Origin of the sequence: Xanthomonas hortorum (assembly GCF_011305375.1) — a bacterium.
GTDB classification, from domain to species: Bacteria; Pseudomonadota; Gammaproteobacteria; order Xanthomonadales; family Xanthomonadaceae; genus Xanthomonas; species Xanthomonas hortorum_E.
Genome location: NZ_VCME01000021.1, coordinates 141,018 through 188,777 on the forward strand (window position 1 = coordinate 141,018; position 47,760 = coordinate 188,777).

At 63.8% G+C, this 47,760-nt stretch carries 35 protein-coding genes and 1 pseudogene; 16 read left to right on the plus strand and 20 right to left on the minus strand.

What is annotated here, in order from left to right; genetic code table 11:
• Positions 1-415 precede the first annotated feature (415 nt).
• On the plus strand, positions 416-3,886 hold the full coding sequence (gene mfd / locus FFY45_RS17910) for a transcription-repair coupling factor (protein ID WP_176341453.1): 3,471 nt from the start codon (positions 416-418) through the stop codon (positions 3,884-3,886).
• A gap of 172 nt (positions 3,887-4,058) precedes the next feature.
• Here mfd and FFY45_RS17915 read toward each other — a convergent pair whose 3' ends face one another.
• Positions 4,059-4,355 (minus strand): hypothetical protein, encoded by a 297-nt coding sequence (locus FFY45_RS17915; RefSeq protein ID WP_176341454.1) that lies wholly within the window; start codon positions 4,353-4,355, stop codon positions 4,059-4,061.
• 39 nt (positions 4,356-4,394) lie between these two features.
• Here FFY45_RS17915 and FFY45_RS17920 point away from each other — a divergent pair, with 39 nt between their 5' ends.
• The 7 genes from FFY45_RS17920 (at position 4,395) to FFY45_RS17950 (ending at position 12,774) form a co-directional block, all read left to right on the plus strand.
• Positions 4,395-4,724 carry an STAS domain-containing protein gene (locus FFY45_RS17920; RefSeq protein ID WP_006451387.1) on the plus strand — a complete coding sequence of 110 codons (330 nt, stop codon included), beginning with the start codon at positions 4,395-4,397 and terminating at the stop codon, positions 4,722-4,724.
• 18 nt (positions 4,725-4,742) lie between these two features.
• Positions 4,743-6,758, plus strand: coding sequence for a chemotaxis protein CheA (locus tag FFY45_RS17925; RefSeq protein ID WP_176341455.1), 2,016 nt, complete (start codon positions 4,743-4,745; stop codon positions 6,756-6,758).
• Positions 6,759-6,826: 68 nt separating this feature from the next.
• Positions 6,827-8,983 (plus strand): methyl-accepting chemotaxis protein, encoded by a 2,157-nt coding sequence (locus FFY45_RS17930; protein WP_176341456.1) that lies wholly within the window; start codon positions 6,827-6,829, stop codon positions 8,981-8,983.
• A gap of 10 nt (positions 8,984-8,993) precedes the next feature.
• Entirely contained in the window at positions 8,994-9,515 is a 522-nt protein-coding gene (locus FFY45_RS17935) for a chemotaxis protein CheW (protein ID WP_176341457.1), read from the plus strand.
• Between the two features lie 28 nt (positions 9,516-9,543).
• Positions 9,544-10,827 carry an EAL domain-containing response regulator gene (locus FFY45_RS17940; RefSeq protein ID WP_176341458.1) on the plus strand — a complete coding sequence of 428 codons (1,284 nt, stop codon included), beginning with the start codon at positions 9,544-9,546 and terminating at the stop codon, positions 10,825-10,827.
• A gap of 4 nt (positions 10,828-10,831) precedes the next feature.
• On the plus strand, positions 10,832-11,638 hold the full coding sequence (locus FFY45_RS17945) for a CheR family methyltransferase (protein ID WP_176341459.1): 807 nt from the start codon (positions 10,832-10,834) through the stop codon (positions 11,636-11,638).
• A complete protein-coding gene (locus tag FFY45_RS17950; protein ID WP_176341485.1) occupies positions 11,635-12,774 on the plus strand; it encodes a protein-glutamate methylesterase/protein-glutamine glutaminase in 1,140 nt (379 codons plus the stop codon). The genes FFY45_RS17945 and FFY45_RS17950 overlap by 4 nt, the downstream gene beginning before the upstream one ends.
• A 23-nt stretch (positions 12,775-12,797) precedes the next feature.
• Here the strand turns inward: FFY45_RS17950 and FFY45_RS17955 are convergent, their stop codons facing one another.
• The 4 genes from FFY45_RS17955 to gpmA all read right to left on the minus strand — a co-directional run bounded on the left by FFY45_RS17955 (position 12,798) and on the right by gpmA (position 18,066).
• Positions 12,798-14,360 (minus strand): phospholipase D-like domain-containing protein, encoded by a 1,563-nt coding sequence (locus FFY45_RS17955; RefSeq protein WP_176341460.1) that lies wholly within the window; start codon positions 14,358-14,360, stop codon positions 12,798-12,800.
• 154 nt (positions 14,361-14,514) lie between these two features.
• Positions 14,515-16,617, minus strand: coding sequence for a M13 family metallopeptidase (locus FFY45_RS17960; protein WP_176341461.1), 2,103 nt, complete (start codon positions 16,615-16,617; stop codon positions 14,515-14,517).
• Between the two features lie 224 nt (positions 16,618-16,841).
• Positions 16,842-17,159 carry a hypothetical protein gene (locus FFY45_RS17965; protein WP_115040706.1) on the minus strand — a complete coding sequence of 106 codons (318 nt, stop codon included), beginning with the start codon at positions 17,157-17,159 and terminating at the stop codon, positions 16,842-16,844.
• 157 nt (positions 17,160-17,316) lie between these two features.
• Positions 17,317-18,066: a 2,3-diphosphoglycerate-dependent phosphoglycerate mutase gene (gene gpmA / locus FFY45_RS17970; RefSeq protein WP_176341462.1), complete on the minus strand. Its 750-nt coding sequence runs from the start codon at positions 18,064-18,066 to the stop codon at positions 17,317-17,319.
• On the opposite strand from gpmA, the gene nfi reads away from it, so the two are divergent.
• From nfi to FFY45_RS17985, 3 genes are all read left to right on the plus strand, one after another.
• Positions 18,037-18,882: a deoxyribonuclease V gene (gene nfi / locus FFY45_RS17975; protein WP_176341463.1), complete on the plus strand. Its 846-nt coding sequence runs from the start codon at positions 18,037-18,039 to the stop codon at positions 18,880-18,882. The two genes, gpmA and nfi, sit on opposite strands and share 30 nt — an antisense overlap.
• Positions 18,883-18,992: 110 nt before the next feature.
• A complete protein-coding gene (locus tag FFY45_RS17980; RefSeq protein WP_176341464.1) occupies positions 18,993-19,883 on the plus strand; it encodes a pirin family protein in 891 nt (296 codons plus the stop codon).
• A gap of 256 nt (positions 19,884-20,139) precedes the next feature.
• Positions 20,140-20,601: a hypothetical protein gene (locus FFY45_RS17985; protein ID WP_006453352.1), complete on the plus strand. Its 462-nt coding sequence runs from the start codon at positions 20,140-20,142 to the stop codon at positions 20,599-20,601.
• Positions 20,602-20,709: 108 nt separating this feature from the next.
• Here FFY45_RS17985 and FFY45_RS17990 read toward each other — a convergent pair whose 3' ends face one another.
• Positions 20,710-21,141: an OsmC family protein gene (locus FFY45_RS17990; RefSeq protein ID WP_176341465.1), complete on the minus strand. Its 432-nt coding sequence runs from the start codon at positions 21,139-21,141 to the stop codon at positions 20,710-20,712.
• A gap of 33 nt (positions 21,142-21,174) precedes the next feature.
• Positions 21,175-22,035, minus strand: a complete 861-nt coding sequence (locus FFY45_RS17995; protein WP_176341466.1) for a pirin family protein — start codon at positions 22,033-22,035, stop codon at positions 21,175-21,177.
• Positions 22,036-22,289: 254 nt separating this feature from the next.
• Here FFY45_RS17995 and FFY45_RS18000 point away from each other — a divergent pair, with 254 nt between their 5' ends.
• Both FFY45_RS18000 and FFY45_RS18005 read left to right on the plus strand, forming a co-directional pair.
• Positions 22,290-24,362, plus strand: a complete 2,073-nt coding sequence (locus FFY45_RS18000; RefSeq protein ID WP_168958884.1) for a carbon starvation CstA family protein — start codon at positions 22,290-22,292, stop codon at positions 24,360-24,362.
• On the plus strand, positions 24,362-24,586 hold the full coding sequence (locus tag FFY45_RS18005) for a YbdD/YjiX family protein (RefSeq protein WP_005926176.1): 225 nt from the start codon (positions 24,362-24,364) through the stop codon (positions 24,584-24,586). Before FFY45_RS18000 ends, FFY45_RS18005 begins: the two co-directional genes overlap by 1 nt.
• Positions 24,587-25,115: 529 nt before the next feature.
• Here the strand turns inward: FFY45_RS18005 and FFY45_RS18010 are convergent.
• Entirely contained in the window at positions 25,116-25,820 is a 705-nt protein-coding gene (locus FFY45_RS18010; RefSeq protein ID WP_176341486.1) for an HAD family hydrolase, read from the minus strand.
• Positions 25,821-26,054: 234 nt separating this feature from the next.
• On the opposite strand from FFY45_RS18010, the gene FFY45_RS18015 reads away from it, so the two are divergent.
• Complete coding sequence (locus tag FFY45_RS18015) at positions 26,055-26,819, plus strand: ankyrin repeat domain-containing protein (RefSeq protein WP_176341467.1); 765 nt, start codon at positions 26,055-26,057, stop codon at positions 26,817-26,819.
• Between the two features lie 36 nt (positions 26,820-26,855).
• Positions 26,856-28,052 (plus strand): Tle-like phospholipase domain-containing protein, encoded by a 1,197-nt coding sequence (locus FFY45_RS18020; RefSeq protein ID WP_176341468.1) that lies wholly within the window; start codon positions 26,856-26,858, stop codon positions 28,050-28,052.
• A gap of 45 nt (positions 28,053-28,097) precedes the next feature.
• Here the strand turns inward: FFY45_RS18020 and FFY45_RS18025 are convergent, their stop codons facing one another.
• The 7 genes from FFY45_RS18025 to paoA all read right to left on the minus strand — a co-directional run bounded on the left by FFY45_RS18025 (position 28,098) and on the right by paoA (position 36,215).
• A complete protein-coding gene (locus FFY45_RS18025) occupies positions 28,098-29,348 on the minus strand; it encodes a DUF819 family protein (RefSeq protein ID WP_176341469.1) in 1,251 nt (416 codons plus the stop codon).
• Between the two features lie 232 nt (positions 29,349-29,580).
• Complete coding sequence (locus FFY45_RS18030; RefSeq protein ID WP_104551679.1) at positions 29,581-29,796, minus strand: hypothetical protein; 216 nt, start codon at positions 29,794-29,796, stop codon at positions 29,581-29,583.
• A gap of 523 nt (positions 29,797-30,319) precedes the next feature.
• Entirely contained in the window at positions 30,320-30,928 is a 609-nt protein-coding gene (locus FFY45_RS18035) for a nucleotidyltransferase family protein (RefSeq protein ID WP_176341470.1), read from the minus strand.
• Between the two features lie 434 nt (positions 30,929-31,362).
• The gene (locus FFY45_RS18040; RefSeq protein ID WP_176341471.1) at positions 31,363-32,412 is read right to left on the minus strand and encodes an XdhC family protein; all 1,050 of its coding nucleotides are present in this window, start codon (positions 32,410-32,412) and stop codon (positions 31,363-31,365) included.
• Entirely contained in the window at positions 32,409-34,616 is a 2,208-nt protein-coding gene (gene paoC, locus FFY45_RS18045; protein WP_176341472.1) for an aldehyde oxidoreductase molybdenum-binding subunit PaoC, read from the minus strand. Before paoC ends, FFY45_RS18040 begins: the two co-directional genes overlap by 4 nt.
• 1 nt (position 34,617) lies before the next feature.
• On the minus strand, positions 34,618-35,568 hold the full coding sequence (locus FFY45_RS18050) for an FAD binding domain-containing protein (protein WP_176341473.1): 951 nt from the start codon (positions 35,566-35,568) through the stop codon (positions 34,618-34,620).
• Positions 35,565-36,215 carry an aldehyde dehydrogenase iron-sulfur subunit PaoA gene (gene paoA, locus FFY45_RS18055; RefSeq protein WP_176341474.1) on the minus strand — a complete coding sequence of 217 codons (651 nt, stop codon included), beginning with the start codon at positions 36,213-36,215 and terminating at the stop codon, positions 35,565-35,567. Before paoA ends, FFY45_RS18050 begins: the two co-directional genes overlap by 4 nt.
• 367 nt (positions 36,216-36,582) lie before the next feature.
• Here paoA and FFY45_RS18060 point away from each other — a divergent pair, with 367 nt between their 5' ends.
• Positions 36,583-38,148, plus strand: a complete 1,566-nt coding sequence (locus FFY45_RS18060; protein WP_255172055.1) for a sensor domain-containing diguanylate cyclase — start codon at positions 36,583-36,585, stop codon at positions 38,146-38,148.
• Between the two features lie 204 nt (positions 38,149-38,352).
• Here FFY45_RS18060 and FFY45_RS22335 read toward each other — a convergent pair whose 3' ends face one another.
• The 5 genes and pseudogenes from FFY45_RS22335 to FFY45_RS18085 form a co-directional block, all read right to left on the minus strand.
• Entirely contained in the window at positions 38,353-41,673 is a 3,321-nt protein-coding gene (locus FFY45_RS22335) for an amidohydrolase family protein (protein WP_176341476.1), read from the minus strand.
• A 98-nt stretch (positions 41,674-41,771) separates the two neighbouring features.
• Positions 41,772-43,970 carry a TonB-dependent receptor gene (locus FFY45_RS18070; protein ID WP_176341477.1) on the minus strand — a complete coding sequence of 733 codons (2,199 nt, stop codon included), beginning with the start codon at positions 43,968-43,970 and terminating at the stop codon, positions 41,772-41,774.
• Between the two features lie 615 nt (positions 43,971-44,585).
• The gene (locus tag FFY45_RS18075; protein WP_176341478.1) at positions 44,586-46,019 is read right to left on the minus strand and encodes a response regulator; all 1,434 of its coding nucleotides are present in this window, start codon (positions 46,017-46,019) and stop codon (positions 44,586-44,588) included.
• Positions 46,019-46,897 carry a sensor histidine kinase gene (locus FFY45_RS18080; protein WP_176341479.1) on the minus strand — a complete coding sequence of 293 codons (879 nt, stop codon included), beginning with the start codon at positions 46,895-46,897 and terminating at the stop codon, positions 46,019-46,021. Before FFY45_RS18080 ends, FFY45_RS18075 begins: the two co-directional genes overlap by 1 nt.
• Positions 46,887-47,760: pseudogene (locus FFY45_RS18085) on the minus strand (hypothetical protein); the annotation flags it as partial. The pseudogene FFY45_RS18085 and the gene FFY45_RS18080, both read right to left, overlap by 11 nt.

The window sequence follows — 47,760 nt, forward strand, 5'->3', positions numbered from 1 at the left end:
AAGCGCTGACGCGGCATCCATGCCGCGTAAGGTCCCGCGACGGTGAGCGGGCAAGGACCAGTCGAGATGCTCGGTACGCATGGTTTTTAACAAAGCAGCCAGCAAACTTTCTGGTGCGGTGCCCTCACCGATTGCGGGACCGTGTGGCGGCATGGATGCCGCCACCGAGCCTACATGGACGTACTTGCGGCGTGTCCCGCGAGCGGTGAGGGCACCGCGCGCTCGACCAACCGGGCTTTGACCTACGCCGCCGACTGCATCTTGGACCACGGGGTGTTTGCAAAGGTTTGCCTGGTGTCAGAAAGGCTGTACGTAACGCTAGACCCTGCAGCGCCCTTCTGCGCAGGTGGCCAGACGCCGGGTTTCACACCGGATGGACCGGTCGCAGCGGGCGCTCTGGTAAAATTGCGGGCTGATGCCGTCGCCAACCACCTTCCCCTCTCCGCCGCTGCCCAAGTCCGGCCAGCTTCGTGCCTATTGGCGCGCCCCGTCTTCGCCGACTGCGCTGGCCTGGTCGATCGCTCGAGCTGCCGAGGCGCATGCCGGCCCGCTGCTGGTGATCGCTCGCGATAACCAGAGTGCGCACCAGATCGAATCGGATCTGCATGCCCTGCTCGGCGAACACGCCACGCTACCGGTGGTGCCGTTTCCCGATTGGGAAACCCTGCCCTACGACCAGTTCAGCCCGCACCCGGAAATCATTAGCCAGCGTTTGGCTGCGCTGCACCGTTTGCCCACACTGACCCGTGGCGTGGTGATCGTGCCGGTGCAGACACTGATGCAGCAGTTGGCGCCGCTGAGCTACATCGTCGGCGGCAGTTTCGATCTCAAGGTCGGCCAGCGGCTGGATCTGGATGCGGAAAAACGCCGCCTGGAAAGCGCCGGCTACCGCAACGTGCCGCAGGTGATGGACCCGGGCGATTTTGCGGTGCGCGGCGGCCTGCTCGACGTGTTCCCGATGGGCGAAGCCACGCCGTTGCGGATCGAGTTGCTGGACGAAGATATCGACTCGATCCGCGCCTTCGACCCGGAATCGCAGCGCTCGCTGGACAAGGTCGAGGCCGTCAAGCTACTGCCCGGCCGTGAAGTGCCGATGGACGATGTCAGCGTCGAACGTGTGCTGGCCTGCCTGCGCGAGCGTTTCGACGTGGATACCCGGCGCAGCGCGTTGTATCAGGATCTGAAGTCGGGGCTGGCGCCGTCGGGGGTGGAGTATTACCTGCCGATGTTCTTCAGCAAGACCGCCACCTTGTTCGATTATTTGGACAAGCGCGTGCTGCCGCTGGTCGCCACCGGCGTTTCCAATGCGGCGGACACGTTCTGGGCGCAGGCGCAGGACCGCTACGAGCAACGCCGCCACGATGTGGAGCGCCCGCTGCTGACGCCGGACGAGTTGTATCAGTCGCCGGACGCACTGCGCGAGCGGCTCAACAAGCTGGCGCGCATCGAAGTCTGGGCCAGCGACCATCCGCGCATCGACGAGGCCGCCGCCCTGGGCGACCAGCCGTTGCCGCCGCTGCCGGTGGCGGCAAAAGACGCACCGGCCGGCCAGGCGCTGGCCTCGTTCCTGGGCCATTACCCCGGCCGCGTGCTGGTGGCCGCCGATACCGCCGGCCGGCGCGAAGCCTTGATGGAAGTGCTGGCCGCCGCGCAATTGAAGCCGGAGGTCGTCGCCGACCTGCCCGCCTTCCTGGCGGCGCCCAAGCTGCGCTTCGGCATCACCGTGGCGCCGCTGGAAGACGGCTTTGCGCTGGACGCCCCGCAGATTGCGGTGCTGACCGAGCGCCAGCTGTTTCCCGAGCGCGCCAACCAGCCGCGCCGCAGCCGCCGGGTCGGACGCGAGCCGGAAGCGATCATCCGCGACCTGGGCGAGCTGTCCGAAGGCGCGCCGATCGTGCACGAAGACCACGGTGTGGGCCGCTACCGCGGCCTGATCGTGCTCGACGCCGGCGGCATGCCCGGCGAGTTCCTGGAAATCGAGTACGCCAAGGGCGACCGGCTGTATGTGCCGGTGGCGCAGCTGCATCTGATCAGCCGCTATTCCGGCGCCTCGGCCGAGACCGCGCCACTGCATTCGCTGGGCGGCGAGCAATGGACCAAGGCAAAGCGCAAGGCGGCCGAAAAGGTCCGCGACGTGGCGGCCGAATTGCTGGAAATCCAGGCCCGCCGACGTGCGCGTGCCGGTCTGGCGCTGCAGGTGGACCGGGCGATGTACGAACCGTTCGCGGCCGGCTTTCCGTTCGAGGAAACCGCCGACCAGCTGGCGGCCATCGATGCGACGCTGCGCGATCTGGGCAGCAGCCAGCCGATGGACCGCGTGGTCTGCGGCGATGTCGGCTTCGGCAAGACCGAGGTGGCCGTGCGCGCCGCATTTGCCGCCGCCAGCGCCGGCAAGCAGGTCGCGGTGCTGGTGCCGACCACACTGCTGGCCGAGCAGCATTACCGCAACTTCCGCGACCGCTTCGCCGATTACCCGATGAAGGTGGAAGTGCTGTCGCGCTTCAAGAGCACCAAGGAGATCAAGGCCGAGCTGGAGAAGGTCGCCAGCGGCGAGATCGACGTCATCATCGGCACGCACCGGCTGCTGCAGCCGGACGTCAAGTTCAAGGACCTGGGCCTGGTCGTGGTCGACGAAGAGCAGCGCTTCGGCGTGCGGCAGAAGGAAGCGCTCAAGGCAATGCGCGCCAACGTGCATCTGCTCACGCTCACCGCGACCCCCATCCCGCGCACGCTCAACATGGCCATGGCCGGGTTGCGCGACCTGTCGATCATCGCCACCCCGCCGCCGAACCGGCTGGCGGTGCAGACCTTCATCACCGCCTGGGACAACGCGCTGCTGCGCGAGGCCTTCCAGCGCGAGCTCAGTCGCGGCGGGCAGCTGTACTTCCTGCACAACGACGTGGAAAGCATCGTGCGCATGCAGCGCGAGCTGTCCGAACTGGTGCCGGAGGCGCGCATCGGCATCGCGCATGGGCAGATGCCCGAGCGCGAACTGGAGCGGGTGATGCTGGATTTCCAGAAGCAGCGCTTCAACGTGTTGCTGTCGACCACGATCATCGAGTCGGGTATCGACATCCCCAATGCCAACACCATCATCATCAACCGCGCCGACCGCTTCGGCCTGGCCCAGTTGCATCAGTTGCGCGGCCGCGTCGGTCGTTCGCATCACCGCGCTTACGCGTATCTGGTGGTGCCGGACCGTCGCTCGATCACCGCCGATGCCGAGAAGCGTCTGGAAGCGATCGCCTCGATGGACGAGCTCGGCGCCGGCTTCACGTTGGCCACGCACGATCTGGAAATCCGCGGTGCCGGCGAGCTGCTGGGCGAGGACCAGAGCGGGCAGATGGCCGAGGTCGGCTTCAGCCTCTACACCGAGTTGCTGGAACGCGCGGTGCGCAGCATTCGCCAGGGCAACCTGCCCGATCTGGATGCCGGCGACGAAGTGCGCGGTGCCGAGGTCGAGCTGCATGTGGCTTCGTTGATCCCCGCGGATTATCTGCCCGATGTGCACACCCGGCTGACGCTGTACAAGCGCATCTCCAGTGCGCGCAACAGCGATGCCCTGCGCGAGTTGCAAGTGGAGATGATCGACCGCTTCGGCTTGCTACCGGATCCGGTCAAGCATCTGTTCGCCATTGCCGAGCTCAAACTGCAGGCCAACGCGCTGGGTGTGCGCAAGCTGGATCTGGGCGAAAACGGCGGCCGTCTGGTATTCGAGGCCAAGCCGTCGATCGACCCGGTCGCGGTGATCCAGATGATCCAGAAGCAGCCCAAGATCTACACCATGGACGGCCCGGACAAGCTGCGCATCAAGCTGCCGCTACCGGAAGGCGCGGATCGTTTCAACGCGGCGCGTGGCTTGTTGACGATGCTGGCGCCGAGATAAAAAGCCTGCTTCATCGGTTGCGTTTGCTTGGCGCACCGATCTCGACAATAGACGACGCAAGGACGCGTCGATCGCGCTGTAATCACTGCGCAAGGATATGCGAACTCAATGCGGCATTTTCACTAAAACCCATCGCACTCTGCGATACCGACGCACGACACGTGTTGGCTTTCTAATGCGCATTTTCTGCAATGGCACTGCAGAAAATCCATCCCGCATGCATTAAAGAATTCGACCGAAATGCGGCTATCTGTCCTGCAGGACTGTCCGGGACATTCGACTCCCGAGCCTGCTTGCGACAAACCTGAGCAATTAATACCCAGGCAGTGATGGATTTCTCAAATCCGTCACCGCGCTGAATTTTGCCTAAATATTCCTGCCGCGCGCCGATACCTGCATAGACCGGCATGTCCCCGTGTGCAGAGCTGCCCACGCAAGCCCACGCCGGAGCGACCTTCTTCCGCGTCATGGCGCGCATCCGTGCGCCATCGCATCGCTTGAGGCACCAATGAACACGCCACTGTCCGCTCTACCCGCGCCGCTGACACTCGCCCTGGAAGGCGAGATGACGATCCGTCGCGCTGCAGAACTCAAGCCGCTATTGCAGCCGGCATTGCTGCACCCGGGTGGATTGCATCTGGACCTCGCTGCGGTCAGCGAGATCGACACCACCGGCCTGCAGTTGCTGCTGGCCACCAAGCAGGCGATCCAGGCCGATGGGCGGCCGTTTTCGCTCACCGATTCCAGCCGTGCAGTGGTCGATGTGATCGAACTGCTCGGCCTGCTCGAAGCGCTGTACCCGCATGCGGTCGCGTGCCTCGGCGAACGCATTCACTAACGGACAGGTAACACGCGCATGGACATGAACCAGCTGATGCAGACCTTTCTGGCCGAGAGCCGGGATCTGCTTGAAGACATGGAACGCCATCTGCTCGAAGCCGAGCGTGGCGAGTCATCGCCCGATGCGGTCAACGCGATCTTTCGCGCAGCGCATACCATCAAGGGCTCGGGCGGGTTGTTCGATCTGCCGCAGCTGGTCGGCTTTACCCATGTGCTGGAAAGCGTGCTGGATCTGGTGCGCGAGGAAGCACTGACGCTGAGTTCGGAACTGATCGCGCTGCTGCTGGTGTGCTGCGATCACATCCACGCCTTGGTGGAAACCGCGGCCGATCCAAGCCACGCGGATGCGGCCGCACTGGCGACCGAGGCCGAGCCGTTGCTCGCGCAGTTGCAGACCTATCTGCAAGGCAGCGTGTGCGGCGTCACTGAGGCCGCCATCCAGCTCGGCACACCTGAAAAACAAAGTGGTTACTGGCGTATTTCGTTGACGCTGTTTGCCGATGCGCTGCGCTTCGGCAACTCGCCGCTCAAGCTGATTCGCAATCTGCGCGGCCTGGGTTCGGTCGAATCGATCAGCACCGATTACAGCCAATTGCCGACGTTCGAAGAGCTCGATCCGGAAGCCAACTATCTCGGTTTCCAGATCCTGTTGCGCAGCGATGCCGACCGCGCCGCAATCGAAGAAGTGTTCGAGTTCGTGAGCGAGGATTGCGATCTGGAGATCACCTCGGTGCCAGCACCGACCGAGGCGGCCGCCCTTCTCGTCATCGAGCCTGCGGCCAGTGCACCAGTCGCCAGCGTGCTCGCGGCAGTGCCGAATTCAACCTCGGCTGCAACGCCGCCACGTGCCCCCCAGGAAGGTGCCTCACGCAACGCCGAGGCGCGCTCGATCCGTGTGGACGCCGACAAACTCGATCGGATGATCGATCTGGTCGGCGAACTCATCATCGCGGTGGCCGGCACCAACGCCAACGCGCAGCGCACCGGCGACGCACAGTTGCTGGAATCGGCCTCGATCCTGGCCGGCCTGGTGGAAGAGGTGCGCGAAAGCGCCCTGCAACTGCGCATGGTCAAGATCGGCGGCACCTTCAGCCGCTTCCAGCGCGTGGTGCACGATGTGGCACGCGAACTCGGCAAGGACATCGCGCTGGTCGTGGCCGGCGAAGACACCGAACTGGACAAGTCGGTGGTGGAAAAGATCGGCGACCCGCTCACCCATCTGGTGCGCAATGCCATGGATCACGGCATCGAACCGGCCGACGTGCGCGTGGCACACGGCAAGCCCGCACGCGGCACCGTTGGCCTTAACGCCTATCACGACTCCGGCAGCATCGTCATCCAGATCACCGACGACGGCGGCGGCTTGAACCGCGACCGCATCCTGGCCAAGGCGCTGGAACGCGGCCTGATCGAACCCGGCCGCCAGCTCAGCGACCGCGAAGTGTTCGCGATGATCTTCGAGCCGGGGTTTTCCACTGCCGAAAAGGTCACCAACCTGTCCGGACGCGGCGTGGGCATGGACGTGGTCAAGCGCAACATCACCGCGCTGCGCGGCACTGTGGAGATCGACAGCACCGCCGGCGTGGGCACCACCATTTCGGTGCGGCTGCCGCTGACGCTGGCCATCATCAACGGCTTCCAGGTCGGTGTCGGCAAATCGGTGTTCGTGGTGCCGCTGGATGTGGTGGAAGAGTGCGTGGAGTTCACGCCCGACTACGCCAGCGACTACATCGATCTGCGCGGCAGCGTGCTGCCGTATGTGCGCCTGCGCGAATTGTTCGCGCTCGGCGGCAAGACGCCTGCACGCGAAAGCATCGTGGTGATCCGCCAGGGCGCGCAGCGCTTCGGCCTGGTCGTGGACACGCTGCTGGGCGAATGGCAGACCGTGATCAAGCCGTTGTCCAAGGTCTTCGCACAGGTCAAAGGCATCAGTGGCTCCAGCATCCTGGGCAGCGGCGATGTCGCGCTGATTCTGGATGTGCCCAGCCTGCTCCAGCAATTGCATCCCAACCAGGACGCCCTGGCGGCCTGAGCGTTTACACCATCACTCCCCACATCACCGCGTTATTCGTTGTTCCCTGACCCCAGGAAGCTGCCGCCATGTCACACCGTCTCCCGATCGCCACCCAGTTGTGGTTTACCGCCGCCCTCGCTCTTGTTCTGCCCGTCGTCGTGGTCGTGGCCGGCTTTGCGCTGACGCTGTCGCACGGCGCCCTGCTCGCCGCCAGCGTGGTGGCCGCCCTCGTCAGCGGCGCGTTGCTGGCCTGGTCAATCCGCATTGCCAACGACTCGCTGAGTATCGCCACCACCACGCTGGACGCATTCGCGCGCGGCAACTTCGATGTGGCCATGCCACAGGTGCGCGATGAGCAGGCTTGTGAGGTCTTGCGCGCACTGCGCAAGGTGCAAAGCAGCATTCGCCATGTCAACGACGAGATCAACCGCGTCTCGCAGGAACACGACGCCGGCGAGATCGATGTCCGTATCGACGTGGCACGCTTCGACGGCGACTTCCGCACGATGGGCGAAGGCATCAACCGCATGGTCGCCAACCACATCGCGGTGAAGAAACAGGCCATGGCCTGCGTGGCCGAGTTCGGGCGCGGCAACTTCTCCGCCGAGCTGGAGCGCCTGCCGGGCAAGAAGGCCTTCATCAACGAGATCGTCGACCAGATCCGCGGCAACCTCACCGGCATGGTCGCCGAGGTCAACCGCATGGCGAGCGAGCACGATGCCGGCGACATCGACGTGGTCATCGACACGCAACGCTTCACCGGCGATTTCCGCCGCATGGCCGAAGGCATCAATGCGATGGTGGCCAGCCACATCGCGGTCAAGAAGCAGGCCATCGCCTGCGTGGCCGAGTTCGGCCGCGGCAACTTCACTGCGCAGCTGCCGCTGCTGCCGGGCAAGAAGCGCTTCATCAACGACACCCTGGAACAGGTGCGTGGCAGCCTCACCGGCTTGATCCGCGAGATCAACCACATGTCGGCCGAACACGAAGCCGGTGATATCGATGTGGTCATCGACAGCAGCGGCTTCGATGGCGATTTCCGCAGCATGGCCACCGGCATCAATCAGATGGTGGGTGCGCATATCGCGGTGAAGAAACTGGCGATGGGCGTGGTGGCCGAATTCGGTCGCGGCAACTTCGACGCACCGCTGGCGCAGCTGCCGGGCAAGAAGGCCTTCATCAACGACACCGTGGAGCGGGCACGCGGCAACCTGCGCAGCATTTCCGAAGTCATCCAGGTGATGGGCGCGATGGCCGAGGGCGATCTCACCCACACCGTGGAAGGCCGCTACGAAGGCGCATTCGCCGACATGCAGCGCTACGTCAACACCACCATGAGCCGGCTGACCGAGATCGTCGATGAGGTCAACCGCAACGCCGAGAATCTGGCCAGCGCTTCCGAACAGGTCAGCGCCACTGCGCAGGCGCTTGCACAGGCCGCCAGCGAGCAAGCGGCCGGGGTGGAAGAAACCAGCGCCTCGCTGGAACAGATGACCGCCTCCATCGCACAGAACACCGAGAACGCGCGCGTCACCGACAGCATGGCCGCCAAGGCCGCCAGCGAAGCCGCAGATGGCGGCGACACCGTGCGCGCCACGGTGGTGGCAATGAAGGACATTGCCAAGAAGATCGGCATCATCGACGACATCGCCTACCAGACCAACCTGCTCGCGCTCAACGCCGCCATCGAGGCCGCGCGTGCCGGCGAACACGGCAAGGGCTTTGCGGTGGTCGCGGCAGAAGTGCGCAAGCTGGCCGAGCGCAGCCAGATCGCCGCGCAGGAAATCGGCGAGGTGGCCGGTTCCAGCGTGGAGCTGGCCGAAAGCGCCGGCCGCGTGCTCGGCGAGATGGTGCCCTCGATCCGCCGCACCTCCGATCTGGTGCAGGAAATCGCCGCTGCCTCCGAAGAACAGACCGCCGGCGTCAGCCAGATCAACACCGCCGTCGGCCAGTTGAACCAGACCACGCAATCGGCGGCGGCCAATGCCGAAGAACTGGCGGCAACCTCCGAGGAAATGAGCGCGCAGGCCGAGCAGCTGCAGCAACTGATGGGCTTCTTCCGGCTCGGCAATGGCGGCCGTGCCGTGGCTTCAGGCAGCAGCAAGCCGGGCCCGCGCCGGATCGCGCCGCACAGCAACAGCACCGCGCTCAGCACGCCACCGCGGCGCACCAACGTGCGCCAGATCAGCGCAGTGGCTGCCACCGCCGATGCGATCGACGAATCGCAGTTCGCCAGCTTCTGAGGAACCGACGATGCAATCGCACAGCAGCGCAGCCAACACCACCAATGCGCCGTCATCGACGGCACCACAGCAATACCTGACCTTTCTGCTGGGCACGGAGATGTTCGGCCTGGGCATTCTCGGCATCAAGGAAATCATCGAGTACCGCGCGCCCACCGACGTGCCGATGATGCCGCCGGCCCTGCGCGGGGTGATCAACCTGCGTGGCGCGGTGGTGCCGGTGGTGGATCTGCAGCAACGCTTCGGCCGCAGCGCCAGTGCAATCACCAAGCGCAGCTGCATCGTGATTGTGGAGATCGCCCATGGCGGTACGCACCAAGTGCTCGGCCTGCTGGTGGATGCGGTCAGCGAAGTGCTGGACATCGCGCCCGATGATATCGCCGGCGCGCCCAGCTTCGGCGCCGGCATCGCCCGCGATTTCATCCAGGCCATGGCCAAGATCGGCGAGCGCTTCGTGATCCTGCTCGATGCCGATGCCGTGCTGAGCAACGACACCCTCGCCCAGCTTCCTGTCGCCGAGCTGGCGGCCTGACATGCTCCGCATGCACGCAAGGACTCCCATGCGCCCCACCCTTCTCTCCTGCAGCTGCGCGCTGGACGGCCCGGTGTTGGTCGTCGACGACAGCGTGGTCCAGCGCGAGCATGCGATGGCGCTGTGCCGCCAACTCGGCGCCGTTGCGGTCGACGGCGCGGTGGATGGCCACGCTGCGCTGGCCTGGTTGAGCAGCGCCATCGCGCCATCTCTGCTGCTGATCGATCTGGAAATGCCCGGCATGGATGGCGTGCAGTTGCTCGACGCACTGGCGCGCGGCAAGTACAGCGTGCCGGTGATCGTGGTGTCGCAACGCGGTGGCGCCTTGATCGATGCGGTGATGCAGCTCAGCCGCAGCGCCGGCGTACGCGTGCTCGGCGGCATCGAAAAGCCGATGCATCTGCAGGATCTGGCCACTGTGCTGGAGTGCGAACCCGAGCCCGCGGCTGGCGCAGCGGCGTTTGCACCGGCGGCGATGTCGCCGCTGATGTCCAGCGGTGGCGCGGCCGCGTCGCGCCTGGACCGTGCGATGCGCCGCGGCGAAATCCGTGTGGCTTACCAACCCAAACTCGATCTCAAGGATGGCCGGCTGCGCGGTGTGGAAGCGCTCGCGCGCTGGCGCCGCCCGCAAGGCGACATGATCGGGCCGGACCGCTTCATTCCATTGGCCGAACGCGAAGGCCTGATCCACGCGTTGACCCAGCAGGTGATCGACAAGGCGATTGCGCAATTGGTGGACTGGCGTGCGGAAGGATTCCAGCTGACGCTGGCATTGAACCTGTCGCCCAACCTGCTCAGCGAGCAGGATTTTCTCGAACAGCTGTGCGCCAAGCTGAGCGACAACGGCCTGAGCCCTGCGGATCTGGTGCTGGAACTCACCGAAAGCGCCATCGTGGAGCCGGCCAATGCGTTGAGCATGCTGGCACGACTGCGTCTGCATGGCTTTGGTCTGTCGATCGACGATTACGGCACCGGTTTCTCCTCGCTGCAGCGCCTGGCCAGCATTCCGTTCACCGAACTCAAACTGGATCGCAGCTTCGTGCATGCCGCGCATCGCAGCCGCAGCCAGCGCACCGTGCTCGAATCCACATTGGAACTGGCGCACCGGCTTGAACTGACTGCCGTGGCCGAAGGCGTGGAAACACCCGAGGACTGGCGCCTGCTGCGCGAGCTCGGCTGCGATCTGGCGCAGGGCTATCTGATGGGCTCGCCGATGCCCGGGCCGATGCTGTCGGAATGGTGGCGCGAACACGCCGTGCGCATCGCACGCCTGAGCGACAGCGCACTGGCCAGCGATGCGGATGTCGCCTGAGACCATGAGCACCGCCACCGCCATCACCGAACAGGAATTCGGCCGCTTCCAGCGCTTCATCTTCGAAGCGGCCGGCATCAGCATTTCCTCCGGCAAAAAAGCCATGTTGTGCGGCCGCCTGGGCAAGCGCCTGCGCGAACATCAGTTCAACAACTACACGCAGTATCTGCAGTTGCTGGAGAGCCGCCAGGACCGCGCCGAGATCCAGACCGCGATCGACCTGCTGACCACCAACGAAACCTATTTTTTCCGCGAGCCCAAGCACTTCGAGCTGCTGCGCAAGCTGGCCGGCGACCATCGCGGCGGCCTGCCGTTCCGGTGCTGGAGCGCAGCCAGCTCCAGCGGCGAAGAGGCCTACAGTATGGCGATGGTGCTGGACGATACCTTGCAAGGCCGCCCGTTCGAGGTGGTCGGCAGCGACATCAGCACCCGCGTGCTGGCCAAGGCACGCACCGGGCATTACGCCTTGCAACGCATCGACGGCATTCCGCAGCCCTATCTCAAACGCTATTGCCTGCGTGGTCAGGGCGAGTACGACGGCACCTTGCTGGTGGAACGCCGGCTGCGCGATCGGGTGAAGTTCGTGCACGCCAACCTCAATACCGCGTTGCCGGCGCTGGGCAGCTTCGATGCGATCTTCCTGCGCAATGTCATGATCTATTTCAATGGCCAGACCAAGCGCGAGGTGATCCTGCGCGTGCTGTCCAATCTCAAATCGGGCGGGCATTTCTGCATCGGCCATTCGGAAAGCCTGAGCGAACTCGACATCGATCTGGTCCAGGTGGCACCCTCGATTTTCCGCAAGGCCTGAGCCAAGGATCGCCCGTGTCGACAGCCTTCAACCGCCCCGCCGCCAGCCCGGCTGCCAACACCAAGACCATCAAGGCCATGGTCGTCGACGACTCGGCGGTGGTGCGCCAGGTGCTGGTGAGCGTGCTCAACGACGCGGCCGACATCGAGGTCATCTCCACTGCGGCCGACCCGCTGCTGGCGATCGAGAAGATGCGCAAGCAATGGCCGGACGTGATCGTGCTGGATGTGGAAATGCCGCGCATGGACGGCATCACCTTCCTGCGCAAGATCATGAGCGAGCGGCCCACCCCGGTAGTGATCTGCTCCACGCTCACCGAAAAAGGTGCGCGCGTCACCATGGATGCGCTGGCCGCCGGCGCGGTGGCTGTGGTGACCAAGCCGCGACTGGGACTCAAGCAATTCCTCACCGATTCGGCCGACGAACTGGTCAATACCGTGCGCAGCGCCGCACGCGCCAACGTCAAACGGCTGGCCGCGCGCGTCAGCGCCGTGCCGCTGGAAGCGGAGGTCAAACACACCGCCGATGTGATCCTGCCGGCGCAGAGCGGGCGCGCGCTGGCGCAGACCACCGAGCGCATCGTCGCAATCGGCACCTCCACCGGCGGCACCCAGGCGCTGGAAGAAGTGCTGACCGCATTGCCACGTGTCTGCCCCGGCATCGTGATCGTGCAGCACATGCCGGAGAAGTTCACCGCGGCCTTTGCCGCGCGCCTGAATGGTTTGTGCCAGATCGCAGTGAAAGAGGCTGCCAACAACGATCGGGTGATGCCGGGCCGCGCGTTGATCGCACCCGGCGGCAAGCACCTGCTGCTGCGCCGCAGTGGCGCGCAGTATTTCGTCGAGGTCATGGAAGGCCCGCCGGTCAACCGCCATCGTCCCTCGGTGGATGTGCTGTTTCGCTCGGCCGCACGCGCCGCCGGCAGCAATGCACTGGGCATCATCATGACCGGCATGGGCGACGACGGTGCTGCCGGCCTGCTGGAAATGCGTCAGGCCGGCGCACGCACCGTGGCACAGGACGAGCACACCAGCATCGTGTTCGGCATGCCAAAGGAAGCGATCAAACGCGGCGGCGCCGACCGCATTCTGCCGCTGGGCGCGATGGCACGCGAGATCGTGACGCAGCTGCAGTAGCGCGCTGCGCGAAGAGCAGTGCGTTACAACTGCGACTCCAACGGCAACCAACCCATCACCGCCGCTGCGCCACGCCGCCACACGCTCGCTGCAGGCTCTTGCGACCACACCTCGGGCGGCTGCGCCGCATCGTCGTGCCAACGCAGCTCGCCCTGATCCAGGGTCACGCGATAGCTCAAGGGCGCGCTGATCTTGCGGTTGTACAGCTGCTCCAGTTCCGCGCTGACCGCGCGGTCGTCGAACAGCAAACCCATCTCGGTGTTGAGGTTCATCGAGCGCGGGTCGAGGTTGAACGAACCGATAAAGCCGCTGCTGTCGTCCACCACAAACGCCTTGGTATGCAGGCTGGCACCGCTGGACCCGAACAGGCTGCCGTCCGGCTTGCCCATCGGCTTGAGCTCATGCAGGCGCACGCCTTGCATGAGCAAGGGCACGCGGTAATCGGCGTAGCCGCTGTGCACGGCAACGACATCATTGGCAGCCAGGGAGTTGGTCAACACGCTGACGCGCACATTGCGCCGACGCAACTCGCCGATCCAGCGCATGCCTTCTTCACCCGGCACGAAATACGGCGAGATGACTTTGAGTTCGCGTTGCGCGTGCGCCATCTCGCCGATCAAGGTCGGTGTCATCCAGTCCGCCTGCGGCGGTGCGCCCTCGGCCTTTTCCGGTGGATCGGAGACAATGCGCGCCCGATCCAGCCAATGCACCTTGCGCTCGCCCTGCGTCAACGCCTGCACGCTGGGCGATTGACGCAGCCGCTCCACATACGGATGCGCGCGTGCCGATTCCAGGCCGGCATCCAGACTGCCGCGCAACGCATCCAGTGCCTGCGGTTCTGCCGTCACCAGCGCAGCCAGCGGCAAGGAGTTGGGACTGTTCCAGTACGCATCGAACACCTGCTCAGCCTGGCCCACGGCCGGCCCCATCACCGCCGCGTCCATGTCCATGAAATTGGTGTCGCGCGCCGCGTCGAAATACTCGTCGCCCACATTGCGGCCACCCACCACCGCGATGCGGCCATCGGCGATCCAGGCCTTGTTGTGCATGCGTCGGTTGATGCTGAACATGCGCAGCACCATCTCCACACCACGCATCAACGTGCCTTCGCGCGCGCGGGTGGGATTGAACAAGCGGATCTCGATCAACGGATGACTATCGAGTGCCGCCAGCACCGAATCGCTGCCGTGGATGTTCATGTCGTCCAGCAGCAGGCGCACGCGCACGCCGCGATCGGCCGCGTGCAGCAATTCGTTATGCAACAGGTTGCCGGTGAAGTCGGCATGCCAGATGTAGTACTGCAGATCCAGGCTGCGCCCGGCCGCACGCGCGGTGAGCGCGCGCACTGCAAACGCATCGATATTGTCGGGCAGGATCACCATGCCGGTTTGCTCGGCATGCGCCTGCTGCAGCGGCGCGACGACTTGATCGATCGGCGTCGCCAATGCCGTGGCTGGCAATGCATGACTCGCCGGGCCACGCTGGCGATCGGCAAAGCGGCCGTAACCGTACAGCGACAGCACGCTACCCAGCACGAGCACCAGCGCCCCGATGCCGATCCATTTGAAGATGTGTCGCTTTGTCACTGCCGGCCCCGTATTGCAGAGCGCGGCAGTCTAGACGCTGCACATGCATGTCGATGTGCAGACGCAAGCGCACAAGCGAGCTCGACAAACCCCACAAAAACAGCGGGTTTCCGGCGAGCACTGCCGCAACAGTGCTCGCCGGATGCAATCACGCTTACCAGATCGCGACGCGATCCTTGTCTCCACGCACCATCGCATCGCCAGGCTTGCACTGGAATGCCTGCGCAAACGCCGGCATGTTCGACGGCGCACCATTGGCGCGGAAATTGGCCGGCGCATGCGGATCGGTGTTCAAGCGCACGCGCAATTCGCCATCGGTGAAGTTGCGGCGCCACACCGTGGCCCAGTTCATGAAAAAGCGCTGATCCTGCGTATAGCCATCGATCTGTTTGTTGGCGTCCGGCTGTTCCTTCAACGCCATCTGCAACGCATCGAAGGCCACGGTAAGGCCACCGAGGTCGCCGATGTTTTCGCCCAAGGTCAGCTTGCCTTTGACGTTGACGCCAGGGATCGCCTCGTAGCCATCGAACTGCGCCACCAGCTGATCGGTGCGTTGGGTGAACAGCTTGCGGTCCGCATCGGTCCACCAGGTATCGAAGTTGCCCTTGGCATCGAACTGGCTGCCCGAATCGTCGTAGCCATGCATCATCTCGTGCCCGATCACCGCGCCGATGCCGCCATAGTTCAATGCCGGGTCGGCCTTGGGATCGAAGAACGGCGGCTGCAAAATCGCCGCCGGAAACACGATCTCGTTGCGGGTGGCGTTGTAGTACGCGTTCACCGTTTGCGGGGTCATATGCCACTCACGCTTGTCGACCGGCTTGCCGATCTTGTCCAGCATGTAGCGATAGTTGAACGCCTGCGCGGCCTGCATGTTGGCGAGAAATCCATCGCCACGCGTCTCCAGGCCAGACCAATCGCGCCACTGATCCGGGTAGCCGATCTTGGGCGTGAAGCTGGCCCATTTTTCCAGTGCGCGCTGCTTGGTTTCGGCGCTCATCCAGTCGAGTTTTTCCAGCCGCGCCTTGAGCGCAACGGACAGGTTCTGCACCAGCTGCTGCATCTGCTGCTTCGACTCGGCAGAGAACGCAGATTGCACATAGAGCTGGCCCAAGGCCTCGCCCATCGCCTCGTTGACAGCGTTCAAGGTGCGCTTCCAGCGCGGCAGCATGTCTTTTTGACCACGCAGCGTCTTGGCGTAGAAATCGAAGTTGGCCTGCTCGAACGGCTTGGCCAGATACGGCGCGGCCTCATCCACGCTGTGGAAACGCAGGTACGCCTTCCAGGTCTCCACCGGCGTGTCGGCCAGCATCGCATCGAGCTCGGCGAAGTAGCCCGGCTGGCTCAACGAGAAGGTCCCTGCCGGCACTTTGAGCGCGCTGAAAAACGCCTGCCAATCGAAGTGCGGCGTCACCGCATTGGCGCCGGCCACGTCTACCGGGTTGTAGCGCTTGGCCGGGTCGCGCAATTCGATGCGCGACAGCGAGGCATTGGCCAGCCGCGTTTCGAACGCCATCACCGCCTTGGCCTGGGTGGCCGCCTGCGCTGCCGGAACGCCGGACAATTCCAGTACGCGTACGATGTAGGCCACGTACTGCTCGCGGATCCTGGCCTGCGCCGGATCGGTGTAATAGCCCTTCTCGGGCAGACCCAGACCGCCCTGCCCCGCGTAGGCGATCATCTGCTCGGAATGCTTGTAATCGGCATTGGCGCCGAACGAGAACATGAAGCCCTGGCCCTGCGCATAGCTGTTGCGCAACCACGCCGCGATGGCCGGCGCATCGGTCAGCGCATCGATCGCCTTCAACTGCGGCTGCAGCGGGGCGATGCCGGCCTTGTCGATCGCCGCCTCGTCCGAGCCGGTGCGCCACAGGTCGGCGATCTTGGCATCCACCGAGCCAGCCGACAGATTACCGCGCGCCAGTTGCTCCACTAACGCGTGCTGGATGGTCAAGGAGCGCTCGGCCAGCACTTCGAAACTGCCCCAGCTGGTGCGATCGGGCGGCACCGGGTTGGCCCTGAGCCACTTGGCGTTGACGAATCCGTTGAGGTCCTGGCACGCGTTGATGGCCGGATCCAGATCGTTGATGCCGAACGCCACGATCGGCGCATCGAGCTTGGACACATCCACCCTGGTCGGCGCGGCCTGTGGCGCAGTAAACGCCGGCTTTGCAGCGTCATCGGATTTACCACACGCCGACAGCATCACCGCGATGGCCACCGCAAGCGATAGCGGGGCGAACTTGCTCAACATCATTGAATTCTCCAAGGCACAAGACCGCGTCATGCGCAGTCGAAAAAGTAGGCGATCGTCCTAAAGACAACCACGCAAGTCATTGCAGCGACACCACGACGCCCTGACGTCAGAGATCGCGCTTTGGGGAAAAATCATCTGTGCGCCATCCAACCGGGCGCTCACGACGCTCTGTCGCCAACTGATCGAACGCTGCATTCCGGCGCATGACGCGCCATCGAGTGCAGTTACTTACGTGCGTAAAACGGTGCCATCAACAGATACACCGGATACGCCAATACCATCAGCACCAGCGCAACCTCATGCCCGGAGGCCGCATCGGCCCAGGATTCCATCTGCCGCGACGGCCCAAACAGCCCGAACGCCAGCAGCAACACCCCAACCACGCAGATCAGCAGCGCCACCCCCATCGCCGAACCGGACACACGGCCACTAGCCAGCACGCCGAACGCACCGCCCCCACCGGCCAACAGCAGCCCCAAGGTCACCAGATACGCGCGGCAGTAGGTGGCACTCATCTGCTGCGTTTTACGTTTGCCGGACATCATGTCTCCCCTGCAAGAACACACGCATGCGGTGCCTGTTCGATCCACGAACAGGCACCGCTCACGCTTCAAACCCGCACGCGTCGTTCGACCGCGCGAAGCGAAACCCGCGACGCGCTACGCGCACTGCACGCAGCGCAGCCAGCGAACGCCGTGCTTACTTCGCCTTGCCCTGGTTTGCCACCGCTTCGGCCGCGCGCTTGGCCGCTTCCGGGTCGCCCAGGTAGCGGAAGCTCTGCACCTGCAGCTCGTCGTCCAGTTCGAACAACAACGGAATGCCGGTCGGGATGTTGAGCTCCAGGATCTGCTCGTTGGAGACGTCATTGAGGTACTTGTACAGCGCGCGCAGCGAGTTGCCGTGCGCGGTCACCAGCACGGTCTGCCCGGCCTTCAACTGCGGGGCGATCGCGTCGTGCCAGTACGGCAGCACGCGCACCAGCGTGGTCGCCAGCGACTCGGTGCCCGGCAATGCGTTGCGATCCAGCGTGGCATAGCGACGGTCGTGGCACGGATGCCCCGGGTCGTCGACGTCCATCGCCGGCGGCGGAATGTCGTAGGAACGGCGCCAGATCTTGACCTGTTCCTCGCCGTGCTTGGCGGCGGTTTCGGCCTTGTCCAAGCCTTGCAAGCCGCCGTAATGACGCTCGTTGAGGCGCCAGCTCTTGGACACCGGCAGCCAGTCCTGATCGAGTTCCTTCAATGCGCCCTGCAACGTGTGGATGGCGCGCTTGAGCACCGAGGTGTGGGCCACATCGAACTGCAGGCCCTCGTCCTTCATCAGCTTGCCGGCGGTGGCGGCTTCCTGGCGGCCCTGCTCGGTGAGTTCCACATCCACCCAGCCGGTGAAACGGTTGTCCAGATTCCATTGGCTCTGGCCATGGCGCAGCAGTACGAGTTTGCGGGTCACTCAGGTTCTCCGATGGGGGCCGATCAGTCTGCGATTGTAGCGGCAGCCAGCGCATCGCTGGCGTGCACGAGATCGCCACGTGCGGCGCGCGATGCTGTGACCATGCAAACGACGAACACTCCCGTCTTTGCCGGTTGGGACGGCAGCATCCTCCAGGCAAGACAGTTGCAACAGCAACTGGCACAGCGCGTGGTGGTGCAGGATCAAGTCAGTACGGCACCGCAGGTGCTGGCCGGTTTCGACGTCGGCTTCGAAGACGATGGTCAGACCACGCGCGCCGCAGCGGTGCTGCTGGATGCGCACACCCTGCTGCCGCTGGAAACGCATGTAGCGCGCTTGCCCACCTCGATGCCGTATGTGCCCGGCCTGCTCAGTTTTCGCGAACTGCCTGCGTTGCTGCAGGCACTGGCCTTGCTCTCGCGCACGCCGGATCTGGTCTTTATCGACGGCCAGGGCATCGCGCACCCACGCAAGCTGGGCATCGCCGCGCATTTCGGCGTGGTGACCGGGCTGCCCTGCATCGGTGTGGCCAAGCAGCGCCTGGCCGGCAGCTTTACCGAACCCGGACCCGAACGCGGCGAGCACAGCCCGATCCTGCTCGGCGGCGCGCAGATCGGCTGGGCGCTGCGCAGCAAGCCGCGCTGCAACCCGCTGATCGTCTCGCCCGGGCATCGCGTCTCCATGCAGGGCGCGCTCGAGTGGACACTGCGCACGCTGCGCGCGTATCGCCTGCCCGAGCCCACGCGTCTGGCCGACCGGCTGGCCTCGCGGCGCGGCGAGGTCATGCATGCCGTGCAAGGCGACCTGCTGGGCTGACCGCCGGCGCCGGCAACAACGCGGAACGTACCGTCTTGCCCAGCCACTCGGCCGCCATCGAGAGCGCGTGCGAAGCTTGCGCTCTCTTTCGATCGCCACGAGCCGCCGCCATGACCACGATCATCGCTCCACGCGTCCATGACATCGGCGGGCTGGAAGTTCGCCGCGCCGTGCCCACCCTCCAGGCGCGCAGCATCGGCCCGTTCGTGTTCGTCGACCAGATGGGCCCGGCCGTGCTGGAACCGGATCACGGCATCGACGTGCGCCCGCATCCGCATATCGGCCTGGCAACGGTCACCTTTCTGTGGTCCGGCGAAATCGGCCATCGCGACACGCTCGGCTCCGATCAGGTGATTCGCGCTGGCGACGTCAACTGGATGACCGCCGGCCGCGGCATCGCCCATTCCGAACGCACACCCGGCCCCGAGCGTGCCCGAAAGCATGCCTTGCACGGCATGCAGACTTGGGTCGCGCTGCCGCGCTCGGCCGAAGAAACCGCGCCGGCGTTCTACCACCACGCCGCGTCCAGCTTGCCGCAACAACGCCGCGCTGGCGCCTTGCTGCGCGTGATCGCCGGACGTGCCTACGGCGAAGAATCGCCGGTCAAGGTCTTCAGCGGCACGCTCAACGTGGCGATCGATCTGGAGCCCGATGCCGAAATCGATCTGGACGCCGGCCACCTCGAACGCGCGCTCTACATCCTCGAAGGCGATGCGCAACTGGACGGCGCGGATGTTCCTGCCCGCCATTTGATTATTCCCTCGCCCGGCGCGCGCGGACGGCTGCGCGCCAAGACGCCGCTCAAGGCGATGCTGCTCGGCGGCGAGCCATTGGATGGCCCGCGTCACTTGTGGTGGAACTTCGTGTCCAGCTCCAAGGAGCGCATCGAGCAGGCCAAGGACGACTGGCAGGCCGGTCGTTTCGGCAGCATTCCCGGCGACGACAAGGAATTCATTCCATTGCCGGAGACCCCGGCGCCCAAGCCGGTCAATTACCCCTGAGTGCGGCGATGCGAGCGTGGCGATGCGCCCAAGTCTCGAATCGATCCCGAAACCCGGGTGCCCCTGCGCACAGCCAATTCCAGCCATGTTTGCGACCACGCTTGAGCTTGCAGGCAAAACTGTGGTAGTGATGTCGCTCTAGGTCGGGGGCATGTTGCGTGCGAGTCACAGCCGGGCGGGGAGCGCACGGGCTGTTACGACGACACGCTGGAAGGCATCGCCCCTGCGCAGTCATCCATCGCCGGGGAACACTTGAATGAAGTCCGCATCCTGCCTTGTCGGCCTGAGCTTGCTGTTGGCCGCCGCTACTGCTTACGCACAAACCTCGCCGGTCTGCCCGCCGTTGCCGCCGGCCTCCGGCCTGCAATGGAACGAACTCGCAGGCGCCGACTATCTGGTCTGCAAAGCCGTGACTGCCGACGGTCGCCAGGTCGTGGGCGTCATGCTCACCACTCGCGACCCGGCAATGACGCTGGCACGTGACCGACGCGCGGAAAAAGGCCAGATCCAGCAGGAAGACTTTTACTGGTACAAGCTCGATCTGGGCGGCCGTCAGCTGCCGGGCATGGAATCACGCCGCGTCACCGTGGTCGAGCTGGGCAAGAAGCGCTACGCGCAGCTGTGGATCGACGGCGCCAATACCGAAGAGCTGGCCTTGATGCAGTCGCTGGTGCAAAACATGGATCTGCAGCCGGCCAGCCTGGCGTTACAGCGCTAAACCCATCCGGGCTGCAATCCACGCGGCATGGTGCGCAAGCAGCGATGAGCGATGACCAGCGGCGAGCTAACCGGCGCTGATCGGCCGGCCGGGCCGCGTCGCGCATTCTCAGGTTTGGGTTGTTCCCGTGTCTGCCACTGTGCCGGTTTGCAATGCGCTGTCGATTTGCACCTGCCCGGTTAGCAGCCGATGGATCGGGCATTTGTCGGCCACTTCCAGCAGGCGCGTGCGTTGATCGTCATCCAGCGCACCGTCGAGCACGATCTCACGCGTGATCACCGTGCCTGCAGCGCCGCGCTGGGTGTAATGCAGATGCACGTGCACCGCCGTCAGCGGCCACTGCTTGCGCGCCGCCACCATCGACACCGTGATCGCAGTGCAGGCACCCAACGCTCCCAACACCTGCGACTCGGGATCCGGCCCGGCGTCGGCACCACCGTTGGCCGGCTGGGTGTCGCCGCTCCAGGTGTGCCGACCATCGTGGATGCTCACGGTGTACGGCACCGCGCCGGTGCTGACGCTGACGGGTCTGTCACTCATGACGCTCTCCCAAGTTGGCTCGAGCGGGCCGGTTCAAAACCGACCCTCCTGGAAATCGACGAAGGCCTGCATCAATTCCTGCTTGGTATTCATCACGAACGGGCCGTGCCGCATCACCGGCTCGTTGAGCGGGCGGCCCGCGACCAGGATCAGCTGCGCGCCCTCGGCACCGGCGTGCAGCGTCAAACGCTCGCCACCGCCCAGCACCGCCAGCTCCTGTGCCGGCAGCGCGCGCGCCGCATCGCCCCCGCCCACCGTCAGCGCGCCTTCGAAGGCATATGCAAACGCGTTGTGCCCGCTGGGCAGCACGTAATCCCAGCTGACGTTCGGTGCCAGTGCGATATCCAGATACAGCGGGTCGGTGGCAGGTTGCACGATCGGCCCGCGCACCTCGCCCACCGTTCCGGCGATCACCTTGACCGTCACACCGAGTGCCGGATGCGCGACCGGAATGCTCTCCGGTGCGTATTCCTGATACTTGGGCTCGGTCATCTTGTCGCGCGCCGGCAAGTTCACCCACAGCTGGAAGCCGCGCATGCGCCCGGACTCCTGCTCGGGCATTTCCGAATGGATCAGCCCGCGCCCGGCGGTCATCCACTGCACGCTGCCCGGGGTCAGAAGACCCTTGTTGCCGTGGTTGTCCTTGTGCCGCATGCGGCCGTCGAGCATGTAGGTCACCGTCTCGAAGCCGCGATGCGGGTGGCTGGGGAATCCGGCCAGATAGTCTTCGGCTTTGTCGGTGCCGAACTCATCCAGCATCAGAAACGGGTCCAGGTCCGGCAGCTGTTGGGTGCCGATCACGCGGGTCAGCTTGACCCCGGCTCCATCGGAGGTAGGCATGCCGCGAATCGTGCGCAGCACTTGGACCGCTGCGGTGGTGGAGGTGGCGCTCATCGAACTCTCCCTGTGCGGATTGAATAGCCTCACATGATGGATGCGCGCGACAGGCGTCCCAACCGCAGCCGGCGCAACCGATCGTTCTATTGCCTGGCTGCCGCGTCCGGTTGCTGCGCCTGGCTGCCACGTCGCGATCGCCCAGTGCAGCCAAGACGCTCTACAACTAAAGTTTTACCCTGGCCCGGAACGGCGCCATTGACCGCAGGCAGGCAGGGGGTGACCCTTAAGTGAATCGTTCCTGAGGGGCATGCATGAAAGGGTTCTCGAAGTTGGCCTGGGGCGCGCTGGCGCTGCTGGCCGCGTTCTGTCTGGGTACCGTGGCGCTAAGGCGCGGCGAACATATCAACGCGTTGTGGATCGTGGTTGCCGCCGTCTCGATCTATCTGATCGCCTACCGGTTCTACAGTCTGTTCATCGCCGACAAGGTGATGCAGCTTGACATCACCCGCGCCACGCCGGCGGTGAGCAACAACGACGGCCTGGACTACGTGCCCACCAACAAGCATGTGCTGTTTGGCCACCACTTCGCCGCGATTGCCGGCGCCGGTCCCTTGGTCGGCCCGGTGCTTGCCGCACAGATGGGCTACCTGCCCGGGCTGCTGTGGCTGGTGGTCGGCGTGGTGTTTGCCGGTGCGGTGCAGGACTTCGTGGTGCTGTTTCTGTCCAGCCGCCGCAACGGCCGCTCGCTGGGCGATCTGGTGCGCGAGGAAATGGGCCAGGTGCCCGGCACCATCGCCTTGTTCGGCGCATTCCTGATCATGATCATCATCCTGGCGGTGCTGGCGATGGTGGTGGTCAAGGCGCTGGCGGAAAGCCCGTGGGGCATGTTCACGGTGATCGCCACGATGCCGATCGCGCTGATGATGGGCGTGTACATGCGCTACATCCGGGTCGGCAAGATCGGCGAGATTTCGGTGGTCGGACTGATCCTGTTGCTGGGCGCGATCTGGCTGGGCGGCAAGGTTGCCGCCGACCCGAGCTGGGGCCCGGCCTTCACCTTCACCGCCAAGCAGATCACCTGGATGCTGATCGGCTACGGCTTCGTCGCCTCGGTATTGCCGGTGTGGCTGCTGCTGGCACCGCGCGATTACCTGTCCACCTTCCTCAAGATCGGCACGATCCTGGCGCTGGCGATCGGCATCCTGGTCGTGATGCCGGATCTGAAAATGCCGGCATTGACCCAGTTCGCCTCCACCGGCGACGGTCCGGTGTGGAAGGGCGGCATCTTCCCGTTCCTGTTCATCACGATTGCGTGTGGCGCAGTCTCCGGCTTCCACGCGTTGATCGCCTCGGGCACCACGCCCAAGTTGCTCGCCAACGAAGGCCACATGCGCTACATCGGCTATGGCGGCATGTTGATGGAATCGTTCGTGGCGGTGATGGCGCTGGTAGCGGCCTCGATCATCGAGCCGGGCATCTACTTCGCGATGAACAGCCCTGCTTCGCTGGTCGGCAGCGACACCGTGGCGGTGGCGGCCAAAGTCTCCGAGTGGGGCTTTGCGATCACTCCCGAGATTTTGGAAGCCACCGCAAAGGACATCGGCGAGCACAGCATCCTGGCACGCGCCGGTGGTGCGCCCACACTGGCCGTGGGTATCGCGCAGATCCTGCACCAGCTGCTGCCGGGCGAAGACACCATGGCGTTCTGGTACCACTTCGCCATCCTGTTCGAAGCGCTGTTCATCCTCACTGCGGTGGATGCGGGTACGCGCGCGGGCCGCTTCATGCTGCAGGACCTGCTGGGCAACTTCATTCCGGCATTGAAGAAGACCGAGTCGTGGACCGCCAACATTATCGCCACCGCCGGGTGCGTGGCGCTGTGGGGGTATCTGCTTTACACCGGCGTGATCGATCCGTTCGGCGGCATCCAGACCTTGTGGCCGTTGTTCGGCATTTCCAACCAGATGCTGGCCGGGATCGCGCTGATGCTGGGCACGGTAGTGTTGTTCAAGATGAAGCGCGACCGCTACGCCTGGGTCACCATCGTGCCGGCGCTGTGGTTGCTGATCTGCACCACGTATGCAGGGCTGATCAAGATCTTCGACAGCAACCCGGCGCAGGGTTTCCTGGCGCAGGCGCACAAGTACCAGGACGCGATCGCCAGCAACACCATCACCGCGCCGGCCAAGACGGTGGCGCAGATGCAGCAGATCGTCACCAATGCCTACGTCAACACGGGGCTGACGGTGCTGTTCCTGTTCGTGGTGGGTTCGATCCTGATCTACGCGGTCAAGACGATCGTGATTGCACGCCGCAATCCGCAGCGCAGCGACCGCGAAACTCCGTACGTGGCCTTGCAGCCACATCAGATGGCGGACCTGTAATGGGCACCCAACTCGTCCTTGCCAGCCAATACCAGGTCCACCGCCGCATCTGGCGACGCCTGATCCAGACCGCACGCCTGTGCTGCGGCATTCCCGATTACGACAACTACGTGCGCCACATGCTGGAAAAACATCCCGACAAACCGGTGATGGACTACCCGGCCTTCTTCCGCGAGCGCCAGGATGCGCGGTATGGCGGCAAGAGCGGGTTTCGTTGCTGTTGATCGGTGATCAAGAAGTAGAAACGCAACAGGGCGCGATGCGAATCGCGCCCTGTTGCGTTGATGGCAATGCGTTGATGGCAATGCGTTGGTTGCAGAGCGGTTGATCTGCGGATTTGCTGCAGGGCCCTTGCCCGCCCACCATCGCGGGACACGCCGCAAGTACATCCATGCCGCGTAAGGTCCCGCGACGGTGGGCGGGCAAGGACCAATCGAGAGTGTCGGTGTGCATGGTTGCAAGCAGTGCAATACGCGCGTTTTTTTAGATGGCGGCGCGAATGATGGCGCTCCTGATCAGCGTCGCAACGCGAACGAATAACAGGCAGGCTTTCAACGAAGCGGCCTACGAACTCTCTGGTGCGGTGTCCTCACCGCTTGCGGGACCGTGTGGCGGCATGGATGCCGCCACCGAGCCTCCATGGACGTACTTGCGGCGTGTCCCGCAAGCGGTGAGGGCACCGCGCGCTCGACTAACCAGGCTCTTGATCTAACGCATTTGACTGCAGCCAAACCAAGCGACGACTCAACATCCTCAGCTAGCGCGCTTTTGCGCGAGCCGCTCGAACAACGCAGGCAGATCGCGCATATCGTCGAACACCTCCAGCACGCCGATCCGTCGCAGGGTGTCGCCGTGCCCTTGCGGAATATGGCTGGCACCGGTAAAGCCCAGTACCTGCATGCCCGCCGCCAATGCGGCGGTTGCGCCGGTAGGGCTGTCTTCGATCACCAGACAGCGCTGCGGCGCCACGCCCAGTGTGCGGGCGGCCAGCAGATAGACATCCGGCGCCGGCTTGGGCCGCTCCACCATATCGGCACTGAAGATATTGCCCGCCGCGCGTGCGGTGAGACCGACGCGTTCGACCGAGGCGATCACATTGTGGCGGCGGCTGTTGGAGGCTACCGCCAGCGGCAACGGAATCTGTTCCAGCGCGGCGCGCGCGCCTGCAATCGGCTGCACCTGCGCCTTGATCAAGGCTTCGCTGCGCGCCTGAATCTGTGCCAGCAACGTCTCTGGCAACTGCACCGAGAAATGCTCCTGCACCCGCAGCAACACCTCATGCGTGGTCTGCCCGAACGTGGTCCCCAGCAAATGCTCCAATGCCTCGGCCGGCACGAATGTAGCCAGTGCCTCACGCATCACTTGGTCGGCCAGTATCTCGCTGTCGACAAGCACACCATCGCAATCGCTGATCAGTAAGTCGTAGACCATTGCACCCATCTGCTCGCAAAGCGCCATTATGCCGGCCGGGTTGTGACCGTTGGCTGTGGCAGGTTGCACGCGTGCGCAATGCCCGTCGTGTTGCACAGACCAACGAACGGCGGCAAGCGGGCTGAAGAAGTGAAATCCGCAGCGCCGGCGCATGTCACACAATCTTACCGCGCGTCGTTCGGGCAGCTGGTAGGATCGGCCCCGCTGCGGAAGGACTTCATGCAGCGTCATCAGGAATGCGATCAGGAGAAGGAGATTTCGATGCAACCGCGATTCCCTGCCCTGCTCGTTCTTGCGACCTCGTTTCTCGCGGTCTCATGCACCGCCTCGCCCGGTGCCAAGGAGCAAACCACCATGTCAGCTACGCTGCAGGACCACACCGTCGCGTTCCGCGACCCCAGTCTGACCGATATCGCCAAGGCCATTGCGCACGGCGACGTCGCCCGAATTAGTGCACTCGCCCCCACTGTCGATCTCGCCGCACACGGCGATCAGAACGTCACCTTGCTGGAGTGGGCGATCTGGAACGAACAACCACGCGCACTGGCCGCATTGCTCGACGCTGGCGCAGATCCGTCATTGCCGGGCATGGACCAGGAAACCGTCGTGCATATGGCCGCGATGGCGCAGGATCCGGAGTATCTGAAGGTGCTGCTGCAGCACAAGGCGCCGATCGATGTAGTTAGCGCGCGTGCCGGCTGGACGCCGTTGTTCCGCGCCGTGCAGAGCAAGCGCGATGCGCAGATCGGCCTGTTGATCGAGGCGGGTGCCGATGTGCAGCGTGTCGACCACACCGGCAACAGCGTGCTGCATCTGGCCGCACAGAGCGGCGCGGCAAGTCCTACAGTGCTGCAATTGCTCAACGCCGGTGTGGACCCAACGCTGCGCAACGCGCAGCAGAAAACCTTCCAGGCGTATTTCTTCACCACCCCGGATCGCCTGCTCAATGCCGCCGGCCAGCAGGTCAGATCGGACGTACGCGCATGGTTGAGCGCGCACAACATTCCCGTGGAAAGCAGCCGCTAAGCGGGCTTTTCGCACGACGAACGCAAGGAGCCGCGCATGAGCCCGTCAAATCCCAGTGATTCCTCCACTCCGTTTGCAGAGTCGATCCGTGGACAACAGCCACGTCCGGAAGACCAACAGTTTCCGGCAGTGCTGCAAGACCTCTACGCGACTGCCTCGCAGCGACGCGAAGGCAGCGCTGAAACTTTTACGCCCCTGCCCAATGGCTGGACGCGCATGGACGACAGCACGCTGCAACGGGCAGGTATCGACCCCAGTTTGCTACACGATGCTAAAAGCGGTTTCGATGCCGCGTTCTACCGCAACGATCAAGGCAACGTGGTGCTTGGCTTTTGCGGCACCGACGAAGGCAAGGACTGGAAGCACAACATCGGCCAGGGCCTGGGCTTCGACGATGCGCAGTACGCCTCCGCAATTCAACTGGGCAGCCAGGCCAGGCAGGCATTTGGCGACCAGGTGGTGATCACCGGTCACTCGCTTGGCGGCGGTCTGGCGGCGGCATCGGCGATGGTCAACGACATCCCCGCCGTGACCTACAACGCCGCAGGCGTCAACGACCGCACGCTGGAACGGCAAGGTCTGGATGCATCGGCGGCCAAGGAGTACGCCAGTAGCGAATTGATCCGCGGCTATCACGTCAAGAACGAGATTCTCACCCATCTGCAGGAAGACAGCATCCCGTTGAAGTGGGCGATGCCCAATGCGGCCGGCCATCAGATCGAGCTTCCGGAGCCGGACCCGTTGTCGTTCGGGCGACGCCTGGTGCCAGGCATGATGTTGATGCACCGCATGGACCTGCACGGCATGGACTCGGTGATCAAGGCGCAGGACATGCATTCGCCGAGGCAGGCGCAGGGCACGACCCTGCACACCGGCAGCCAGCTGTTCAACGATGCAGTGGTGCAGCTGGACAGCCAGCGCGAGCGCCTGGGGCTGCGCGACGACACCGCGTTTCTCAACACGGCCGCCAGCGTGGCCGCACGTGCAAGCAGCGACGGCTTGCAACGGATCGATCACCTGGTCCCAAGCCGCGAAGGCGACAGCCTGTTCGCTGTGCAAGGCCGCATGGACGACCCGACCCATCTACGCAGCCAGGTGCAGACCGCGGCGGCGGCCAACGAACCGGCGCAAGGCAATGTCGGCCAGCTGCAGCAACACAACCAACAGCAGGCGCAATTTCAATCGCAGCCGCCCTCCCCGCAGCAGGAAGAGCATCGCCGCCTGATCCAGTAGCCGTCGTTGCCCGTCTCCGGGCATTGGCGCGCGCCAGTGCCCGGATCAGCCCGCGCCCGCCATCGCGCGCAAGGTGATGCCAACCAGATAGGCCAGATAGGTGCCAGTGGCGTAGCCCATCGTGCCGAGCAGCACACCAACCGGCGCCAGTGCCGGGTGGAAGGCCGCAGCGACCACCGGCGCCGAGGCCGGGCCGCCGATGTTGGATTGCGAGCCGATCGCGAAATAGAAGAACGGCACCCGCAGCAACCGGCCCAGACCCCACAGCAGCGCAATGTGCACGGCGATCCAGATCAGCCCGAGCAGGAACAGCCATGGCCGGTCCAGCAGCGCCAGCAGATCCATCTGCATGCCGATGCAGGCGATCAGGAAGTACAGCAGCAGCGTGCCGATTTTGGAGGCGCCGGCACCTTCCAGCGTACGGGCGCGGGTGAAGCTCAGCAGCAAGCCCAGGCTGGTCGCCAGCACCACCACCCAGACGAACGGGGTGTCCAGACTGAACTGGCTGGCCCAGCTCAGGTTGGCCTTGCACCATGCCGCGAGCGGATTGGCCAGCGCATGCGCCAGGCCAACGCCGCCGAACGCCACCGCCACGATCACCATCAAATCGGCCAGGGTGGGAATGCGCGCGTGTTCGGCCTGGAAACGCGCCATGCGCTCCTGCAAGGCATCCAGCGCGCGGGTATCGGCACCGCTACGCGCATCGATCTCGCGCGCCCGCCCGGCCAGGAAGATCAGCACCGCCATCCACACATAACCGACACCGACATCGACCACCGCAAACTGGCCGAAGGTGGTGGCATCCACATCGAAGACTTCGCGCATCGCCAGCATGTTGGCGCCGCCGCCGATCCAACTGCCGGCCAGCGCGGCCATGCCGGCCCAGGTATCGCCCGCCACGGTGGCCGGATGCAGCCAGCGCATCACCCAGAACGCGACCACCGCACCAAGCATGATGCTCAGCGACGCGCCCAGGTACATGGCGACCAGCTTGGGCCCCAGCCCCAGGATTGCGCGCAGGTCGATACTCAGCGTCAGTAAGATCAGCGCTGCCGGCAGCAGCACGTCGCGGGCGATCGGGTTGTACAGACGGGTGTTGGCACCGTCGATCAGGCCGACGGTGTTGTAGATGCCCGGCAGCAGATAGCACAGCAACAAGGCCGGCACCACGGCATAGAAACTCCGCCACGGGCCGCGCTCGCGCGAGGAGGTCCAAAACACAGCCCCCAAGGTGGCGGCGATCAAGCCGAAGACGACGATATCGTTTTGGATCAGCGCAGAACCGGCGACATTCACTACGGGCGGACATCCAGAAAGTGGCCGCCAATGCGCGGATCGACCAACAGCGGCCGATGGCATGAATCTAGCCGACCCGGGCCTCTACGCACACCCTGGTATCGATGTTGACATCAGCATCGTCACTACGAGCCTGCCGCAGAGATGATTCGCGGGCTGTGCGGGAAAGCCAATCGCCGATGTCGCAGATGTAAAGCGAACAGAGGTAGTTCTAGATGTTTGTCAGACGCTCTCAGCCATAACGCCGCACCACGCGGTCGCCCTCGGCGGTCTTCAACACCACGCCGCTGGGCTGGCCAGTGGTCAGGCAATGCAGCCTGGCCATCACCTCGGCGTTTTCCAACGCGCCCTGCTCGCGCAGATAACGCAGCGGCGACCACTGCGGCCGGGTGACCCACCAGCCGCCCTGCTCGGGATGGATGCGTACAACGTAGCGGGACTCGTCCATCAGGCCTCCGGCCGGTGCGTGCAGCGATCGAACGATGGTGGGTAACGCGTGCGGGCTATCGCAGCGCGCTGCGCGTGGGAACGCGTTCTCCCATCAGCATGCCGACGTGCCCTTACTCAAGGGGCCGCGGGAGAGTGGCCAAGGGCCCCGCGTCCGGCATAGCCAGAATGTTCTTTTGATTATGGGAATACCGTCGGGTGGACACTGGCAGTGCGGTAGGAAAATTCTTACATGACACCGCTCATGCGCAGCGCTACAGTCGATCCCGAGCGGCGAACAGACGTCGCGAGCAGCCGTCAGGTAGCGCGGACGGTGGCAGCGGGGAGGTCAATCGCGCTTGGGAAGTGCCTCGGGGGAGGAGTTGCATGCATCTGCTCAGGAAGTTCCAGTTTCCGGTCAAGTCCGCGCTGGTGGTGGGTTATGTCCTGGTGATCCGAGAAGCGATCGTCTTGTGGTCGTGAGTACGTCAGGCCTCTGACGCTCAGGCTGCCGCATTGCGCGGACCGAGACCCGTCATGGCGTCTCAGTCCGCGTCCACCCAGCCACGCTGTTGTGCGGCTGCCAGGTCGGCGGGCGTGTCCACGTCCAGGGCAAGTGCCGGTGCGCTCACGCAGCCCAGCGTCTGCACGTCCAGGCTGGCGAACAGGCCGCGCAGGCCGCTATCGGCCTGCAACGGCACATCTGCCCACGCGGCATGCGTCACCACTGCGGGGATGCCACGTACCCCGGCGTAGCCGCTGGTGGCGCACCCCGAGGCTGCATGACCGGCCTCTTCGAGTAGCGCACGCAGATGCGGTGCGTCCAGCGCGGGTTGGTCGCAGCCCAGGATCAGGCTGCGCCGCAGCGTTGTGTCGTCCTGCACGTAGTGCCGTAGCGCGGCCAGGCTGGAGCCCATGCCTGCAGACCAGTCGCCGTGCCGCAGCACTTCCACCTCCAGACCTTGCAGGACATCGGTCAGTGCATCGGCCTCTGCGCCCAGCACCACCACGCAACGGCGCGGTGAGGTCTGCAGCGCGAGACGCACGAAGCGACGCAACAGCGGTTCACCATCGCGCATCAGCAATTGTTTTGCCCGGCCCAGACGACGGCCGGCGCCTGCGGCGAGTATCAGTGCAGCATGATCGCTGCTCATGCGCTCGATGCCGTCGTGCGTGGCGAAGAACCTCGCGGTATCGGCTGTGAATCGCGTCGTGAACGGCTTATCTGCCCATTGCAAATGGGTGCCGTGCTTGCACGCGACGGACCTTGGTCAGCGTCGCGAGATGCGTCGTCATCGTGATCAGAAAATACGGTCATGGCGACGTCGCGCAGAGTGGAGATGCGCTCAGCGTAGAGATCCGACTGTGCGTGCGGGGTGACTACGTGGCGCGTGTCTGCGGCACTTGTTGGCAAGGAATCCGCGCGCCAGAAGCGACGCCGCCAAACCAACTAATACCCAATAATACATATTAGAAATAATTCAAATTAAAGCAGCCTCTTGCCCGGCTGACACTCGGTGTTCTGCTTTTTCAAGCAACCGTCAATGTTAAGCATCCGTGCACTGATCTGGCGCAGCGGCCTATCGCCTTACGCGCTTCGCGCAGCAATCCCACTAGCCAACCCACCACTTCCCACCACAGCAGCCTGCAGATCGGCGACCGCCTGCGTGGCCTCGGCGACGATGCCGAGCGCGATAGTGTGCGGCGACGAGCGCCCCATGCGCCAGCCGGCCGGCAGCCGTAACCGGGCCAACGCTGCATCGTCGTGGCCGAGCGCGCGCAGTGCCTGCAGACGCGCTTCGCGTTTGTGCCGGCTACCCAGAATGCCGATACAGGCGACGTTGGATGCGAGCCCACGATGCGCGACCTGCAGATCGATATCGCTGTCGTGGGCCAGGCTGTACAACGCGCTGTCTGCATCCAGCACCAGATCCTGCAACGCCTCGCTCAACGCGCGGCGATCGTAGTGTTCCGGGGCCAGGCCAAGCGGTGGTTCGCTGGGACCATGCGGTCGCAGCACGCGCAGCTCGATGCCCATCTGGCTGGCCAGGGTCACCAACACCAGCAGCGCAGGATCGGCGCCGACCAATATCAATCGCAATGGCGGCCGATGCGTGCGCAGAAATTCGCTGGCGCGTACATCTTGCGTATTCGCCGGGTAGCGCACTGCGCCGGACTCTCGATCCAGCGCGACGTGGAACGCGCGGCGATGCTGGCGCGCATTGCGCCAGCGCGCCAGATGCTCGCCCAGATCCTGCACCGGCCAGACCAGCACGCCGATGCGTCCGCCACAGCTGAGCTGGATGTCGAGCACCTCGCTGCCCTCGCCGTAATCGAGCCAACGCGGCTGGCCGTCGCACAGTGCCGCGATGGCTTCGTGCGCCACCGCCGCTTCCACGCACCCGCCGGAGACATAACCGGCCACCCGGCCGTCTGCGCTGATCGCCATCTCGCTGCCCAATGGGCGCGGCGACGAGCCTTGCACATCGATCAGCGTGGCGATCGCCACCCGCTGCCCTGCCCGATGCCAGGCGGTGAGCGTCGGCAACAAATCGTCGTGCAACGCATAGCTCGGCCATGCCGGCCACGCCGGCTCGGCCGGCGGCGCATGCGCGACCGGGGCCACCAACGCACTCACGCGCGCAGCAACTCGGGCATGTGCGGCAGCAGTTTGTCGAGCGTGACCGGATAATCGCGCACGCGCACGCCGGTGGCGTTGTAGACCGCATTGGCGATGGCCGCAGCGACGCCGCAAATGCCCAACTCGCCCACGCCCTTGGCCTTCATCGGCGAGGACATCGGGTCGCTTTCTTCGAGAAAAATCACTTCCTGATGCGGGATGTCCGCATGCACCGGCACTTCGTAACCGGCCAGGTCGTGATTGACGAAAAAGCCCAGTCGCTTGTCGACCGCCAGCTCTTCCATCAAGGCGGCACCTGCGCCCATGGTCATGCCGCCAATCACCTGGCTGCGCGCCGATTTGGGGTTGAGAATGCGTCCGGCGGCGCACACCGCGAGCATGCGCCGGATGCGTACCTCTGCAGTGGCGATATCCACGCCGACTTCGACAAAGTGCGCGCCGAAGGTCGAGAGCTGATGGGTCTTGGACAAATCGCCGAATTCGATCTTGTCTTCCACCACCAACGCACCGCTGGCTGCGGCATCGCCCAGCGCGACGCGCTTGCCGCCTGCACGGACATGGCTGTCGGCGAATTCGGCTTTTGCCGGGTCCAACCCGAGTTGCTTGGCAACCGCTTCGCGCAGCTTCACCGACGCTGCATACACGCCGGCCGTCGAGCTATTGGCGCCCCACTGACCGCCGGAACCGGCCGATGCCGGGAAGCTGGAATCGCCCAGGCGCACATCCACCCAATCCAGCGGCACGCCCATCATTTCCGCAGCGGTCTGCGCAATGATGGTGTAGGAGCCGGTGCCGATATCGGTCATGTCGGTTTCCACCACCACGCGCCCGCCCTGCTCCAGGCGCATGCGCGCCCCGGAGGTCATCGCCGGTGAATTACGGAATGCGGCTGCCACCCCCATGCCAACCAACCAGCGACCATCACGGGTGCTGGCCGGCCTGGCCTTGCGCTTGGACCACTCGAACCGCTTGGCGCCGTCTTCCAGACACTTGACCAACTGCCGCTGCGAGAACGGACGCTGCGGATTTTCCGGATCCACCTGGGTGTCGTTGACGATGCGGAACGTGACCGGATCCATGTCGAGCTTTTCGGCCATTTCGTCCATCGCTACCTCCAGCGCCATCAAGCCTGGTGCTTCGCCGGGCGCACGCATCGCATTACCTTCCGGCAGATCCAGTACCGCCAAACGCGTGGCGATCAACCGATTGGCACCGGCATACAGCAACTGCGTCTGCGCAGCGGCGTTCTCCGCACCGCCCTCAGGCAGATCGCCAGACCAGGTTTCATGCGCAATCGCGGTGATCTTGCCATCGCGCTGCGCACCGATACGGATGTGCTGCAGGGTGGCCGGGCGATGCGTGGTGTTGTTGAAGATCAGCGGCCGCGGCAACATCACCTTGGCCGGGCGCCCCACCTGGCGTGCAGCCAACGAGGCCAGCACCGCATCGGCGCGCAGGAACAATTTTCCACCGAAGCCACCACCGATATACGGCGACATCAGGCGCACGTTTTCGCGCGGAATATTCAGCGTTTTCGCCAGATCGCCCGCGCTCCAATTGATCATCTGATTGGAGGTCCAGACGCTGAGCTTGTCGCCTTCCCACTGTGCGATCGATGCATGCGGCTCCATCATCGCGTGCGAATGGTCGGGCGTGGTGTATTCGGCATCCAGCTGCACCGGTGCGGCTGCGAAGGCGCCGGCGAAATTACCGACTGCACTATTCGGCGCGCCGCCTTCCTTGGTGACCTTGGCACCATCGCGTGCTTTTTCCAGATCGTAGGCGCCAACATGGCGACCGTAGTCGACCTTGATCAGCTGGCCTGCGGCACGCGCCTGTTCGAAAGTCTCGGCAACCACCACGGCAATGGCCTGGTGGTAGTGCTGAATCTCCGGCCCGCCCAGCAACTTGGCCGTGTTGTATTTGCCTTTGTCCAGCTTGCCGGCGTTCTGCGCAGTGACGATGCCCAGCACCCCGGGTGCATTGCGTGCAGCGCTCAGATCGATGCTGCGGATGGTGCCTTTGGAGATGCCGGCACCGATGACATGGCCGTAGGCCGCGCGAGCAGGCAGGTCGTGGTGTTCGTACGCATACGGCGCCTGGCCGGTGGTCTTGAGCGGACCATCGATGCGATCGACAGGCTTGCCGACGACCTTGAGTTGATCGATGGGATTGGTACCAGCGGGAGTGTCGAATTTCATATCAGGCCCTCGTGTCGGCCAGGATCGCGGTCAAGGTGCGCTCCACCAGCGGCAGCTTGAATGCATTGTGTTCGGTCGGCTGTGCGCCATCGAGCAGCACAGAGGCGATGGCACGCGCACCTTGGCGCGACTGCGCTTCGGCGGCTTCGCTGCGCCACGGTTTGTGCGCAACGCCACCCACACCCACACGTGCGCTGCCGTCGCGCTGCACGACTGCTGCAACCGACACCAATGCAAACGCATACGACGCGCGGTCGCGCACCTTGCGATAGACATGCGTCCCGCCAATCGGCTTGGGCAAGCTCACCGCGGTGATCAGCTCGCCGCGTTCCAGCACGGTTTCCAGATGCGGTGTCTTGCCGGGCGCGCGATAGAACTCGGACAACGGCACGGCACGCGTCTGCCCATCGGGGCGTACTGTCTCCACCACCGCATCCAGCACGCGCATCGCAATCGCCATGTCGCTTGGATGGGTGGCGATGCAGTCTTCGCTGACACCGATCACTGCAAGCTGCCGGTTGAAACCGCCGATCGCCGCGCAGCCGCTGCCAGGCAGGCGCTTGTTGCAGGGCTGATTGGTGTCGTAAAAATACGGGCAGCGGGTACGCTGCAGCAGATTGCCGGCGGTGGTCGCACGATTGCGCAACTGCCCCGAGGCGCCTGCCAACAATGCGCGCGACAACAGTGCGTAATCGCGACGAACGCGCGCATCCGCAGCCAGATCGGTATTGCGCACCAGCGCACCGATCCGCAGGCCACCCTCCGGCGTAGCCTCGATCGTGTCCAGGCTCAGGCCGTTGACATCGATCAGGTGCGAGGGGGTTTCGATCTGCAGCTTCATCAGATCAAGCAGGTTCGTACCGCCTGCGATGAACTTGGCGCCCGGCTGACGCGCAGCCTTGGCCGCCGCATCGGCCGGCGAGGTGGCGCGCTCGTAACTGAAGGCCTTCATGCGCGGTCCCCGGCGACATCGTTGATCGCGTCGACAATGTTGGAATACGCACCGCAGCGGCAGATATTGCCGCTCATGCGTTCCTGCAGTTCGGGAGTGGTGAGCCTGGTTTTGCCGGTGAGATCTTCAGTGACGTGGCTGGGAATGCCGCGCTTGACTTCGTCCAGCACCGCCACTGCCGAACAGATCTGGCCAGGCGTGCAGTAGCCGCATTGATAGCCATCGTGTTTGACGAACGCGGCCTGCATCGGATGCAGCTTGTCGGGCGTTCCCAGTCCTTCGATGGTGGTGATCTTGCCGCCCTGATGCATGACGGCCAGCGACAGGCAGGAGTTCATGCGCTGCCCATCGACGATGACCGTACACGCACCGCATTGGCCATGATCGCAGCCCTTCTTGGTCCCGGTCAGGTGCAAGTGCTCGCGCAAGGCATCCAGCAATGTAGTGCGATTATCCAACGTCAATGTCACCGGCCTGCCGTTGACCTCGAACGCAACCTGGCTCGACGCATTGGCCGGTTCGACCGCTTGACGCTGCGACATCGCATTGGCGGCAGTCGCCGCCATCGACTGGGTTGCGGCAACGCTGGCTGCCGACGCCGTGCCAGCGATTAGTACCTCGCGACGGGTCATCTTGATGTCTCTCATGGCTGGCATCTCCAACAATGCTGGCTTATTCAGTTCTTAAATAATGTGAAGCGTGGCCGGTCACAAGCGCGTGAGTAAGTGCCATCGGCGCGGGCTGGAACACGGAGGTGAAACACAGGAATGGACCGAGTTTAGTGCCGGTCTATGCGCGCATTGGCGGCATGTGGTGCATGCGCCTATGAACCCCGCTCATCATTGCGGCCAGGGATTTCACGACGTGTTCGCATACGCGCACCAGGCGTGTTTCTCGTCATCCAATCACACGCGTGGTCGCTCGCAAGCAAGCCGGACAGTGCAACCGTGGTCAATCAAATGACGGCTGCCGAGCACATGCGGTGACAATCACAGATTGGTGCAGTGCTCTTGAATGTCGTACAGCTGCAGTCCAGGGCAACGCGTACGCTGGCACACCCATTGCAGGGTCTTGGTGTCCAGACAGGTAGCCACCGTGACATCAGTCAGCAAGCAACGGCGACAACGTGCACAGCGCATTGCGCTGCACTTCGTGCTGATCGCCTCGTGGCTGCTACTGCTGGGTTCGGAGTACTGGTCGATCCACGAGGAACGCGCCACCGCGTTGCGCACCGCCGAAGCGCAATCCTTGAATCTGGCCAACTCACTTGCGCAACATGCCGGCGACACCATGGCGATCGCCGATGCGGTGTTGTCGGGTCTGGTCGCACGGGTAGAACACGATCAGGCCTCGGCAGCCGCGCGATCAGCGATGCATGGATTTCTGGTGCGCGAGGCACGCCGCTCGGATCGGCTGCATGGCATTTTCATCTACGCCGCAGATGGCAGTTGGGTGAGTTCGTCGTTGAACAGCGCACTTAGAAAGCAGAACAATGCCGACCGCGCCTACTTCAAATATCACCGCGATCATCGCGATGCCTTGTCGCTGGTCGGCCCGCCCGTCCAAAGCCGTTCCGATGGCAGCTGGGTGCTTACCCTGAGCCGGCGACTCAACATGCCCGGTGGCGAGTTTGCAGGGGTGGTGTTGGTCACGCTGCAACTGAAGTATTTCCAGAACTACTACAGCACTTTTGAAGTGGGCCCCAATGGCACGATCGGCATCATCAATGACGATGGCATCGTGCTGGTACGCCGGCCCGACAAACAGGGCGTGATCGGCACCTCGATCGCCGGCACCGCGATCTACGTCAACATCCGCGCGCACAAACACGGCACTGCGACCTATCGCTCACCGATCGACGGTGTGAAGCGCATTTCCAGCTTCGCTCCCGCACGCCCGTATCCGTTGACCGTGCTGACCGGTGTGTCGGTGGACGATGCATTGGCAACCTGGCGGCAATCCGCACGCCAGCGGATCGTGATCGCCACGCTGGGGTTTGCACTGTTGCTGGCAGTCGGCCTCTGGCTGGATCTGCAATTGCGCCGCATGCATCGCAACGAAGCCAAACTCAGCTCCGAAGCCTGGGTGGACGCGCTGACCGGCATCGCAAACCGGCGTGCATTCGACTACCGGCTGTCGCGCGCGCTGCAGGACGCGGTGCGTCTGCAGGCACCGTTGTCGGTGCTGATGATCGATGTCGACCACTTCAAGCTCTACAACGACACCTATGGCCACGTGAACGGCGATGCCTGCCTGCGTTTGATTGCGCGTGCGATCGCCGAGTGTTCGCGGCGCAGCGACGACATTGCCGCGCGCTATGGCGGCGAAGAGTTCGGCATGATCCTGCCGCATACCGACGCTGCCGGCGCGCTGCGCTTGGCCGATGCCGTGCGCAGCGCGGTCGCCGGACTCGGCCTGATGCACCTGTCCAGCCCCACCAGCGCGCACGTCACCGTGAGCGTGGGCGCGGCGACGTTCGAACCGGGCGAAGCGCCGCGCACCCCGGATGCGTTCGTGCACGACGCCGATTCGGCGCTGTATCGCGCCAAGCAGAACGGGCGGGATCGGACGTCGGCATGAGCGAGCAATCGCAGGTGTCAGATGCCAACAGGGTCAGCAATTGGTGCAACGTTCTTTTACATCCCTTTTCGACGCGGTGATCCGCGAAGCAGGCACCAACAAGGCCACGTCTACAGCAGCTTCCGGCCGACTCTCACCGCAGAGATTGGCCACGCCATTGTGGGATTCGTCCCGGCCAGAAATAGTTGGCCTGCCAAGCTAAACCTAGTGCAATGCGTCGCCGTGATGCCAGAGCGCGGGAATTCTACTTTCTCTAGGCCAGAGTTCATCCAGTGTCGGCACCTCGCGCAATCGACCGCCCAACATCACCGCGTCGATCTTTTGCGCGTTGCGGATATCCAGGCGCGGGTCGGCCTGCAGGATCACCAGATCGGCCAGCTTGCCCGCCTCCAGGCTGCCCAGTTCCGCACCGCGGCCGATGCTGCGCGCACCACCCAGCGTGGCCGCCTGCAATACCTCGGCCGGGGTCATGCCACCCTCCACATGCGCCTGCATTTCCCAGTGCATACCGGGTCCGGCGATCTCGCCATGCGAGCCCATCGCCACCAGCCCGCCCGCACGCTGGATACGCGCCACGTCGCCAGCGATGCGCGGATAAAGCATCAGCGACGGATCGATCCAGCGCTGCGACTGCACCTGCTGCATGGCGACCTCGTACGGGCGGGTTGCGCGGAACGTGGCATCGCCCAGCGGCCGATCGCGGATGACGTAGTTGTTTTGCGCCGCAGGGCCACCGTTGGCGATCATCAGCGTTGCGTCATAGCTTGTGCCACTGCGTGCCATCAGCTCGATCACGTCGCGGTACAGCGGTGTTGGCAGTGCGTGTTCGTGCCCGGCATAGCCGTCCATGACCTGATTGAGGTCGAGTTTCAGCGCCAGCGAGCCCTCGCTGGTGGGGCGCATGCCCAGCTCGTGCGCGGCCTGCACCAGCCACTGGCGCTGGCGGCGATTGCCGACCAGATACTGTTTGACGGTGCGTGTGCGGTAGTGGTCGCGATAACGGCGAAGCAAGGCGCGCGCCTCGTCCAGCGAGGCGATGCGGTTGAACGAGAACATCGCCATGCCGGTGGTCGGCGCGCGCGCACCCACTACCCTCCCGGCATCGACCAGATCCTGGTAGGCCAGCATGTCGATGCTCAGCGACGATGGATCGAAGGCGGTGGTGATCCCGTAGGCCAGTCGCGCGCGCAGGCCCCAAGGCCGCATGTCGAGCAGGTCGCGGCGAAAATCGGCGACGTGGTCATGCACATCGATCAGACCCGGAATGATGAAGCGCCCGCTGACATCGCGCAGTTGCGCGCCGGCCGGCACTTCCACGCTGCCGCGCGGGCCGATCGCGGCGATGCGCCCATCGCGCACCAGCAGGTCGGCATCGGCAATGACCTCATCGCCACGCTGCGTGAGCGCAGTGGCGCCACGCAGCAGCAGCGTGCCGCTGGCCACATCGCGCGGGACGTCCACCCTGGCCTGCACAACCTGCGTGTTCCGCCCTGGCGTTGGCACGTCTGCATCCCAGCCCGGCGCATCGGCAGCATGCAGGGCGATGTCGGCGCGTGCACGGCGGTAGACGCTGGAACCGATCGACCAGGTCATCGTGCGGCCGTCCGCACTCCACCCGAAATAATCCGCGCCGACATCGGTGATGCGCCGATGGCGCATGCCCGGCGCCAGCAGATCGACCGTTGTTCCCTTCGCCGGCACCGGCAGCAGGTGCAACTGCTGGGCGACCTGGGCCAGCAGCCACTGGCCGTCTGGACTGATCCGCAGGTCGTCCACCGGGACGCTGCCGTCCTGGAAGTACCAACCCGGCCCCTTCACCACGATGGGTGCATCGGCAAGGCCGCTGCGCAGATCGATGCCGAGCAGGCCGCCGCTGCCCATCGCGTAGACGCGGTCAACATCCGCACCGAAGTGCAGCGTGCCGCCCAACGTCCCGCGATAGAGGACCCTGGCCTGGCCGCCCTGCGCCGGCAACTGTTGCAGCTGCGCCTCGCGCACGCTGCCAAACACCATCGAGGCCTGCATGCGTGCCACGTTGTCGGAGGCCACCACCAGCACGTCGCGACCATCACGGGTGAACACCGGATGGGTGTAATACGCGCCAGGCCCGTGGCTGAGCTGGCGCGGCGCGGCGGCACCGGGCGCCAGTGCCCAGACCTGGCCACCCTCCCCGCCTTCCCAGGTGACGTAGGTCAGCGCCTTGCCATCCGGCGCCCAGCTGGGATGGAAGGCCGGCACATCCCCGGTGGGCAGCCGCTTCGGCAGCGCGCCATCTTCCATGTCCATCAGATAGAGCGCGCCCAACGCGGAGAACGCCACCCGCGTGCCGTCCGGCGAAACCGCAGGATCCTGGATCAGCCGCGCCTCTACCGGGCCGGTGTCCTCACGGATGTCGGCGCCGGTCAATGGCCCCAGCTCCAGATCGACCGACGCGATGAATCCAATCGCGCGTGAGTCACCACGATCCAGCGCGATGCGCTCGAAGCGGCCGTTGCGGCTCAGCAGCAGCGCACGCCCGTCGCGCGTGAAGGCATAGCGCGGCACCAGATCCTGCCAGCTCTGCGCCTGGCTCTGGTCGTGCGCGATCGGGAAGGCGATCCAGCGGTCCTCGCCGGTGGCGAGCGTGCGCAGGCGCAGACCGGTCTGGCCCTGCTGGCGGGTGGCGTAGGCCAGCTGATTGCCGTCCGGCGAGAGCTGCGGTCTGAAATAGGTACCGGGAAACGGCCGTCGCCCCGGGACACCGGGCACCGGCAATATTGTCTCCTCCTTGCCGGTGGCCAGGTCGCGTCGCACGATCGACCACAGTTCCAGCTCGGCGCTGTCCTTGTCATCGCTGCGGCGCGCTGCGTAGAGCTGCCTGCCGTCTGGCGACACCACCGCGCCCAGCGTGCTCTGCTCGCTACCAGCGCCCTCCGCGCGGACCGGTGCGACCAGGCGTTCGCTGCCATCCAGTCCGTAGCGCCACAGCTCGTAATCGTTGACCGACCAGCGGAAGCGGCTGACGTACAGGGCGCTGCCATCGGGCGCCCAGGCCGGCGACACCAACACGGTGTCGTCGTCGCCGAACGTGAGCTGCTGCGCATCGCGCCCATCTGGCCGCATGCGCCACAGGTTCTCCGCACCGCTGCGGTCGCTGACAAAGGCGATCCAGTGTCCGTCCGGCGAAAACGTCGGCTGGCTGTCGAAGCCCAGGCCGCGGCTGATCGCCTTGGCCCGGCCGCCACCGGCGTCCAGCGTGTACAGATCACCGAGCAGGTCGAACACCAGCCGGCCATCACGCGGCGACACGTCCAGCCCCATCCAGGTGCCTTCATCGGTCTCGAAGGCGATGCGGCGCGTGGCGCGCAATGGCAGCGTCTGTCCCGGCGCCTGCTGCGGGCGCGGCACGCTGGGCGTGGCCGCTGCTGTACCTGCAGCATCGGCCAGCCACGGCAGCGGCAGGTGCTCGGCGGGATCGTGGGCCAGCGCGGCAGCCGCGGCGATCGACAGACAGCCCATCAGGCCAAGACCGAACCACTGACGCACGCCACGCTCCTTCATCAAGGCGCCACCCTCGTCAGGCGGCGCCGGATCATGCCAGAGGCCTGCGCGGTTGCATTGCGCCGGCCGGTTTCAAGCACGGCTCACAGATCGATCGAGAACGAAACGGTGAACGTGCGCGGCGCGGCCAGGACCAGATAATTCGCACCCGAAGCGCCACCGACCGATGACCAGAAGCTGCGGTCGAACAGGTTGTCCACGCGCGCACGCACGCTCCAGGCCTTGCCGGCGGCCTGGAACGCATAGCGCGCGCCCAGGTCGAAACGCGTCCAGGACGGAATTTCCAGCACGTTGACCGCATCGGCGTATTGACGATCGGTATAGACCGCGCGCCCGTCGACCGTCAGGCCCGGCAGCGCAGCGATATCCCATTCCAGGCCCAGATTGGCCTGTTTTTCCGGCACACCGAGCACGTCGTTGCCTTCGTTCACGCCGTCCTGGGTCTTGTTGTAGCCGGCATCAAGCAGGGTAATACCGCCCAGCGCGCGCAGGCCGTCGATCGGCTGGCCGTAGAAGCTCAGCTCCAGGCCCTGGTTGCGCTGCTCGCCGTCGCTGGTCAGGCGTGCGTTGCTGACCACGGTATTGGGCTGGTTGATGCGGAACAGCGCCGCGGTTGCGCCGTAGCTGCCGGCGTCGTACTTGGCGCCTACTTCGAACTGCTTGGACTTGAACGGCGCCAGCAGTTCGCCGGCATTTTCCAGCGGCGTGCTGCCGGACACGGCGGGCACTTCCTGGCCAGGCAACAGGGCTTCAGCGTAATTGGCATACAGCGACACCGCACGGCTGAACTTGAAGACGACCGCGCCGACCGGGGTCACCACACTGTCGTTGTAGCTGCTGAGTCGCGCGCCGGTGTTGTAGTCGTAGCCGTACTGCTCCAGCGTCTGGTGGCGTGCGCCCAGGGTCAGCAGGACGCGGCCGTCATCGAAGGCCAGCGTGTCGGCGATGGCGACGCTGCGGGTCTCGTTCTTGCTGGTGGTCAGCGGCTCGAACAGCACGCCACCGGGGAACAGGCCACCCAGCGGTGCCACCGCCACCGGGTCGTACAGCGTACCGACCGCCGTGCCGTAGCTGCCGAATGCAAAGGCATTCTTCGAGTCCAGCTTGAAGGCCGACGCCGATGCACTCAAACGATGACCGACGCGGCCGGTGTCGAACGTCGCGCGGATGCCGACATCGCCAGTGGTGACCTTGTCTTCCCGGTAGTTGTCGAAGCGGCCGGTGTTCAAATTGCCGGCGGCATCGGCGTTTGGATTCGCCAGCACATTGTGCTCGTCGCTGTCGCGCATGCCGATCGCCGCCCAGGCCATGACGCTGTCGGTCAGGTCGTATTCGGCACGGATCACGCCGAAGGTGTCGCGCTCTTGGGCGAAGGTCCAAGGCTGGGCGAAGTTTGTATCGGCATCGGGTGCGATCGGAATTCCACCCACCGGAGTGATGCTCGGACGCGGACGGTCGGTACGCTGGTCCTGCCAGCCGATGTCAGCCGACAGGCGTAGCCGCTCGCCACGATAATCCACGCCCAGCGAGCCCATGCCGAGCTCGCGATCCTCGTCGGTGGCGTTCTCGCCATCGCGGCGGGCGAGGTTGGCGCGCAGCCCCCAGGCACGGTCCGGGCCGAAGCGGTAGGACGCATCGGCCGCGGCATACGCCTGGCCGCCGGTCTCGGTGCCCAGTGTCAGCCGGGTGACGTCATTCTCGCCAGCGCGCTTGGGCACCAGATTGAACGCACCACCGATCCCGCTGCCGCCGGGTGCGGCGCCGTTGATGAAACTGTTGGCGCCGCGAAACACTTCCACCCGCTCCAGGAACTCGGCCGCCACGTATTGACGCGGCAGCAGGCCGTACAGGCCGTTGTAGCTCATGTCGTCGGAGAACACGGGGAAGCCGCGCACCACGTACAACTCCTGGAAGTTGCCGAACCCACGCGCCACCCGCACCGCCGGGTCGTTCTGCACCACGTCGGCCACGCTGCGCGCCTGCTGGTTGCGCATCAACTCGGCGGTGAAGTTCATGCTGTTGAACGGCGTGTCCATCACGTCGAGGTTGCCGAACAGACCGACGCGGCCGCCGGTGGCGACCTGGCCGCCGGCATAGTCGGGCGGCAGTTCGACCTGCGAACCGTCGGCAGTGACGGTCAACGTATCGAGCGTCTTGGCAGTGTCGAGGAGCGTTGCAGCTTGCTGCGACCACGCGATCGGCGCGGCGCAGCAACAGGCGATGGCAACGGCAAGTCGCGCGCGCGGACGCAGCGACAGGAAATGCGGGACATGGGCGCGCATGCAGGGGACCTGGTCAGCTTGAAGTGAGACGCTGGCTGGGGACGCGGGTTCCCTGGCTGAGAAGCCGTCCAATGGCACACAGACGACGCGCAATTATGGCACTTTTCACAGCATCCAAACATTTTTACGGGCGTGCACGCACTACCAACAACGCGCCAGATGCCTGGTGGCTCGCTGAGAAGCCGACTAAGATCGCCGCTCGGATCAGGACGTGAAAGATGTCTGCGCTTGATCCTAGCGAAAGATATAGAATTTTATTGATATCTAGCACCCGCTAGCTATTGCGGCCGCGTTTCTGCTGTTTATGTCGATGGCGCCAAAGCGTAAACCTAACCCCAAAACGCACTTAACGGTATGACGCCGTCCGCTGACTCCCAACAACTTGCCAAGATCGATATCATCAGTCCCGTAACCCAAAACCGAACGCTACTCAGGATGAGAGCAGGACGGATCTACGCCGGGCTTCCTCCTGCTAGAGTCGCGGATGTTAAAACGCAGCTTTCTCCCCAGCTGAAAAGAGGAATGCCTCTGTCAGGTTGAGCTGCCCACCCCTTTTTCCGCTGATAATGCAGAGGTCGGTCGCACATGCCTAATCGTTGGTGACCATGTAAACGGTCATGTGGACTCCAACAACCGGCGGGCGCCAATAATAAGCGCTGCCGCCCGCTTCTTATTGGTGCCGTCGTACTTGAACTGACGCAGCAAATAAGAATATGCAGAAGTCGCGATCTCTCGCTTCCCTATAGCCAAGGAATCGGCCCATAGGCGACATGCGCGAACAAAGGTTGGATACGGACAATCTTCCAAATATTTGTCAAGATCGCCCCAATCCTCCGCATCCTTATCTTTAGGCCACTCATTATCAATCCATGGACTATCGGGATGAAACATCGCACTAAGTTCAAGGGTAACTGGATCAATACTCGCGGGCCCTTCCCTTGCCTCAGCGTAGTCAATTACCGCCGGACGACCATCGGAATCCAGTAGAACATTTGCCCCATGGAAGTCGTTATGAACACATCCCCAGTTCACTTGCACCATTCGACGCTCGAAATCATCGACCCAGTCCAAACTAAAAGCATTCACGATCGCCTCCGCCTTATCATCACTGAGTAGAGTGCGTCGAACATCAGCAACGCTCCTTCGCGTTTCGCGACTCCCCTGAACCCACGCAGCGAGCCCTTTTGACGTTTCCTTTACAGCTGCCTCGCAGACATCAGGCAAGACTGCTGAGAGCTTAAAGAAATCGTAAATATGTCCAGCAGCTAGCCCGTAAAACACTGCGCCGGTAGCCTTCCCTCCGAACTCGTACGTCGCGAGAAGCCTCGGCGTGATACCAGGAGGTAACCGCTGGACGAAACCATTGTACTTATCTCGCTCTTTCCTGACCTCCGCAATTGAAGCAACCTTGGCAACTGCCTCATGGACTGGCGCACCAGCCTCATTATAGATTGCAATCCGCAGAACGGCCGAGCCTGATAAACCGCCCGTCAATCGGCTCGCCTTGCAACGCACGCAATTGTGCATACTAGCGAAGATACGTAGCAGCCTATCAACTTCAATATCAAATGGCTCGCCGGCGACTTCTAGCTCGACATTAGAGAGTCGCGCAAATCCCTCCAAATACGGCGAGATTGAATTAATAAAAGTATCAAGCTGAAATTTACGGTGAAGCTTCACTGATGCCACAGTACCGCCACCCCAGATGTCCATCTGATGAGCGCTCGCCAAGAGCTCATCAGTGAAGTTCTCGACCGACGACCCCGTCAAAAGACAAACTGGGGTTCCTGGCGCAACTGCGCGCGCTTGGCCAAACACTGCGCGTCCATGCTGAGGTGCGGCATCCAATTCCCCGCTAGATGTCGGTATCGTCAAATCAAGAACGATGAAGTCGAAGAATTCCTTCTCGATAAACGCTATCGCATCATTTCGGCTATTAGCCACGGTAATGGTCACCGCAACCTGGCTCCCTTTGAGTACCAGAGATGCAGCGTCTATTGCGGCAAGGTCATCCTCGACGAGGAGAATTCTAACGCGAAAGTTATCCATTAAAAAATACTCCATCGCAAGTCATAAGATGCGCCGCTTCCTCGAGCAGAATGAAGTTCAAGGCTACCGTTAAGAGACTCCATAGCTTGCTTCGCAACAGCCAATCCGAATCCCAGATGCCCCTCCTTCGTCGAATTACCCGCGCGCAAGCGCTCTTCGATACTTCCTTTGACACCTGGGCCGCTGTCGATCACCGACACCCAGTACTCGCGATCTGATCGCCCCCAGTTCACGATAATCGGATGCTCAATATTCGAAGAACCAAACTCTGCGATCGCCTCGTACGCATTCTTAATGCCATTACCAACTGCAAGCCTCAGCAGCGCCTGATCAGATTCAACAACGAACGGCCTAGGTCCATGCATCGAAACTTCCGACCTGCCAGCAACTTCAATCGTTACGATGTCAGAAATCAACTGGGCAAGATCAAAATCCGTTCTGGAAGGCGATCGAGAGGCTTCAACGAGCACAGTCACTCCTGAAAATATCTGCTGTAGCGTTTCAAGCTCAATCTTTATCTTTGAATCAGCATACGATGCAACCTCTAAGGATGCATACAACGCGACACGTCCGAGAGGACCTTCCATCTCGTGCAACGCAAGCCTGCCGACCCACTCGATCGCTTTAGCAAATGCCTCACTCTCTGCAATAGCAATCGCCTGATCAGTCGGCGCAGGAGATGTGTATGCGCTTGCCATGAATCGTGCAAGCGCTGCATCAAGCCGGCGGAGGACATACGTATCGCTCTCCACTTGCCTAGCTCGCCGCAGAACGGGAATATCTGCCTCGGTGGCGTGCTGAGTAAAAAACGTAGCCGCCCTCAGGCGCTCTCGCGAAGAGCGATCGAGCAATAGCTCTGCAGCTTCCTCATGCGTCATTGCTTATGTTCTCAGAATAAAACTCCGCGCGTCGCGCAAAGGCCTCTCGCCCGCCCTCCATTACCGCGGTGATCGCCTCAACGATTGCTGGTGTCGACAGCACACCGGACTCCTCGATAAAGCCTCGCCGCCCATCCGATCCCATCTGAATGACCGAACGCGCACTGCCGAGGACAGGGATGTTCGCGTTGTGCGTTGAAACTATCAATTGGCTATGTGCAGGTCGCCCGATGATGGCCTTTACAAGCGTTTCAGCAATAAAAGCATTGTCGATATGGTCTTCAGGCTGATCGACAACCACGAGCCGGTGAGAGTGCTGGAGAACGATGGGAAGAATGGTTGTGCAACGCTGTCCTGTAGATAGGTCGGCAATACTTTTGTAGACAGCGCCATCGAGTAATTCAAGACTCACTTCATCATCGACCAGCACAGTGGCCAGTCTAGAAAGACCCGACTGACGCAGAGCCGACAACACCCGAGATGCACGATCAATCGTTACCGACAACATCTCAGACAACTGAGCCGCGTCGTCAGCCTCAGCCATTCCAACCAGTTCTCTGGGGCTGACGTTTTCTGCGATCTGCGACGCTAGGTCGTTGTAGCGAATGCCGCTTCCACGCAGCGCCTCGACCAGTGCAGCAGCATACGCATCTGTTCGCGCCGCTTTCATAATACTCACCTTAATCCTTGGACCGAGGGTCGAAGAAAGACTTTGAGCAATCCGCTTTCGCTCCGCATATCTCTGCTCTCGGATGTCGTCGAGGATATCCAAAGCTTGAGAGCGCTTATGAATAGACCGCTCTAAGGAACCTCTGAACAACGCACCATAGATACGTGACACTACCCGCCTCATGTTGAGGAGT

Bases quoted from the DNA above. Each gene is read 5' to 3' on its own strand.
- FFY45_RS17940 (WP_176341458.1), top strand. From the start codon at position 9,544: ATGCGCCCCACCCTTCTCTCCTGCAGCTGCGCGCTGGACGGCCCGGTG.
- paoA (WP_176341474.1), bottom strand. From the start codon at position 36,215: ATGAGAGACATCAAGATGACCCGTCGCGAGGTACTAATCGCTGGCACG.
- FFY45_RS17920 (WP_006451387.1), top strand. From the start codon at position 4,395: ATGAACACGCCACTGTCCGCTCTACCCGCGCCGCTGACACTCGCCCTG.
- FFY45_RS18030 (WP_104551679.1), bottom strand. From the start codon at position 29,796: ATGGACGAGTCCCGCTACGTTGTACGCATCCATCCCGAGCAGGGCGGC.
- nfi (WP_176341463.1), top strand. From the start codon at position 18,037: ATGGCGCAGCAGTACGAGTTTGCGGGTCACTCAGGTTCTCCGATGGGG.
- FFY45_RS18050 (WP_176341473.1), bottom strand. From the start codon at position 35,568: ATGAAGGCCTTCAGTTACGAGCGCGCCACCTCGCCGGCCGATGCGGCG.
- FFY45_RS18020 (WP_176341468.1), top strand. From the start codon at position 26,856: ATGAGCCCGTCAAATCCCAGTGATTCCTCCACTCCGTTTGCAGAGTCG.
- FFY45_RS18070 (WP_176341477.1), bottom strand. From the start codon at position 43,970: ATGCGCGCCCATGTCCCGCATTTCCTGTCGCTGCGTCCGCGCGCGCGA.
- FFY45_RS17930 (WP_176341456.1), top strand. From the start codon at position 6,827: ATGTCACACCGTCTCCCGATCGCCACCCAGTTGTGGTTTACCGCCGCC.
- FFY45_RS17995 (WP_176341466.1), bottom strand. From the start codon at position 22,035: ATGAGCGCCACCTCCACCACCGCAGCGGTCCAAGTGCTGCGCACGATT.
- mfd (WP_176341453.1), top strand. From the start codon at position 416: ATGCCGTCGCCAACCACCTTCCCCTCTCCGCCGCTGCCCAAGTCCGGC.
- FFY45_RS17915 (WP_176341454.1), bottom strand. From the start codon at position 4,355: ATGACGCGGAAGAAGGTCGCTCCGGCGTGGGCTTGCGTGGGCAGCTCT.
- FFY45_RS18080 (WP_176341479.1), bottom strand. From the start codon at position 46,897: ATGACGCATGAGGAAGCTGCAGAGCTATTGCTCGATCGCTCTTCGCGA.
- FFY45_RS17925 (WP_176341455.1), top strand. From the start codon at position 4,743: ATGGACATGAACCAGCTGATGCAGACCTTTCTGGCCGAGAGCCGGGAT.
- FFY45_RS17980 (WP_176341464.1), top strand. From the start codon at position 18,993: ATGACCACGATCATCGCTCCACGCGTCCATGACATCGGCGGGCTGGAA.
- FFY45_RS17965 (WP_115040706.1), bottom strand. From the start codon at position 17,159: ATGTCCGGCAAACGTAAAACGCAGCAGATGAGTGCCACCTACTGCCGC.
- FFY45_RS18005 (WP_005926176.1), top strand. From the start codon at position 24,362: ATGGGCACCCAACTCGTCCTTGCCAGCCAATACCAGGTCCACCGCCGC.
- FFY45_RS17985 (WP_006453352.1), top strand. From the start codon at position 20,140: ATGAAGTCCGCATCCTGCCTTGTCGGCCTGAGCTTGCTGTTGGCCGCC.
- FFY45_RS18060 (WP_255172055.1), top strand. From the start codon at position 36,583: ATGTCGTACAGCTGCAGTCCAGGGCAACGCGTACGCTGGCACACCCAT.
- FFY45_RS17960 (WP_176341461.1), bottom strand. From the start codon at position 16,617: ATGATGTTGAGCAAGTTCGCCCCGCTATCGCTTGCGGTGGCCATCGCG.
- FFY45_RS17990 (WP_176341465.1), bottom strand. From the start codon at position 21,141: ATGAGTGACAGACCCGTCAGCGTCAGCACCGGCGCGGTGCCGTACACC.
- FFY45_RS17935 (WP_176341457.1), top strand. From the start codon at position 8,994: ATGCAATCGCACAGCAGCGCAGCCAACACCACCAATGCGCCGTCATCG.
- FFY45_RS18075 (WP_176341478.1), bottom strand. From the start codon at position 46,019: ATGGATAACTTTCGCGTTAGAATTCTCCTCGTCGAGGATGACCTTGCC.
- paoC (WP_176341472.1), bottom strand. From the start codon at position 34,616: ATGAAATTCGACACTCCCGCTGGTACCAATCCCATCGATCAACTCAAG.
- FFY45_RS18035 (WP_176341470.1), bottom strand. From the start codon at position 30,928: ATGAGCAGCGATCATGCTGCACTGATACTCGCCGCAGGCGCCGGCCGT.
- FFY45_RS17945 (WP_176341459.1), top strand. From the start codon at position 10,832: ATGAGCACCGCCACCGCCATCACCGAACAGGAATTCGGCCGCTTCCAG.
- FFY45_RS18010 (WP_176341486.1), bottom strand. From the start codon at position 25,820: ATGGCGCTTTGCGAGCAGATGGGTGCAATGGTCTACGACTTACTGATC.
- FFY45_RS18015 (WP_176341467.1), top strand. From the start codon at position 26,055: ATGCAACCGCGATTCCCTGCCCTGCTCGTTCTTGCGACCTCGTTTCTC.
- FFY45_RS18000 (WP_168958884.1), top strand. From the start codon at position 22,290: ATGAAAGGGTTCTCGAAGTTGGCCTGGGGCGCGCTGGCGCTGCTGGCC.